The following is a 57,671-nucleotide window of genomic DNA, read 5'->3' as shown; positions in this document are numbered from 1 at the left end:
GTGAAGAAACATTTTTTTGATATTGCTCTACATCAAAAGCACTACCTGCAGATACTTTTTCAAGCTTTTTTGACTGTGCAAGTCTTTTTTTCGCAAAGTTTAACTCAGATGTTACTTGGTCCACTTTTGCTTGAAACGGCACGGGGTCAATTTTGAATAATATATCCCCTTTTTTAAGAGCAACATTTGGCCTAACATTGACTTCAATTACTTTACCTTTTACATTCGGAACAATAGGCGTTGTAACAAAATAACTTCTAGCAGTTATTGAGCTTGGGTGATAATATGAAACAATGGATAACATGGTTCCTAGAATAATTACAGCACCTAGTACGACCGTAGTTAAGGACCAGGTATTAATAGATATATTAAATATTCTAAAGATAACCCAACATATTGAGAAATAAGTTATAAGTATAAGTAAATCCATAATTTAATCCTCTTTCTTTTCAAGTTTTTCTTCAAGAGCAGTTATTCTATTTTTTAAATTATTCATTTCTTCTTCTACTTTATCTTGTTTTTTTTGGCCATCTTTAGAAGAATTTCCCATGTCCCAACCTATATCTGGTTTGTACAGTGCTGCCCAAATCCATAAAAAAGGCCAAATGATATGAAGTAAAAATAGGCTTACCCAACATGCTGTATGTATTGCTTCTGTATGTGGATGGTTTCTTTTTTTTGCCATTTGATAAGGAATATCATGTATAAACATACCTCCATAAATTATGGTAAGTGCCACAAATATCAATGTTCCCAATGCAATATAATCCAATAATCTGTCTTCCATTTAACTTCCTTATATCGATTGTTTTGTTTTAAATGTTAAAGAATTATAAACAATTAAAGTGTCTACATAGTGTCTTTAATGTTAAAAAATTAAGAAGTTATGTATTAGTATCTCTACATACCTTCTTTATTTTTGAGAATTTTATAAATTAGAGTGTTTGTTGTCTAATAATTCTTGTAATTTTATTTTATAATGTTTAACCCATTTGTCTAATGATGGAGTTACATCTGATAACTTAATCTTTTGATCGCTTTTAATACCTTCTTTAATATCTGTATCAACTACCATAGCTAAGACTTCTTTTGTTTTTGTATCTGTTACTTTTAATGCAATACCAATAACTAAGTTTTTATCTTCAAATCCTGCGCCTCTTTTAAGAGCTGTAAGCGCCAAACCAACAGGAATATATTGATAAAATTTTAAATCTTTAAATTCTTTTCCTAAAGAGGTAACAGAGACTTCAATCGTAAGCGTACCTTGTTTTGAATTTTTACTTACAACTGAATTTAACTCAGATAAAAGAGATTTTCTAAAATAAACAGAAATCGAATTTAATAAAGCTTCATCTAGAGAAGCATCTTTTTTATCACTTTTAATAATAGGAATAGCAGGTATTTCAATGTTATTATAGTTTTTAAAATTCACCCCTTTTTTTAAATAATAATGCGCACCATCTTTAAAAGGAGATGCTTTAAGCATGGACGTATCGCTAATTATTGTACTTGTAGTAGGCTGATTAGCACACGCTATAAACAAGAAACTAATTGCAACAGTAAAGAGTGAGGTAGATAGAAGTTTTTTCATTAAGAATCCTTTTGTTATTCAATTGTAGCTTTATAGTCTTTATGTCTTCTAAAAATAATTATATAATAATAAAATATATTGCTATAATAATGTATAGGAATATATCCATGAAAATGCATCAACATAAAATAGCCTGTAAAGAATGCGGCCTTATTTTAAATAAACCCAAAGCAGATTACACGCATCAGTTTATTTGCCCCAGATGCAAAGCTTGCGTTTATAAATTTGGACAAGATTATGAAACTATTATTCTAATGACACTTACTTCTTTAATATTATTTTTCCCTTCTATTACTTTACCTCTTATAACACTAAAAATTTTCGATTTAGAACAAACAACAACATTAATTGAAACCGTCTTTATTTTCTTTGACAATGGTTATATTGGGGTATCCATTTTTATTACTTTAATCGGAATAGTTATCCCTTTTATAATGTTGCTTTTAATTTTATTTATTTTAATACCTTTAAAAAATGGCTCGTCCCATAAAAAAGTTTCTGGATTCTTTAAATTGTATGAATATCTTTTGGAATGGCAAATGGCTGAAGTGTATTTGATTAGTATTTTTGTTTCTATTATTAAATTAAATAAAATGGCCACTCTCCACGTAGAAACAGGCTTGTACTTTTTTTGTGCTTTTTTGGTTTTTATGTTTATAACAATTAACTTTTTTAACCCCTATGATATATGGAATAAAAATGAAGTATGATACAGATAAAAATCTCTTATTAGTGGTATGTACCCATTGTGGGAGTATATTTAATAAGAAGTATACTCTATGTACACACTGTAATTCCGCAATGACTCAGAGAAAAAAACATGCCTTTATTAAAACGCTCTGTTTTACATTAATCTCAATTATATTTTTCATACCAGCAAATGTTTTGCCTATGATGCATGTAAATACTTTGGGAACTGTTGATTCAAGTACTATTTTTGATGGTATATTGTATTTTATTGACAGCAAATCATATGGTATTGCTGCGGTTATTTTTATAGCCAGTATTATGGTTCCTATTTTTAAATTGATGGTTTTATTTGCTTTATTGTTTGTTGTGTATTTTAAAAAAACACAGTTCGCAAGAACAGCAATTAAATATTTCAGAATAATCCACTTTATTGGGAAATGGTCCATGATTGATATCTTCGTTGTTGCTTTAATGATTGTTATCGTACAATTTGGGCATTTGACAAGTATAAGTGCGGGTGCAGCAGCCCCTGCCTTTACTGTCGTAGTGATTATGACAATATTAGCAACACAAAGTTTTGATACAAGATTATTATGGGATGAGGATTAAATATGAAAACAGATAATACGGAAAGTATTAAGAAAAAAAGAAGTTTTATTTTACTTATTTGGATTTTACCCTTTATCGCACTGTTACTTTCTTCTTGGATGGTATATGAACATTTGAATGAACAAGATGAAGAAATTGTAGTCTATTTTGAGAGTGCAGATGGTTTTACTGTGGGTAAAACGCCTTTAAAATACAAAGGTATTAAAATAGGAATTGTTTCAAAAATCAATATAAATTACAATAATTTAAATGAATTTATAATCACCATAAATATTAATAAAAAAGTAAAAAAAATTATTGCAAAAGAAGGAAGTACTTTTTGGAAAGTCGAACCAAAAGCAACTTTGACTGAAATATCGGGCTTAAATACAATTTTAAGTGGCGTGTATATTGAAGTTTCTCCTCAATCCGATAAACTTAGTGAAATTTACAAAAATAAAAATAAACAGGTATTTAAAGCAGTAGAGAACAAACCCATTTCTTTATTGAAAAATAAGGGTATTTTTCTTAACTTACGCGCAAGAAGTGCTGGTTTATCTATAGGTGCACCGGTATTATACAAAAGTTTTGTGGTAGGAAAAATATTGAAAAAATCACTTAATGAAGATCAAATATTTTATACTATTTTTATTCAAAATGAATACAAACATTTAGTGAAAAAAAACAGCCATTTTTGGAAAATTAATGGAGTTGATTTAAAAGCTTCTTTAAGCAAAATAGAGTTAAAAATTGAGAGTTTAGCAACACTAATAGCTGGAGGAATTACTTTTGATTCAAAAAAAGAGGATAGTCCTTTAATTAAGAGTAAGACATTTAAGTTGCACCTCTCAAAAGATGAAATATTGTTTGATGATCGAAACATTATTTTGACCCAGAACGCAACAAAAGGTTTAGACAAAAGTTTGAAGGAAGTATTTTATAAGGGTTTTCTTGTTGGAAAAGTGGTACGCGCAGATTTTATAGCCTCTAAAAAAGAAACAAATTTTTTTATTAAATTTAAGAAAGACTATCTCTATTTATTAGAATATAAACCTTACTTTTATATTAATAAACCAGAATTATCATTTGATAATATTGAAAAAATTACCAATATTCTAAAAAGTAATCATATAGAGTTACAAGTTGTTTCAAAAAAAATGATGCAGGTAAAATATAACTTTGAACTGCATGAAAAAGCAAAAAAGATTAGTAGGTATTCCGTAATTCTTAGAACAAATGAAAGTATTAAAGTGAGTAAAGGTTCGCCTGTATATTTTAAAGATATAGAAGTAGGAACAGTCACATATAAAAAACTATATAAAAAAGGAAGTGGGATAAAAATTGGATTAGAAATCTTTTGGAAATATCGATATTTAATTAATGATTCTTCTCTTTTTTATTTAGAATCCCCTATTGAAATAAATGCAAACTTAAGTGGAATAAACATTAAAAGCGCCCCCTTAAAAAGTTATATAAAAGCAGCTATTTCATTTGATACCCCCCACTTAAAAGAAAAGAGTACTACAAGGTATTTTCAATTATTAAACAGCCGAAAGACTATGTTAGATGAAAAATATCTTCAAAAAAAAGCAGAAAGATTTACTATTGAAGTAGAGGAGTTGACTTCCTTGACGAAAAATGACTTTATATATTACAAAGGGATTGAAGTAGGGAAAGTAATACGTAGTATATACAATAAAAAGAGTAAAAAGATTGATATCGAGCTTTTTATATTTGCGGAGTTTTCAAAACTTATTAATGTTACAACAAGATTTTATTCTATTGGAGGCATTGATATTGACGTTTCCTTAGATAAGATTAATATCAAAACTAAGTCTTTAGATACTTTAATCAAAGGTGCGTTATCTTTTATCACTTTGAATGATAAAGCAGAAAAAGCAAATAAAGACCACAGATTTAAATACTTTAAAAACCTAGAAGAAGCAGAAGAAAAATATACTCAAGTATCTGTTTTCATGACAAGAGGATATGATTTAAAAAAAGGAAGTAAACTTCTTTATAAAGATATCGTTATTGGAAGAATAAAAACACTAGCGTTTAGCAGTAACAATAAGATTAAAGCAGAAGTAGATATTCTTAAAACACATAAAAAACTACTTAGAAAAGATACAATTTTTTATCTTAACAATTTTAATTTTAGTCTAAGTAAAATTGAAAATCCAAAAGCGGCACTCTTTGGCCCTAGTATTTCAATTATTGAAGGACAATCTTCTCTTCAAACAAAACAATTTACCTTATTACCTTATACACCTTTGCAAAACTATAATAATGAAGCTTTGAGAATTGTTGTTCATGCGGATATGAAAAGTTCTTTAAAACAAAATACACCTGTTTATTATAGACAATTGCAAATTGGGGCAGTTGAAAAATATACGCTATCAAAAGACAGCACACATATAAAATTACAAGTTTTAATTGATTCTAAATATAAACATTTAGTAAGAAAAAATTCAATTTTTTATAATGCAGGTGCTTTTGGAATTGATTTTTATTTATTTGGAGCAAAAATCAAAACTGAAACTCTTGAAACACTTATAAATGGGGGTTTATCTATGGTAACACCCACAAAATATGGCAAACAATCTCTTTCTATGCAAGAGTATATTTTGGAGCCTGATTTAGATGAGGCTTGGTTAAAGTGGAATCCCAAAATATATAAATAATATATTTTTTGTTATGGGGCACTGCTTTAACAGAGTGTCTTTTTGTTTGCATATATTTTATTCAAGAAACAACTTTCTCTTAACTCTCTTCTGTTTTAAATTATCCTGCTAAAATACGCTTTATTTTTTTAAGGAATTTTATGAATATTTTATTATCTTTACTGTTATTGGTTTTCTCTCTTAGCGCTACTTCTTTTTCAAAATCTAAAAAAATACTCCTAAAAAAGGTATATTTTGACAAACAATTTTCTTTTTATTGTTCAAACCCTTATGAAATAAAAAGAATAAAAGGCAAGTATAAAACTCTGATAATAGAAGATAAACAGTATTATTCTGCTAGAAAACCTTTTTATAAATCAGGAAAAATAAATATAAGAGCAAAGCGTATTGAATGGGAACATATTATGCCTGCACATAATTTTGGAAAACATCTTTCTTGTTGGAAAAAAGGTGGAAGAAAAGCCTGTAGAAAAGACAAGATTTTTAAAGCCATGGAAGCAGATATGCATAATTTAGTACCAGCAATTGGCGAAGTTAATGCCAATAGGTCTAACTATAGGTTTGGAGCACTCTCTCCTCATGTTAAACAATACGGTATTTGTGAAGTACAAATTGATTTTAAAAAGAGAAGAGCTTATGTTCGAGATGAAATTAAAGGAGACATTGCAAGAATATATTTTTATATGAGCGATAAATATAATATTAGAATGTCAAAACAAGAAAAAAATATGATGAAAGCATGGAATAAACTCGATCCCATTGATGAATGGGAAATATTAAAAAACAGCAGATTACTTCGTTTGCAAGGGCAGGGGAATAAGTACATTATGGGAGCAAAAATTTAGAGTAGGGACGAATAAGAAAATTTTAGCATCACTGTGCTAAAAATATTTCTTATTCGGTTTTATGAAAGAAAAGTTTTTATGTCTTTTTTTGCATAATATTTAAAATAACTTCATCTGTTTTTCTCATACCTACTTGTGCTAATACCCCAATGTTTTTAATGGTAGCTTCTACATTCGAAGAAATAATACCTTCTCCATCTTGTAAGTATTTTTGATTTAATGCAAGCATAGAGGAATCAAACGCAGCATATAAACCAGTGGCAATTTTAGTTGCACAGGATGCTTTTGCTCCATCACAAATAATGCCTGAAACATTTCCAAGGTTATTACTAATGGAATTTGCCACGGTATCATAAGTGGCTTCTTCTAAAAAAGAAATTGCACCTGCAACAGCACTAGCAGCACACATTACTCCACAATAAGCAGAAAGTCTTCCCACACTTGTTTTTAAATGAATGGTTGAAAGATGAGAAAATACTAGGCCTCTAATTAATTGTTCTTTTGATAACTTTTTTTCTTGGGCATATTTTATAATAGGCAAAGAAGCTGTCATTCCTTGGTTTCCACTACCACTTGTGGTCATAACAGGTAAAGAACAGCCACTCATTCGTGCATCACTTCCTGCTGCTGTAAAAGAAACACATTTATTTCGTATGTCTTTTCCATAAAAACCTTCATTCATATTTTTTTGAATCAAACTTCCTATGTTAACCCCAAATTCTTCTTTTAACCCTGCATTTGCAATACTTGAATTTAGACGTATTACTTGATCAAATAAGTCTTCCACTTCTTTTGTATCAATACTTTTAGCAAAACTATAAATAGTTTTGATACTTAAATCTGCACGATCATCTTTAGTTGTTTTAAAATCAATATCATTACAAATTTGTTCCACTAGAATTTTTTTGTTTTTTTCAATTCTTGTAATATTGGTGTGAAAATGTTTTATCTCAACGAGTGCAAAATCATTCTTGTAAAAAGCTTCTACTCTTATATAAAGTTTAACAGAGCTTTTATCATGAATTACATTTATAGTATGAGTGTCTAAGTAGTGTTTTGCTTTTTGTATGTCTTTTTTACTTAAATCACTAATTACCATTAATTCTTTTTTAGAATCTCCTGCACTAAGGCCTAATGCTACTGCTGCTTCTATTCCAACCATGCCTTCACTGTTTGGAATGGTAACTGATTTGACATTTTTTATCATATTTCCAGATACATAAATGTCAATTTTTGAAGGCATATAACCCAATACTTCTTTTGCTTTTGCGCAAACATAAGCTATTGCAATTGGTTCTGTACAACCTTGTGCAGGTACAATCTCTTCTCTTAAAATATTTAGTATTTTTTGCTTATCCATATTTTTTCCCTTGTCTAATATGATTTATTTATTTGACATTGTATTACTATTAGTTATACTATGTCAAATAATGAATAATTATTGATTATATAAAGGATGATTATATGGATTCAAATCTTTTGAAGGTTTTTGTAGAAGTGGCTAAGAAAAAAAGTATTAGTCTGGCTGCTAAAAAATTAAAAGTGACACAAACAAATGTAAGTTTACGAATCAAACAATTAGAAAAGAATATTTCATTTGAGCTCTTCCATCGTGTTCCTAAAGGAGTATTATTAACTAAAGAAGGAGAAAAACTTTTACCTTTAGCAGAAGAAATAGTAGATAAAGTAAAAGAAGCTACGTCCCAGATTAGAAATATAAAAAAACAAGACTCACTTATAATAGGCTCTACGTATTCTAATACAAAAATGAGACTCATTCCTTTATTAAAAAAATTAAATAAAGATCACTGCGAAATTAAATTAGAACTGGTTACCAATAATACTATAGCGCTTACGCAAATGTTATTGGAATACAAAGTGGATATTGCTTTTATTAATAATGAACCCAAACATGAAAATTTAATCTTATTAAAAAAGTTTGACAATGATTTATTATTTATAGAATCAAAAAAGGAAGCTTCAAAGAAGACTATTTTAGGGCATGAAGGTATTTGTGCTTTTTTTAATGCTTCAAAAATCTATTATGAATATTTGGGTATTAGTGATTATGAAGTCTTAGAAATGGCTAATTTTGAAGTTATTCTTGCTTGTGTGGAGCTTGGAATGGGAAGTACTATCTTACCTAAATCAATTGTGCAACGATATGGTTATTTAAATAAAGTAAAAATTACAAAAGTAGATAAAAGTATTGTAAATATTCCTACTTGTTTGGTTTGTAGAAAAAACAATGTACCCAAAATAAGTACTTATTTAAAGAAAGTATCTTTAGATGAATAAAAATACGTTGATAAAGATACAATAGAATATGAAAATTATAATACTAATATTCCTTCTTTTGTCAGAATTTTTTGCTATTGATATTATTCAAAAAAGAATTATTTTTGATAATAAAAGAGTAGAACTTACAAAAGAATATATAAAATCGCATTATTCCCTTGAAGTAAACAATATAAAAATAAAGCCTGAAATTATAGTAGTGCACCATACAGGAATCAATGATTTTAACACCTCCTTTATGCGCTTTTATGCTTCTGTTTTACCAAATGACAGAGGCGATATAAAAAAAGCAGGTAAATTAAATGTTTCAACACATTTTTTAGTAGATAGAGATGGTAGTATTTATCAAATGATGGATGAAACAACTATGGCAAGACATGTAATTGGTCTTAATTATTCCAGTATTGGTATTGAGAATGTAGGCGGTGAAAATTTTGAAGATAATCTAAGCCAAAAACAATTAGAAGCCAATAGTGAACTTATTAAATATCTTAAGAAAAAATATTCAAGTATTACTTACCTCATTGCTCATTCTGAATATCAAAGATATGAAAAACATTCTTTATGGTTAGAAAAAGATGTTTCATATAGAACAATCAAACACGACCCTTCTTTACGATTTATGAAAGAACTGCGAGTAAAACTTAAAGAAAATAAGAAGTAATATTTTTTTAGACTTGCCAATTAAAACAAAATTCTTAGTAAATAATTATAGTTTTTGTATTTTTTCAAAAAAGTACGAGTATTCACTTGTTATTTACTTGGCAAAACTAAAAATATTGATATAAACTTCTGTCTTAAGTAAAATAATTCCAATTGAGTATATAATATATTTAATTATTTATTAAAGGATGTATTATAATGAAAAAATTTTTATTTATTGTGATTCTTTTTCTTCCTTTTGACTTATTAAAAAATTCAAATATTATTCGTTTAATAATTAATCTAAAGGAGAAAAAATGAAATATATTTTGTATATTTTGCTAATCGTATTTGTACCTCTAAATATTTATGCAAAAAGTGAAACAATAAAAAAAGTATTGTATGTAAATTCTTATCACAGTGGTTATGCTTGGAGTGATAGTATTACTAAAGCTATTGAAAAAACAATAAGAGCATCAGAGATGAAAATTGACTTAAAAATAATAGAAATGAATACAAAATTAAATTATTCTGAAAAATTTAAAATAAAAGCAGGTTTAAACGTAAAACATATAATTGAGAGTTTTAAGCCTGATGTAGTCATTGTTTCAGATGACAATGCTGCTAAGTATGTGATTGTTCCTTATTATTTAAACAGTTCTTTGCCTTTTGTTTTTTGTGGAATTAATGGCAGTGCAAAGATATATAATTTTTCTAATAAAAATGTTACTGGCATGTTAGAAGTAACCTTAATTCCACAATTAATAGAGGTTATTAAAAAATACTCAAAAGGGAATCGTATTGTTTATTTTAATGATGATACTGCTTCTTCTCATAAAGTAGTTCTTACTTTTGAAAAAAAACTAAAAACTAAAGTGAAGACCTACTTTATTACTAGTAAAAATGAGCTTGAAAAATATTTTGTAATGGCTCAAAAAGAAGCAGATATTTTAATATTAGGAACGTTTCCAAAGCTTAGGGCTTCAATTACAAAAAAATATTTAAAACAATATATTTTAAAGCATACAATCATTCCTAGTGTTTCAACAGTAAAAGCTGGAAGTGAAATTACTTTGCTTACTTTTGCAAATAAACCAGAAGAGCAAGGAGAATGGGCTGCTAATACAGCCTTAGATATTTTAAAAGGTAAAAGAACTTCAGAGATAAAAATAGTTCAAAACAAAAAAGCAGAAATTTATATAAATGTAACGTTAATGAAAAAACTAAAAATTGTATTACCTCTTGCTTTATTAGAAAATGCAAGCATAGTTGAATAAGGAACTATTATGAAAAAAATTTATTTTCTGTGTGTGATTATGTTTATTCCATTTTATTTATTTGCAAATGCAGAGGATACAAAAAGAGTACTTTTTATTGATTCTTATAGTGAAGAATATGAATGGAGTGCTGGAATAAAAAGAGGAATAAAAACTAGCAAAAATAACAGTTCTTTAAGAATTGAGTTAAAAATTTTCCATATGAATACCAAAATAAACCCTTCTGAATCCTTTAAAAAAGAAGCTGCTTTAAAAGCAAAACAAGTAATTGAAAACTTTAAGCCCGATGTAGTAATAGCTTGTGATGATAATGCGGCAAAATATCTTATTGTTCCGTATTATAATAATTCTACTTTGCCTTTTGTTTTCTGCGGTATTAATGGAAGCGCAAAAGAATATAACTTTTCGAGAAATAATGTAACAGGAATGATAGAAGTTGAATTTATCGAAGGACTCGTAAATATAATACAAAAATATGCAAAAGGCAATACCTTGGGATATTTAGGAGCAGATGTTATCTCTGATAAAAAAGAATTTCTTGCCCATCAAAAATTCGAAAAAAACATAGAAGCACTTTTTGTTTCTAATGTAGAAGATTGGAAAAAAAAATATCTTTATTTTCAAAAGAACGTAGATATTTTAATTTTGAGTAGTTTCTCACCCTATACATTTAAAAAAGAAGTGCGAGAGGAATTAGCGACTTTTGTGAAAAAAAATACATTAATTCCAAGTATTGCAGGAATCTCTCAAGTCTCAGGGTTTACCCTATTAACCTTTGCTAAAAAACCTGAAGAACAAGGTGAGTGGGCAATGAAAACGGCAATACGTATTTTAAAAGGTGAGAAAACAAAAGATATAGCATATGTTAAAAACAAAATTGCAAAAATGTATATTAATGCTGCACTAATGAAAGAACTAAATATACATTTTCCATTTGAATTATTAGAAAATGCGAATATTGTTCATTAGAAGAGGGAAATAATATGAATCAAACATTAATAAAGTATGTGTTTTTAAGATTAATTTTGTGTGCAATTATATGTAAAAACAAGAATAAAGTATAAAAAATGTTAAAAATTTCATTAAAAACACAACTTTTAAGCTCTATTCTTATTGTTTTATTGTTAAGCATGGGAGTATTATTTTATTTTTCTTATAATAATTTTAAAGAAAAAGTGAATAATTCTCAAGCCCATGTATACAATCAGAAAATAGATAATATACTTTTTTTAATTGAGCAAAAATACAATATTTTAAAAAAAACAGGAATGGAAGTTGCTTTCAAAGAAAGTTTCCAAGAAGGAACAATAAAAGTATTAAAAGAAATATTTTATAAAAATGAGCTTGATTCTTCTTTATTACCTTTTGTTATTAGTGATGAAAAAGAGTATCTCTTACATGGAAAATACAAACAAAAAAACAAAAAATTATATGAAAAAGAAAAAAATTATTTGACAGTATTAGAATTAAAAGAAGGGGATATTACTCTAATGCACAATAAAAAAGATATTTGGATAATTTTCAAGCATTTTAAACAATGGGACTGGATAATTGGCTTTGAAGTACCTACTTCTTTAAAATATAAAGAACTATATGCTTATAGGAATGAATTTTTAATTACTTTGCTTATTATTCTTGTCCTCATTTCTTTATCTATTATTACAATCGTACGATACATTCTTAAACCGATTGATTCTTTAAGTAAAGTTTCAAAAGAAATTGCTTCTGGAAATTTAGATACGCCTATTGCTATCTACGGAAGTATTGAGCTTAGTATTTTAGCAAAGAACTTTATAATAATGAGAGATAAAATAAAAACAAGTATTAAAGAATTGGAACATCACAATATTATACTTGAAGATAAAGTCAAATACAGAACGACTGAATTAGAAAAATCGTATAAAGAATTGGAACAAATATTAGAGAATCTCAACCTAACTCAAGAAAAATTAATTGAATCAGAAAAAATGGCCTCTTTAGGTGGGCTAGTTGCTGGAGTTGCTCATGAAATCAATACTCCTATTGGAATAGGAATTACAGCAATTACTCATTTTATTGAAATGAATAAAAATATAATCAAACTTTATGATAAAAATGAGATGAGTCAAGAAGAATTTGAAGATTTTTTAAAGACTTCCAAAGAACTTGCACAAATGATATTTGTTAATCTTAACAAAACAGCTACATTAATAAAAAGTTTTAAACAAGTATCTGTTGATCAAATCAGTGAAGATAAAAGGTGTTTTAATTTAAAAGAATATATAAATGATACCTTGTTAAGCATAAGCAATATAACGAAAAAAACTGAAATAGACATCAGAGTAGAGGGGAACAGTGATATCATGCTTAATAGTTATCCTGGCGCATTTTCACAGGTTATTTCAAACCTTGTTATTAATTCAATTCGTCATGCATATGGGATAAAAGATAAAGGATGTATTCTAATTAATATTGAAAGCAAAAATAAAAATTTAATTATTAATTATAAAGACGATGGTAAAGGCATTAAAAAAGAACATTTGTCAAAAATTTTTAATCCATTTTTTACAACCAATAGAGAAAGTGGAGGAACTGGGTTAGGACTTAATATTATTTACAATATTATTAATAATAATTTAAAAGGAAAAATAACTTGTGTTAGTGAAGAAGGGAAAGGCGTATTATTTAAAATTATCATTCCACTTTCTCTTTAACTCTTATGCCTTTTTAGCTTCTTAAGTTTGCTCATAAAAAGAAGAAGTGTTTTTACCTGAATTTTTTGCTTGATACATTGCTTTATCTGCTTGTTTTATAAGTTCATTGGCTTTTTGTTTATTATCGTTAAAAAGTGTAATCCCAATACTAGGTGTTACTATATTCGTGTGTTGATCAATCTTTTTTATATCATTTAGAGCAGCTTTAATTTTATTAGCAAGTGCTTTTGAATAAGCTTTTGCTTCTTCATAATCAATTGATAAATTCTGAGCTAAGATAATAAATTCATCCCCTCCAATTCTTGCTACGGTATCTTCTTTTCTAAGTGTTCTTTTTAGCGTATTTGCAACTAAAATAAGAAGTTTGTCCCCAATTTCATGACCCATGGTATCATTGGTTTCTTTGAAATTATCCAAGTCAATAAATAAAATACAAGCATAATTTTTGATTCTTCCTGCTTTTAAAAGCGCCTGTTTTAATCTGTCCATAAGTAAAAATCTATTAGGAAGTTTTGTTAAGTTGTCATGGGTGGCTATAAATTCCAGTGCTTTTTCTTTTTCTTTTTCTTTTGATATATCTAAATATTGGGCAAGATAATGTGTCACTTCACCTTTACTGTCTTTAATCGCAGTTATCGTTGAGCGTAAAGCTAGAAGCTCATGTTTTTTATTATAATTGTATAACTCACCTGACCAAGAACCGTGAAGAGATAAATCATTCCAAATATTTTTGAAAAAATCACTGTCATGATAATTGGATTTAAACATATTGGGTGTTTGTTTTACTAGTTCTTGTAAACTATATCCTAAAACATTACAAAAAGCTTGATTCGCTTTTATAATATGAGAGCTTTTGTTTGTAATTAACATTGGTTCATTGGTTTCAAAAGCATAAGAAGCAATACGTAATTCATCTTCTTGTTTTTTTCTCATATCTTCATAGGCTATTTTTTCTAGGGTATGTGAAACATCATTAATCATATTATCAAACAGTATCTCAATTTCATTATTAAAAAATGAAAGTTTATTAGAATAAATAATAAGTACTGCATAAACTTTTCCAAATTTTATGATAGGAAATGCTGCTGCAGATTTTAAATTGTATTTTCTTGCAACAGACGCTAAAATAGAAGCTTCTGTTTTCTCAAAAGTATCAATAATAATACCTTCTCCACTGTCAAATACTTTTGCAATTAAACTTTTATTATAAATGATGGGTGTATTGATTTTTTTACTAACATAGTCTTTTAAGGGACTTGAATTAGCATGTATCTTTTTGTCACCTTTACAAATCAGTGCAAAACTCATGTTTTTATTTTTTGAAATCATATAACATAAACCGTTAAATAAAACCTTCTCTTCTTTTATTTTTAATAAGATTTTATTGGTTTTATTAAGGAGTTTATATACTTCATGTTGAGTATCCACTTCATTAAAACTTTTTTCTTCTTTTTTTGTAATACTCTTTAATAAATACAATAGAATAATAGTCATGATTATTGATAAAAATAAAAATAAAAAGCTTAGTTGTTGTTTATTATTTGATTTTTCTTCATAAGCTAATAATTCTTCTTTTGCGTTAAGAAGAGAAAAATCGTACATTTCATTCAAGTTAAATGTTCTGCTTCTAAATATTTCCCACCAGTTTTTAACATAAATCACATCTTCAAAAGAAACAATTTTAAACTCTTCTCGTATAAATTCTAATTGTGTGGAAAAAGGTTTTTCAATAAGGTTTTTATATTTATTAATATCTTCCTTACTCGCACGAAGTAAAAACTCATTTAAATGTATCTTTTGAACCGCTTGTGCGTTAATTAAATCGTTATGTATTTTAATCTGATCAAGTTTTTTTTCATTAATCATAGTCATAAACGTAATCTCTATTTCAGCATATTCTTTAATAGTAAGTAAATTATTGAGATGTAAGTATGTTCTATTAAATAAGTATGAAGCATGTTCTAATTTTATTGAGATAGTAGAATCTAATAAAAGTTTATTGATGTAAATGTATCTATTAATTGCATCATAAGGTTTAAGTGAAAAACGATCAATTTCATTTCTAAGGGTATATAATTCTTCTAGTTGTTGTTCGATTTTTTTACTGTTCTTTATTCTATTATTATTTGTAAAAAATTTTTTTATATTTTCAACATTTTGATTGCTTTCTAATCGCTGGTTGTTTAAATTGTATTTGAACTTTTTTGAAAGTAAATAAATAGAACTAATACTTCGTTCTTTTTGCAAAGAATCCATTAAGTCTTTTACATTCTTCATATAATCAAGGCTTGTGTGCATATTTTTGATTTGATCAAAGACTTTAACTTTTTCATAAACCATAAGCGAGGTAAAGAGAAATGTACCAAGAGCAGGAAGAAGAAAGAGCATCAGAATTTTTGTAAAAAGTTTATTTTGTGACATTTCTTCTCCTTTTTGGAATTATTAAATATTTAAAATACAATAAATCTACTTTATAAGCAGTGAATTATTTTAATATTCAAATTATTTATTGATGATAGGGTTAGAAAGTAATCTTTTTTTATTCGTATATATAATTTTTACTGTTATTTATTATAAAAATCAAGGAAAAAATACTTTACCAAAAGAAAAATCAGCTTAAATATAAAGGGCTAATCTTGATTTATATATCAAAAAGATATAATTCAAAAAAAGTATAAAGGATTAAAATGTCTTTTGAACAAGATTTATTAAACAGAAGTAACAATACTTGCGAATTATGTAAGTCAAGTATTGATCTTAATGTCTTCGAGGTTGAACCTTGTGATGGAAGTATGGAGCAAACAGCAATAGTATGTAAGGTTTGTAAAGAACAAATTGAAGATAATTCTAAGATGCAAGCCAATCATTTTAGATGTTTGAATGATGCTATGTGGAGTGAAGTACCAGCGGTGCAAGTACTTTCTTTTAGAATTCTAAGTCAAATAGCAGCTGAAGGTTGGCCTCAAGAACTTTTGGACATGATGTACTTAGAAGATGATATTAAAGAATGGGCCTTAAAAGGTTTATCAAAAGAGGAAGATATTGAAGTTCTTACAAAAGACAGTAATGGCGTTATTTTACAAGCAGGAGATACCGTAAGCATTATTAAAGATCTAGAGGTAAAAGGAGCTGGTTTTACTGCTAAAAGAGGTACAGCAGTAAGGAATATCTCTTTAACATCTAATCCTTTACAAATTGAGGGACGAGTTAATGGAACAAAAATTGTTTTATTAACATGTTTTTTAAAGAAACAATAAACAAAATGAATTTAATCAGTGAAGAAGGTTATTTGACTTTTGTAGAAGAGTTTAATGATTTACATAAGGTTCAAAAACCCCATTGGGTCAAAGAAAAAGAAATTGCAGCTGCTTTTGGGGATAGAAGTGAAAATGCAGAATATATAGGCGCAAAAGAAATGTTACGTAATATTGATAAACGCTTGCGATTTTTAGAGAAGATTATTAACAGCTCAAAAGTAATTGAAATTAATAAACTAGATCATTCACGTGTTAATTTTGGCTCTTGTGTGACACTTTTGAATTTGCATACAAATAAAACTTCTACTTATTCTATCTTAGGTACCTATGAAGCTAATCCATCTTCTTTGATTATTTCAAATGTTTCTCCTCTTGGAAAATGCTTGTTAAACAAAAAAAAAGGCGAAGAGTTTGAGTTTATAATCAATTCTTGTGTCTATGAATATGAAATTTTAGAAGTTTCTTTGCATATTAGTAAATAAGCTTGACAAAAGAGTAAAAAAACACTAAAATCCTGTTCTTTAAAATGTCGGGGCGTAGCGCAGTCTGGTTAGCGCACCTGGTTTGGGACCAGGGGGCCGGAGGTTCGAATCCTCTCGCCCCGACCATCTATTGTTTACACAATTCACTTTTTTTATCACAAATATTTAAAATTCTTTGAGGTATTGTAGGTATATCTTTTACTTTTGAAAACCAATACAGAGCTTTTCCATAATCTTTTTTCACATCAATACCCAGTTCATAATAAAGTCCTAACGCAATAATAGAAGATAAATATCCTTGATTTGCAGATTCGGTATATAAAGACAGAATAATATCAATATCTTTTATTAAACCTTCTTCTCTTGCATACATACTTGCTAGTTTATATTGCGCTTGAGCATTGTTAGCTTTAGCTGCTTTAGAATACAGCTCTATGGCTTTTTTAGTATTTTTATTAAGAATGATACCTTTTTGATAAAAATAGGCAATTTTCACAAGTGCAGGGATATGATTGTCTTTAGCAGCTGCTTGATAATACTTAACAGCTTTTTTTAAATTTATATTAACAGGGTAATGCCCTTCTTCATAAATAACTCCTAAATCATACTGTGCAAGGCTATTCCCTTTATCTGCAAGTACAAGGTATTTGTCAATCTTAAGGGAATAAAGTGCTTGGCTTACGGCTTCATTGTATTCTTTTTGTATTTGATTAAAAGTATTGTTGGGTTCTGATATTAAGGAGATAGAAAACAGTAGTATATAGAGTAAATATTTCATTATAAGCCTTTAAAAATAATAGTATATTAGCTAAATAAAATTTATAAAGAAATAATAAGTAAAATGATTGTTTATATGAAGTTTATTCTGTGGTTTATAATGGAGGAGAACAAGGGATTCGAACCCTCGGAGGTGTGACCCTCGCCGGTTTTCAAAACCGGTACATTCGACCAACTCTGTCAATTCTCCAACCGTATAACTGTAGGAAGTAGTTAAAAGTATTTTAAATCATATCGTCTATGATTTTTGTTTTCTAAAATGAAATATACATTTCATTTCTCAATAATGTTCCTACATTATTGGACTAAATTTAAAAACATCATAATATGATATTTTTTAATTTATGGTGCGAACGGTCGGAATTGAACCGACACTCTGAAACCAGAATTGGATTTTAAGTCCAACGCGTCTACCAATTCCGCCACGCTCGCATATTTTATTTGGTAGTTATTAATTATTTTTGGTTGCGGAAACAGGATTTGAACCTGTGACCTACGGGTTATGAGCCCGTCGAGCTACCGTGCTGCTCTATTCCGCGGTTTGTAAATTAAGTGGAGCGGGAGACGAGACTCGAACTCGCGACAATCTGCTTGGAAGGCAGAGGCTCTAGCCAACTGAGCTACTCCCGCTTAACTTGTGGTAAAAATAAGATTATAAAGATTACCAGTTCTTTATAAAATGGAGCTGATGATAGGAGTTGAACCTACGACCTGCTGATTACAAATCAGCTGCTCTAGCCAACTGAGCTACATCAGCATTAAAGAATAAACTTTAATTTTTAAAACAGTTAAAAAACTATCTTAGGCTTACTATTATTTCTAATAGTGGTGCGAACGGTCGGAATTGAACCGACACTCTGAAACCAGAATTGGATTTTAAGTCCAACGCGTCTACCAATTCCGCCACGCTCGCATTTTTAATGGTAGTAATATAAAATATAATGTTAAATAAATTCAAATGGTGGCGCGAGACAGAATCGAACTGTCGACACAAGGATTTTCAGTCCTTTGCTCTACCGACTGAGCTATCGAGCCACTATTAAAGTGGTGGGGAGAGAAGGACTCGAACCTTCGAAGCCGTAGGCGAGGGATTTACAATCCCTTGGATTTGACCACTCTCCAACCTCCCCGGATTGAATTATTATTTAACATTAAAATGGATGGGGTATCAGGATTCGAACCTGAGAATGTCAGCACCAAAAGCTGATGCCTTACCACTTGGCGATACCCCAATCATTCGCTTTACTTTAAGCGGATAGAATAATATTGTAATTAACATTAAAGTAATTTTAAATTTAAAGAAAATTACTCTAAATTTTACAAATTTGTTAATATTTATTTAAATCCCTTCATAATCACTATGTCTTTATGTATTTTTCCTATAATAAAGAAAAGGATATTTATGAATATTTATGATTTTAATGTAAAAAATATAAAGAATGAAGATGTTTCAATGAGTATATACAAAGATAAAGTACTACTTATTGTGAATGTTGCTAGTAAATGTGGTTTTACTCCACAATATGAAGGTTTAGAAAAGTTACATGAATTATACAGTGAGAAAGATTTTGCAGTACTTGCTTTCCCTTCAAACCAATTCTCAAAACAAGAACCGGGAACTAATGAAGAAATACAAGAATTTTGTACCTTGAATTATTCTGTTGCGTTTGATATGTTTGCAAAAGTTGATGTGAATGGTGAAAATACTATTCCTTTATATCAGTTCTTAAAGAAAGAAGCAAAAGGCCTACTTTCAACTGAAGGTATTAAATGGAATTTCACAAAATTCTTAGTAGATAAAAATGGAAAAGTTTGCGAAAGATATGGTTCAGCTAAAAAACCAATGGATATAGAAAAAGACATATTAAAATTATTAAAATAACTTTAATACACAAATAGTTACGTATTTAAATATGTAACTATTCTTACAACTATTTTCAATTTCTTCTTTTAATACCTATATTATCGATTTCATATTGTTTTAACTGGATATTATTATACTTAGTTGATTTCAATTATTTGGAATTCTTTATTTTTATATATAGGCATTGTTTGTCCAATATTAGCGTTTATATATGTGGGGTCTGATACAACATATCTTTTATTCTTATATTGTGTAGAATCTCCTTTTACATAAGAAGAAAAAGCTATAGCATTACTTAAATGATTGTCATACTTAAGGGCTATAATGTCTAAATTACTCAAGTTTTTAACTAAAAAATTAAAAAGAATACTTCTGTCTTCACAATCACTGTAAGAGTAAAAGATAGTTTCTTCAGGAAAAAGTACATTTTCTTTGAAAAAGTTTTCTTTATCACTTTTGTAAGAAAAGGCTGTTTGAACAAAACGCAATAAGATATTTATTGCTTCTAATTCTGTTTTTCCTTCTATGATTATTTTTAGTTCTTTTAATAAACTAGAAGATAAAAGCAAAGAGTGGGTGCTGTTAAAATAAACTTTATAATCTGATTGTGGAAAAGTACTGTAAAAATCAATTAAATCAAGGCTGTATTTGGCTTTAATTTTATATTGTTTATTATCATAGGAAAAATTTAATATTTTTTCTTTGATATTTCCAAAAAGTTTGATGGCTTTTCTACTCGTAAAAGAAAGACTTTTATGTGCATTCTCATAGGTACTTTTATAGGTATATACTTGTCCAATATTTTTAATAGGTTTTTCTGCGCTTAATACGTAATATCTTTTATTTTTAATCCTTACATATGAAACTTCATACAATTTGTGAGTAAGTTTTGAAATAAGGTAGATATTATTTTCATTAAATGCAATTTTGACATCATAATTCATCTTTGATAAATAAAACCAAGTAAATAAATTTGCCATATTTTTATCTTGATATATTTGATACGCACTTTTATATATAAGTAAATATTTTGCCCAATCATTTAAGTTTAATTCCCTTGCATAGTCTTGAAATTGCCTAAGGGTACCTTGATACTTACTTTTACTTATATCATTCCAAAAAGCACTAAAAGCATCTTTATTGTACCTTAGAAAGTTTTTATGTTTTTTATCATAATCAATATTTATCTCTTGCGAATAAAAAGAAAACGATATCTTTTTTAAATTATTAAAAGGAAGTATCGTTTTTTCTTTTAAAACAATTTTTGAATCTTCTTCTTTATTTATGTTTTTGATTGTAATTATTTTTGATTTTTTGATTTCTTTTTTACTTAAATGAATGGGATTATTGATGCTATTTAATATTTGAGGTTTATTTTTTTCATAGGGATTAAGTGTATAACTGCTTTGAAAATGCAACCAGTCTTTCTTTAACGCTTCAACAAAGTCTTGATCAAAGGATTTTTTATAACTGTGATATTCTTTTTCTTGCGTTTTTAACCAATCTTGGTATTCATTGGCTGGTAAAAAGCATAAAAGCGCTAAGAAAAGAAGATACTTTTTCATAAAATATTGTCTTGTATTAATTTATTATAAACAAAACGTTTTTGATTTACCTTGTATAAATATTTTTTTGTTTCTTTATACGGCAAATTTTTCATAAGTTGTTTATATACTTCCTTTGCTTGCATTTTATTAATAATTTCTATTGCTTTTTTAATATTGTTTGTTTTGTAAAAAGCTCTGGCCACATTACCTGCGCCTGTATTATATGCCGCAATGGCACAGTATAAACGCGCTTCTTTATTTTTTATACCTTTTAAATATTTGTAAAATAAAATATGTAAATAAGCTGTACCTATTTTGATGTTATTTTTGGAATTATATAAATAACTTGAAGATAAAAGTTTTTTTTCGCCATACAAAAAATTATAAGAATCAATTCCCGCTGACTTAGGAACAATTTGCATTAAACCATAAGCAGGAATATGAGATCTTGCCATTGGATTAAAAGCACTCTCTGAATGGATAATGGCATAAACCAGTTCTTTTGGAAGCTGCATTTTTTTTGCATCTGCTGAAATTGTATTTTTATGTATTAATGCTTTATTTATTAAAGCTTTTGAAGGAAGTTTTAAATTAAGGCTATAAATAGTGTTATTGTTATAGATAGTTTTTTCTAAGGGACGGACTTGAATATATTTTTTATATTTTTTGATAGTACTTTTATTAAGCACATCTGCTATTATTTTTTCTTTTGATTGTATTTTTAGTTTTTTCTTTAGTTTTTTTGAAATATTTTGTTCTAATTGATCGTTTTTATAAGCACTTTTTACATCTTCTTTTAATAAATCACTTAAAGCTTGTGAAAGTTTTTCTCTTGCTTCTTTAGAAGATTTTGCAATAACATTTAAATGAATAACTTGATTTTCAAAATCAACAACTTTTTTTTCTTGATAGTTTTTGGAATATTGTACCCATTTGTTTTTTGTGGATAATTCTTTTTGTGGCCAGAATGTTTTAATTTCATTTATATACTCTTTATGTGCTTCTAAAAAGGCTTCTTTGTAAGTATAAAAGTCTTTTTTATAAGCAGAGTATGAAATATTTTCTTCTTTTTTAAAATCTTCAAAACTTTGAGAGAATAAAAAAAGGGGTAATAATAAAACAAGGACTTTTTTCATAGTATTTCTTTGCTAACTATAGGTTTCCCTATAGTTTATTTATTTAACTTTTCAAGTTCCATCGCAAGCTCACCTTGTGCTTTTGAAGCCAAAAACTTTTGATACATTGCTTTATCATCTTTAAATGAAGTTCTTACTGATTCTTCTATTTTTGAGCTAACCTGCGCAGTATCTACTGCCATTAATACATAAAATGTACCAGAGGTAGATATCCATGTATCTTTTACAATAGTATTGTTAAGTGTTTCAGAAGCGATTTGTTTCGATACTTTTTCACTTGATTTATCAAAGGTAGAATTCTCACCTGAACCCGTAACAGATTTAAAGGATTTGAACATATTATTAACTTTTACTGATATTTGTTTTGCTAAGTTATCTCTAGCATCAGCCATAGCTTCTTCTCTTTGAAAAGAAAAATCATTACCTGCATTTTGAGGCGCTGAGCCTACATCTGAAATAGTTCCTTGGACATAAGGCATTCTAACCCATTTTGGAGAACCTTTTAATTCAGGATTTACATACATATCACCAGATGAAGTTTCTGTTTTTTTTACTTCAACTTCTTCTTTTGAAGAACAAGCCGTAAAAAGCACTGAGCCTAGTAAAATGGGGAGTAAGCTCTTAATAAGAATTTTTTTCATTTTTTTCCTTTTATATTTGATAGTTATTATAAAGTTAAATTGTATAAGAATAGTTTAAATGAAATAAAAACCTGAATAAACAGGTTTTTATTTGTTTTTTAAGACCTGATCATAATATTTTTGATCATAGTTTTTTAGTTTGTTTACTCTGATAATTGAGCCAAGAATTTTTAGATACTTTTCTCTAATTGCTGAATAGTTTATCATTGTTTGTGATAAAGCGAGACCTTGTAGCTCCATAGAACGTTTACGCTGTGTTTCTCTTTTATTTCTAAAAGAAGAATACGCACGCGTACGGTTAAGGTTTTGCATATAAGCTTTTATAGATGTTTGAAGATCAGGGAAAATACGTATAAGGTGTTTTGAACCCTTATTTCTGCGTAAAGGAACAATTCCCACTTTTCCGTAAGTCCAATGTCCAAAAATATTATTTGCCACTTTAACAAAACGACTTTTTCCCCAGCCACTTTCAGTAGCAGCTTGCGCTAAAGCCATAGAAGGAGGAATGATGTCAATTTTCTTTAAGAGTTTTTTATAATCAAACATATCTTTAACCGAATATGTTTTCGCAAGTTTTTCTAATTTAAGATAATCTTTTGAATTTTTTTCCAAGTTCTTATTTGTTTTTAAAGACAGGATAAAAGCTCTGTCTTTTAAAATTAGATTATTTTCTTCTTCAATTAAGGGATACAAAAAATTAAAAAAATATGTTTTCATTTGTTTTGTATCTTTAAGTGAATAATACTCTTTTGGAAAGCCAAGTGCATTAAGTATTAGCAGTGAGCTAAAAGCAAGTACTAGTAAAATTTTTTTCATTATATTGTTGTTGTAAAAACTTGTTGGACACTACCTTTAAAATACACCTCATTGTTTTCTAATCTTAGCGTTAATTCTTCATTACTTTTTGGGTAAACAAAGGTTTTTTTATCCACTAATCCTAATTTATAGGCTCTTAAAAAACATGCTGCCATTCCTGTTCCACAAGCTAGGGTTTCCCCTTCAACACCCCTTTCATAGGTTCTTACATTTATTTTTTTTGAATTTATACACGCAAAATTAACATTTGCATTGTATTTGTATCTCATTTTTGCACATAAATCATGATCGTATTCATTTAAATCATTTACTATACATACTAAATGTGGTACTCCTGTATCTATTAAATACCAGGTTTTTCCATCTTCTTGGAATTCTTCTTTTATTATTACAGCTTTGGTTAATTGTGTTTCAACTACATCTTTTTTTACTTCACAAAATATGGTTCCAGCAGATGTTAAAAAACTCATTTTCTCATTTGCTAAATTATTTGATAAAGCATAGTGGGCACAAGCTCTTGTTCCATTCCCACACATTGACGCTTCTGAGCCATCAGAATTGTAAAACAACCATTGAAAATCTAAGCTTTCATGAGGCAGAAGAACAATCAGTCCATCTGCCCCAATGCCTTGCGTTCTTGAACATAAAGATTTAGCAAGTTCACTGTAATCTTTTTTGATAAAAGTGTGAAATATGACAAAATCATTGCCACTTGCTGAATATTTTGTATAGGTCATAAAATTTCCTTAATAAATTGTTCTACTTCATCTTTTAGCTCTTTCAAACCAGAAGAATTATCTATTATATAGTCTGCTTTGTTTTTTTTCTCTTCAATATCCATTTGATTGGATATTTTAAGAAGGGCCTCTTTAGCATCGATATTATCTCTGCTCATTAAACGCTTTTTTTGTGTATCTTTAGGGGCATATACGAGTAAACATTTTGAAATAGGGTAGTGCATCTTTTCGTAAAACAGGGGTATATCAATAAAATATACTTTTTCCATTTTTTCTAAAATACTGGCTTCTTTTTCAATTTCTTTTTGAATTAAAGGATGAATAAAAGCTTCTAGTTTCAATTTGTTTTTTTCATTAGAAAAAATAATACTTCCCAGTTTTTTACGAAGTACTCTTTTGTCTTTTACATATTCTTGCCCAAACATAGAGGCTATGCTCAGGTGATGTAAATCTAAAAGCTTATGCGCAATAAGATCGGCATCAATGATTAAAAAATCATCTTTTTTTAGTAAATTACATACAGTAGATTTGCCTGTAGCTATTCCACCTGTTAATGCAATAGCCCTCTTAAATGTATCTTTGTTCATAGTGGCTATTGTACAGTAAAAAGTATAATAAAATCAATTATTTTAAACAAAAAATAAATTACCTATATAAAGAGTAAAAGCTTATTATTTAGTATAATAGTTAGCTTAAGTTAATATCTAACATGTTTTTAAATCTTTTTTGCTATAATAGCAAAAAAATTGATGTATAGGTAAATCTAATTTACCCTTGATTTTACAAGACATATGAAGGACGAACGTGGCAAAAGTTAGTTATAAAGATGCAGGTGTAGATATAGATGCAGGAAATCAATTTGTTGAAAATATTAAACCTTATGTAAAAGCAACAAAAATTCCAGGTGTATTAGGTGGAATTGGGTCATTTGCTGGTGCATTTGAATTACCTAGTGGTTACAAAAAACCAGTTTTATTATCTGGAACAGATGGTGTTGGTACTAAATTAAAATTAGCAATAGATGCTAAAATATTTGATACTGTTGGAATAGATTTAGTTGCAATGTGTACGAATGATTTATTATGTAACTTTGGAGAGCCTTTATTTTTCTTAGATTATTATGCAACTGCTAAACTAAATGTAGATGAAGCTTCTGCTGTAATCAAAGGTATTGCTGAAGGTTGTATCAGAAGTGAATGTGCACTAGTTGGTGGTGAAACAGCTGAAATGCCAGGAATGTACAAAGAAGGCGATTTTGATTTGGCTGGTTTTTGTGTTGGAATTGCAGAAAAAGACGAATTAAACAGAATTGAGCGAATTAATGCAGGAGATGTTTTATTAGCACTTCCTTCTTCAGGAATTCATTCAAATGGTTTTTCATTGGTACGAAAAGTATTATTTGAAACACTAGGGCTGACTCTTGATGATGATTTTGAAGGAAAACCTTTAAAAGAAGTATTATTAGAACCAACCAGAATTTATGTAAAAGAATTTAAAGAAAACAAAGAAAATATTTCTGCTTTAGCTCATATCACAGGTGGAGGTATTACTGAAAACTTACCACGTGTTTTACCTGAACATTTAAAAGCGGTGGTAAAAAGAGATTCTATAAAAGTTTTACCAATTTTTGATTTTATTGGTGAGCATGTAGAACTTGACGAAATGTATAGAACCTTTAATATGGGTGTAGGAATGGTAGTTGTTGCAGATCCTTCTAAAGTAGATGCAATCTTAGCAAGTACTGATGCTTATGTTATTGGAAGTATTGAAGAAGGAAAAAAAGGCGTAGAGTTTATCTAGGCAATTTTTTTCTTTAGAAAAGGAGTAACCACTTGGTTACTCCTTTTTTTATGACAAATTAACTTTTAGGCATTTCTATAAACAAAAAATGAGATTGTTCTAAAGCTTCTATTTTTAAAGAATTTTCTTCTGTAATTTCCATAGCATCCCCGTTATTTAGCTTAATACCATTGATATTAGAAGAACCCTCAATTTGTACAAAATAAATTTGTCGTTTGTCTTTGATTTTATATTCTAATACTTTGTTTGAATCCAGCTCACTTACATACATATTTACATCTTGATGTATTTTTATTTTTGCATCTCCTTCTTTGGAAGAAACAATATTTAACAAGGTATTTTTTCTTTGTTCTTTTTTATAATTTTCTTGTCCATATAATCTTGGTAGCGAATCTTTAGGAGGGACTATCCATATTTGCAAGAGTCTTAAGGTATCACTTTCATGTTTATTATATTCACTGTGATATATTCCATCTCCTGCTGAGAGATATTGAACTTGTCCTCTTTTTACTACTTCTTCATTTCCCATAGAATCTTTATGAGAAATTTCTCCTTTTACTACATAAGAGATAATCTCCATATTTTGATGAGGATGGGTATCAAAACCGCTTTTTGCTTGTATTAAATCATCATTTAATACTCTAAGTACTCCAAATTTGATATTGTCATAATTTCTATATTCTGCAAATGAAAAATGAAATCTACTTTGTAACCATCCAAGGTTAGAAGTACCCATATTTTCTTTCGGTAATTTTTTTAACATAAATGTCCTTTCTTTTTTATTTTAATTGGTAAATAAGAGTGTTTGCATGGATAAATTTCCATGCATAAAACTTTTATTTAAAATTTCGCAATCTTTTGAAATTGCTGCACCTAAGGGAAAAAATAATGGCATGAAATGCTCCTGACTCGGATGATTCTCTCTAAGTTTAGGTGCTTTTTCTTTAAAATCTAAGAGTTCATGTATATTTTTTTCTTTTATTGTTTTTGAAATATATTCATCAAATATTTCTGCATACTCTTTAACGTTGGCATTTATATCGCTTGAGGTATCATAAAGATTATGAGTAATACTGCCACTACCTATAATTAAACATTCCTCACGTAATTCTTGCAAAGCCTCACCTAAAATAAAAAGTTCTTTACTTGAATAGTTGTTGGGTAAAGAAATTTGAATAATAGGTATATCTGCTTTTGGATACATCAAAGATAAAGGTACCCATACCCCATGATCATAACCTTCTTTATTTGGCTCTTCTTTTATATCAATATTCTTAGTTTTTAATAACTTTTTTATACTTTTTATTTGATTGATATCATTTTTTGCTTTATACTTTTTTTCATGAAGTTCTTTTGGGAAACCATAAAAATCATAAATGATTTTAGGAAATTCCTTGCTTAAAATTAGTAGCTCTTGACTTTCCCAATGCGCTGATACGATGATTATATATTTAGGTTTTTCAAACTTTTTACTTAAATCTTTGAAAAAACTACTAAATTTATTGTCCATAATACCAAGAGCAGGGCTTCCATGTGAAATAAATAAACTTGGTAACATTTTTTCTCCTTATATCTTTGTATAGTTTTCGCTTAGGTGAATAAATTGCTCCAAAATTCTTTTCAAACTTCCATCTTCTATTGGTTTTTGATACGTAGCAATAATTTCTCTTGGCATGACTAAAGCACCTAAACGGGTAAACTGATTTCTCATAGCAGCACTTACATCAGTACCTCCACCACCTGCATGAACAGCTAATTGAATAGCTTTTAAGGTAAATACTTTTCTGAAATCTTCATCTGCTCTTGAAACCCAAGCAATAAAATTGACAAGTACAGGAGGAAGTGAGAAGTTGTACTCAGGACTAACAAATATATATGCTTTAGCTTCTTGCATTGTTGAAATTAACTCAAGAATACCTTTAGGAATTCCATCTTTTTCTTCTTTTAAAGAATCATACATAGGAAGGTTTAATTCAACTAAATTCACAATTTCACTTGTTTTACCTTCTTTTTTTAGTTGTTCTTCAACTTTTTTTGCTAATTTCATATTCTCATTTAAACTTGCTACAAATATAATATACATTTTTTAATCCTTTATTTTATTATTAAATCAAACTCTAAGAAGTAAATAGTTTGACCTAAACTATTTACTTTTTTTTATCTAAATATTTGAAAAAGAGAGTAAGACTTTTTTACTTGACTCTAATTCGAAGGCTTTTTGGTAGGTAGTATGGATTTCATCTGTATAAACCATAGAACCTAACTTTGTAAATTGTGCTCTCATAGTGTCTAGAACATCTTGACCTCCACCTCCACTATGGGTAGATAAAAGAACATTTTTATCAGAAAATACTTTCCTGAAGTCTTTATTAACAACCGTAATCCAATCAATTGCATTTTTTAATACAGCTGGCACTCCAAAGTTATATTCTGCTGTTACTAAAATAAAAGAATGGGACTTATCCATTGTTTCATACAAGTTTTGCACGGCTTTTGGAATTCCATCTTTTTCTTGTAAAGCACTATTATGTAAAGGAAGATTTAAATCCACCAAATCTATAAGTTGGTTTTCTTTTCCTTCTTTTTGCAATAAATCTTGCAATACTTTTGCTAACTTCATGTTTTCATTTTGAGTCGATACTAAAATGGTATACATCTTCATCCTTTATTTTGTAATTATTTTGTCAATATACCTTCAAGTTCAATAGTTAACTTGATTTTATCAGCAACAATGGCACCGCCTGCTTCTAATAGATTGTTCCATTTTAATCCAAAAGCTTTTCTAGAAATAGAACCGTTTAATTCAAGACCAATTCTTGTATTTCCCCATGGATCTTTAATCATTCCACTTTTTTCAAAATCAAAAACTACTTTTTTAGTGATGCCATGAATTGTGATTTCCCCATGCGCTTCATCGTCTATAATTTTAGATATTGTATACGTAATATTAGGAAACTGTGCTGCATCAAAAAAATCAGCTGATTTTAAATGTCCATCTCTTTTTACATTGTCTGTATTTATTGAACTTACGTCAACCTTACCGCTTAATGAAGTAACTTTTTTTGTACTATCATCATATTCGAAACTTCCAGAAAAAGTATCAAATTCACCTGTTACATTTGAAATCATCATATGTTTAACTTTAAATGATACATTTGAATGCACGGGATCAACATTGTATGTTCCTGCAAATAATGAGCTTGCTAATAAGATTGACGTAAGACCTAATTTGATTTTTAAATTCATAATATTTCCTTTTTGTTACTAGTACTAACTAGTAGTATTTAAATAAAAAAAGTTTATTTTTTGTAAACTTTTTTCAACAATATTCGTAATGTTTCTAATTCTTCATCATCAAGTACATCCATGTACGAAGTGATATTTTTCGCGTGCTGTGGGAATAAAGAAGCTATGATTTTTCTTCCTTCTTCACTAATAGATAAAATACTTGCGCGTTTATCTTTTGGATCACAAAGTGAGTGGATTAAACCATCTCGTTTTAGATTTCTAACAACTACTGTTATATTACCAGGAGTGCTTGTTGTAAGCTTTGTAATAGAAGTAATGTTTAAATCTCCTCTGTGATAAAGTACTTCAAGTACTTTAAACTGATTAAAAGTTAGGCTGTATTCACTAAAGTATTTTAGTTCAGTTGTAAAAAACTTATTAAAGGTTTTGCTAATTTGAACCCATGTTTTCATAGCTTTATCACTTCGTTTCCCATAACTTATTAAACTTTCATTACTCATAATGTTACTCCTTGGTGACAGTATACTACTAGTTAGTACTAAATGTCAAGAGTCAAAGGTAAATATAGTACTAATTAGTACTATTAATGTGAACAAAGAACGTGATACTAAGGTTTTTAAATTTGAAAATTCTTTTTTTGCATCAATTTAATAATAAATAAATAGCTCTTAATTCCTTTAATGGAAGGCTTAGTAAGTTTTAGATACACTATCACGATTTACTATGCCCAAATGTTAAGGAAAAAATATGTTATTAACGCCAGGACCAACTCCTGTACCAGAATTTGTGAGAACAGCAATGAGTGATATTACCATTCATCACAGAACCCCTGAATTTGAAAAAATATTTGAAGAAACACGTTCTTTATTATTAGAAATTCTTGATATGCCTGAAGCTGTGATGTTAGCATCAAGTGGAACAGGTGCTATGGAAGCTTGTGTAACAAATTTAACGCATAAAAAAGCCTTAAGCATTAACTCTGGGAAATTTGGTGAGAGATTTGGAAAAATCTGTCAAGCTTTTGATATTCCTTTTAGAGAAATTAAAAATGAATGGAATACTCCTGTTAGCGTAGAAGTGGTAATGGATATTATTAAAAATGATTCAGATATTGATGCTATTTTTATTCAAGTATGTGAAAGTGCTGGAGGTTTAAGACATCCAGTTGAAGAGCTAGCATTTGCAGTAAAAGCTTTTAATCCTAGTATTACAATTGTTGCAGATGGAATTACCGCAGTTGGTGTTGAAAAAGTAGATACTACAAATATTGATGCTTTAATTACGGGAAGCCAAAAAGCGTTAATGCTTCCTCCTGGTCTTTCAATGATTGGATTCTCAGAAGCAGCTGTTACTAAGATTAATAAAAAACCAGCAGGTTATTATTTAAATCTAGCAAGTGAAATTAAGAAACAAAAAACAAATACTACGGCATATACTGCTGCTACTACTTTGATTATTGGCTTAAGAGAAATTTTAAGTTTTATTAAAAACAATGGTGGTTTTGATGCATTGTATGAAAAAACAGCACTAAGAGCTAAAGCTACACGTAATGCTTTAGAATCAATAGGCTGTGAAATATATCCAAGCACACCAGCAAATGCTATGACTACCATTAAAACAGATAAATCTAATGAAATTAGAAAAATCTTAAAGAATAAATACAATGTAAATATTGCAGGGGGACAAGACCACCTAAAAGGTAATATTTACAGAATTAATCACATGGGATTAGTAGAAGATTTTGAAGCTTCTTGGGTTGTAAATGCCTTAGAGTTGGCAATGGATGAATTAAATATAAGAACATTTGATGGAACTGCTTCTAAAGTATTTTTATCAAATATGTTTAAAGGTTAAGAATGATTTTAGAACATGAAATTCCAGAGGGGTCTCGTTTATATTTTGGTAAAACAGCCAAATTAAAAAGAGAAATAGAAAATAAACTTGCGTCTTTTTTAGATAAAGCAGGTTTTGAAGAAATAGTAACACCTAATTTTTCTTATTCTCAACATCAAAGTATTGAGGATAACAAAAAACTTATTACTTTTTCAGATACAAAGAATCAAAACTTAGCATTAAGAGCCGATTCTACACTTGATGTGGTGAGAATTATTACAAAAAGACTGGGACGAACAACGTCTCATAAAAAATGGTTTTACGTACAACCTGTATTTTCTTATTCTTCAAATGAAGATTATCAAATAGGGTGTGAGTGGATTAATCACGATAACATTACTGATATTTTAAATTTAACATCTTCTTTATTGAATGAGTTAAAGGTAAATCCAGTATTACAATTATCAAATATTAATATTCCAAGATTAGTTGCGAAAGAATTAAATATTGATATTGCTTTATTTAAAAAAGGTGAAATCGCACAATTAATGAATCTTAATTGTGAATGGTTAAATACACTTATTAAAGTGAGTACCACGGAAGATTTAAGTGCTGTACTTTCAATCGTACCTGATTCTATTAAGATTGAATTGGAAAAATTATTAAGTACAGCAGAAACAGTTGATTATAATAATCTTGTAATAGCACCTTTATATCATGGTTCATTAAAATACTATGATTGTGTTTATTACAGAGTTATTCAAGACAATTTAACAATATGTAAGGGTGGAAGATACAGTTCTGATGGTATCAGTTCTTTAGGTTTCGCATTTTACACAGACAGTTTAATAAAATTATTAGAGGATTAGGCATGATGAAAGCAGATTTAATTGTAGGAATACAATGGGGCGATGAAGGTAAAGGTAAGATGGTTGACATGCTTGCTCAAAAATATGACATGGTATGTAGAAGTCAAGGTGGACACAATGCTGGTCATACAATCTGGGTTGATGGAGTAAGACACGCACTTCATTTAATTCCTTCTGGTGTTTTAAATCCAAAAGCTATAAATGTAATTGGAAATGGGGTTGTTTTATGTCCTGAAGCTATTATTGAAGAAATGAAACAATTCTCTGATTTAGAAGGAAGATTATTTATCTCAGATAAAGCGCATTTAAACTTACCTTATCATGCTTTAATTGATCAAGCTAAAGAGAGATTAAAAGGTGACAAAGCTATTGGAACTACTGGAAAAGGAATTGGACCTGCTTATGCTGAAAAAATTTCGCGATCAGGGTTTAGAGTAGGTGAGTTATTAAATCCAAACAAATTAGCTAAAGCAATTGTTGAATACTTTGAACAAAACAAAGCTATTTTTGATGTACTTGAAATTTCAACACCTAATGAAGCAGAGTTACAAGTATTATTACTTTCATATAAAGATGTTTTAGCACCCTTTATTGCAAATACGACTAACATTGTATGGAAAGCACTTGATGAAAATAAAAAGATTTTATTAGAAGGAGCTCAAGGTACGCTATTAGATATTGATCATGGAACATATCCTTATGTTACTTCTTCATCTTGTGTAAGTGCTGGTGCTTGTACTGGTTTAGGTCTTGCTCCTAGAGATATTGGAATTGTTACTGGTATTGTGAAAGCATATACTACAAGAGTAGGAAATGGACCTTTCCCTTCTGAAGATTTCACACAAGATGGTGAAACAATGGCAGATGTTGGAAAAGAAGTAGGAACTACAACGGGACGTGGTAGAAGATGTGGATGGTTTGATGCAATTGCTGTGAAACATGCTGCAAGACTTAATGGTTGTGACCAATTATCATTAATGAAACTTGATGTTTTAGATGGTTTTAAAACAATCAAAATTTGTATTGCTTATGACCTTGATGGAGAAAGAATTGATTACATGCCAAGTGACCTAGAAAACGTTAAACCTATCTATGAAGAAATCGCTGGATGGGATAAAGTTGAAGGGGTAAGACAGTATGATGACTTACCGAAAAATGCTAAATTATATATCAAAAGAATTGAAGAATTAACAAATGTAAGAGTTGGATTAATTTCAACATCACCTGAGAGAGACGATACAATAATAAGAGGATAAATTATGAGAATGAAATTTCACCATACACCCTATGTAGCAAGAAGAATCTCAAGAGATTTAGCAACATGCGAATTTGTAGAAGTTAGAAAAACGAAAGATGAAATCACAGCAGAAATTGAGCGAATCTTAGTAGAAGATTTAGACAATGAACATGCTTTAGATGAAAAAGTAAATGATATATTAGACGAACAAGAAGAAAATATTGAATTTTACAATGCAGACTACAGACAACTTTTTTGGATGACTAAAAAAAGAATGGCAAATGATCATGGTGTAATTTTAAACAATGAAGACAGATTTTCTGATATTTCACATAAAATCTTAGATTTTTTATGGGAAGAAGATTATATTCATTATATTGTAACAGATAATAAAATTAAAAATGTAATTTTTGAATCTATTGATGTGTTTCTAAAAGGTTTTGAAGAAGCAGACGATGAAGTTCATGTGAAAATAAAATCGTACAAAAGAAGACTGATTCCAGGAACAGAGGATTATGATTTAGTATTTGCTAGATTATATGAAGAAGAGTTAATTAAAAGAGGGTTATTATAGAATGAAAAAAGTTTGGATATATTTAGAAAATGGGACATTTCTTGAAGCAAATTCCTTTGGTGCGCAAGGAACTAGCGTTGGTGAAATTGTTTTTAATACTTCTTTAACTGGTTACCAAGAAATCATTACTGATCCTTCGTATGCAGGACAGTTTGTGACATTTACCATGCCAGAAATTGGAAATGTAGGTGTAAATGCTCAAGATATGGAAAGTTCTAAAGCACACTGTAAAGGTGTTCTTGTACGAAACTACCACCATGAATATTCAAACTTTAGAGCCACTTCTGATTTAGATTCTCTCCTAAAAGAAAACAATGTTTTAGGAATTTGTGATATTGATACACGTTATTTAACAAAAATTCTAAGAAAAGAAGGAGCAATGATGATGATTGCTTCTACTGAAATTGATAATATAGATGAATTAAAATTACTTTTAGATTCAAGTCCAAGAATTGAAGATATTAATTATATTAAAGAAGTATCTGTAAAAGAAGCTTATGTTCATAAATTTGGAGCATGGGATCACTCAAAATTTGATTACAATAAAGCAGTTATGAGTGATAAAAAAATTGTAGTTGTTGATTTTGGTGTTAAAAGAAATATTTTAAATGAACTGGTAGAAACAGGTTTAGAAGTAGAAGTAGTTCCTTCGACATTTAAAGCAGCAGATTTGATTTCACGTTTTAACAACAAAGAAATCGGTGGAGTATTTTTATCAAATGGACCAGGTGATCCTTTATCCCTTACCGAAGAGTTAGCAGAAGTAAAAGAACTAATCAAAAGTGAAATTCCTATCTTTGCTATTTGTTTAGGGCATCAAATGTTATCAATAGCTCATGGCTATGATACATACAAGCTAAAATTTGGACAACATGGTGGTAACCATCCAGTTGGAAATGATAAAGGTACAGTAGAGATTACAGCGCAAAATCATAATTATAATGTTCCTGATTCTATAATTAATATTGCTGAAATTACTCATAAAAACTTGTTTGATAATACTATTGAAGGTGTATCTTATAATGATAAGAATATTTTCTCAGTACAGCATCATCCAGAAGCAAGTCCAGGGCCACACGAGTCCAAATATATCTTCCAAGAATTCGCAAATATTGTAAAATAATTCATTTTATTTTCGCAATCTCTGCGTTGAAGAAAATAATTCCTGCGTCATGTGCTTAATGCACACTCCTTAGGAATTTTTTTCTTCGCCTTGACCTTACAAAAAACAATAAATTCTTTTACAATATTTCAAGAAACCATTATAAAGTAGAAAAATGTCTAAAATGACCAGATCTAATCGAATATTATTTGAAGTTATGAAACAACACAATTTAAGTATGTTCCCGAAACAAGCGAAAAAGAAAGTGTTTAGTATAGTAATAGATAGAATTAAAAGAATTTTTCGAGGTGTTTAATATCGTGTAATAAAATAAGAGTTATTCTTTCTTTGAAAAATAGACCCTCATTATATAAATTGATATGTTTTTTAAAATATGAAAGATAAGCTTATTTAAGTATTTCTAACTCATCTGTATATTTATGTTCACAATATGGCTCATATGAAGCTTTGTAAACTGCGTAGTGAGAAGTTCTTTTATGACCATCAAGCGCTTTTTCATCTCTCCATGACTCTACTGCTGAGAATTTTTTTCTGTTATTTTCATATTGAAAAATATCATAAAAGATACAACCGTCTTCTTTTTTAGAAGGTGCTACCATAGCAATCAAGAGTTCTTTCATTTTATCTTCACAGCCGTCTTTTGCTATAAAGGTTACTTTTTTTGTAATTGTCATGATTTTTCCTAGTATATGAATTTAAGAATAAGTTGGTAAGTTCCTGCAGCTGCTAGTCCTGCTGCAACACCTGCTAAAAGATCATCTCCCATAACACCCCAACCACCTTTTACTTTTTGATCTATTTTACCAATTAAAGAAGGTTTCCAAATATCAAAGAGTCTGAAATATACAAAAGCCAAAGCGCCCATAATATAAAAGTTTTCATCAGTAATACCACAAATTGAAAGTGCTAACCACATACCAGCCAGTTCATCTATTACGATTTCTTTACTGTCATGCTCGCCTATTTCTTTTTCATAAATATCAATTTGTTTTATTGCTATTGCTGTAATCAATATTGATAACATAAATAAGGTTGAATCAGGAACAATTTTTAGAAGCAACATCCCTAGAATAAGTGCTACTATACTTCCTGCAGTTCCTGGAGCTTTTGGAGTTAGACCTGAGTAAAAAAGGGTTAAAAAGAGTTTTCTCATTGTTTTGCCTGTTTCTTTTTTTCAATACCAAGTTTTTTTCTTTTTTCCCAAAGAGATTTTCTTGAAATTCCCAGTTTTTTGGATAATTCAGTATCGGGGTAATTCCCTTGAAAGGTTAAAACCATAAGTTTTACATATTCATTTATTGTCATAATATTATTGTTCATTAAAGAAATATTATTTTGCATACACGAGATTTTTGAGAAAGGAAAGTCTTCTTCTTTTTCAAGAGAACAAATAATAGCTTTTCTTCCATCTAAAAGGGCATTTAAATTGTCTTTAGAAGATTTTTTAAGTACTTGGTAGTCCGTAATGTATAAAAGCTCTTTAGTGGGTTTGGCTAAGTCTTTTTGCCAAGTTGGTGTATCTGATAAAGAAATAAATTTAATAGCTAAATCAAATTTTCGAGCAATTTCAAATACTACTTTGTCTGCCATTTTTGGAGAATTCGTAGATACTAGTAGAGGAAAAGTATGTGAAAGTTGAATATTAGAGATATTTACATCTTTAAAATTGAATTCTAAATAAGCTCTTAGCGTGCTAAGTTCTTTTTTAACACTTTGCCATTCTTTATAATGATAAATTTTACGTACAAGTTCATCCATAATAAAAGGTTTCATAATATAATCTTTGGCACCTTCTTTAATAGGATCAGTAACCGTTTCATCAGAAATATAAGATACCAGTAATAAAACAATAGCATGTTCTTTGTATTTTTTTATTATCTCTTTGCATTGAGAAGAAGGCAAAGACGTAGATAATAAAACAATATCGTAATCTTTTTCCATATTAATATTGGTTGATTCGATAAAGTCACATAAGTGACCATCATCCAATAATCGCGAAACAATTTTTTGTGCCAAATAAACTTCATTTTCTATTATTAAGATATTCATGTATTTTTCCAATCGTAGTATTTTAAATTAGCAGTACTTAATACTGTAAGGCCTTCTTTCCTGCCAACAAATCCCATCTTTTCAGAGGTTGTTGCTTTGATATTTATGAACTGTGGCTCAATATTTAATAATTTTGCCATTGAAAATTTGATATCTAATTTATGTGGATTAATTTTTGGTATTTCTGCCAGTATTGTTAAGTCTATATTGATTATCTCATATCCAACACTTGTTACAAAATCTAAAATAAAACTGAGTAATGACGCTGAGTTGGCATTTTTGTATTGTGGATCATTGTCGGGGAAAAACTCACCAATATCACCAGCGCCAATAGCACCTAAAAGTGCATCTATTACAGAATGAATTAAAACATCTCCATCTGAATGTGCTTTAAATCCATACGAACAAGGTAATTTAACTCCACCTAAATACATCTCTTTATTTTCTTCATAAGCGTGAATATCAATTCCTGAGCCTATAAAAGTATTTTTGCAAGGACCTTTCAAATAATCAAACTCATTTAAATCACTTAAAAAAGTTAGTTTTTTACTTGAATAAGAACCTTTTATATAAAAAACACTTTCATTAATATTTTTAATTGCAGAACTGTCATCAGTAAAATCTTGTGTATTCTTTAAGGCTTTTCTTAAAATACTTGTATTTGATAATTGTGGAGTTTGTATAAGTTTTACGTGTTTTCTATCAATTGTCTCTTCATTAAATATAACAGTATCACTTACATCTAGTATAGGAACAATGCAGGCTGCTTTATTTTTATTATTAAGTAAATCTAAAATGATAGCTTTTGGAACTCCTGCTCTTGCAACATCAGTAACCATTACATATTCTGAGTCAACTTCTTCTAAAGCATTTTTCATTGATTCTTGTCTTGTTTCTCCACCTTCAACAAAGCATATATTTGATGAGAAGTTTTTCATGTAATTTAGTTCATTTGGATGAGAAGTAACAATTACCTTTTTAAATTCACAATAAGAGGAGATACGTTTTGTAACATTTAACCACAAAGGCTCGTTATTTATACGCAACCATTGTTTTTTAATTCTGTGTTCAAACCTCGAAGAAGTACCAGCACACAGAACTATTAGTGTAACATCAGTCAAAAAAGCCCCTTGTGTAAAAAAGTTACATATTATAGGCTAAAGTTACTTATGTTTGAGTTAAGCTTCGTCTTCGATTTTGGTTTTGATACCTTCAATTGCAGATGATAAAGCAGCTACATCTAAACCATATTCTTTACATTTTTTTAATCCAAGTGCTACATTATCATCACTTAAAGGAGCGGTTAAATTGGATAATATTTTTACAATTTCAAGAATTTGTACTTTTTCTTTGAATCCTGTTGGTGCTTTATCGGGGTGCCCTACATAACCAATTGCGGTTACTAGATTAGGACTTAGTTTCCAATGTTTAAAAATATTAGCAGTAATCGTAGAACATGAATGTCCCACTAATGTTCGCTCTAATGTAGCTAAGTGTTTCCCTTGTGCAATACCTTCTTTAAATTCTTCTTCTTTTTCCAGTTCTATAATTAATTCAGCAATAATAAATTTTCCTGTTTCTTGTAAAAAAGCGGGTAATAAAAGTTCTTCTTTTAAATCAAAGTTTGAAGCTCCTAACCATTTATTAACAATAGTAGAGGATAAATTACAAGAATTTAAAAAAGCATCAATTCCTACACCATAAGGTTTTAAATCTGATTTAATTAAATCTTGAACCACAGTACCTAAAGCAACAGAGATAGTAAAATTAATACCAAGTAAATTAATAGCACGGCTAGGCGTTTCAACCGCAGATCTAAACCCAAACATTGCAGAGTTTGCAACTCTTAATAATGAAGTAATAATTAAAGGATCTTGCTCAATGATTTTTAATAAATCCAAAGGTTCTTTTTCTGGCAGAGATCTAAACTCTTCAATCTCAATTACACTTTTTGGTAAGGGAGGAAGGGAGTCAATTTTATCAATGATCATATCTTTCATAGTAATATTCCTTTTTCAATGTTAATTAAATATGGTTTTTCTTTTTTTATTGCTTGGCTTAGCGTTAATCTTGAATTATATAATAAACTTTCTTTGTTTGAAGAGGTTATAGCAATAGTAAAGTCTAAATCAATGTTTTTTTCATTATTCTCTACTTTTAAAGAAAACAACCTATTAAGTATTTCTGAGAAATCAATTAATTTTGGAAATAAAATACTCAGAGTAAAATCATCAATTTTATATATTGTGGAATCTTTTACTATTTCTTGTATTCTTTCTTTTAATACAGCCAAATACTTGTCTTTTGCTTTAAAACCATATTCTTTAATAACTAAAGGCAAAGAAGCTACATAAATATCAATCAATGCAGGTGTTTCGTATTCATAAGCACCAAGGTCATCAATGAGGTTTTGCTTGTTTTTTAGCTTATCTGTTTCACTTTGGTTAAAGTTTTTAGCTTCTAAGTTAGCAATGATATTATTGATATTAGTTAGAATAAATTGTTTATTATTTTTTAAAAGCTGGGAAAAAGCACTTTCATAAACAGCAGGAAAAATAAACTCAATAGAATATTTATGCAATAAAGGCAGTTCAAATGTTTTGTAGCCCTTATCTAGTATATCTGAGCTTTTATTGTTCAATCCTACAATCCTAACACTGGATAAACCATAAAATAATTCTTCAGAAATAAGTGAAGATAAATTTTTCTCAATGTCTTCTTTGGTGATACTATTATCAAAAATAACACTTTGTGTAATACTTGAAAGTTCACTTGCAATCATGGCTTTGTGTTTTACACTGTCAAATTGTATACACTTATCAATATAACTTTTCCCAAGGTTTAGTAAAATATCATCTGTAAGATGGGCATCTTCTAACTTAAGTTCTTTTGCATGAAAAGAAGCAAAATTCAACAATAAAATTCTATTTGCATAAACATATTCATTTTCAAGAATTTCATAACCGTTCATATTAATAAAAATAGTATAAATATCTTTTGCTTTGTTTATTGATGAAATATTAGTTTTTGCGGATAAATACGTTACTAAATCAATATATATCTTAGAGTATATTGATAATAGATGGGATGTCTTTTTTTGTTTTTCAATATAAGTGAATGTTCTATTAATAAGTTCATCAATATTTTCTTTACTTGGGCTATGAATAAAATAATTGATTATAATATCTATTGTTTTTAATTTGAAAAACTCATAATAATCGTTTTTTATTAAAGGTGATTCAATTAAAATCTCAGCAATATTTAAATATTTATAGTCTTCAATGTGATTTGAAAATAAAAGAATATCATGCACTATTTCCAGATTTTGGATAATGTACTTATTATCACTTTTTATAAAGTTATCTATTAAATCTTTATGGTTATTAATAACTTTTTCATGACTTTTTACATGGTACTTATAAATGAAGTTATCTAAGAGCTTATTTTTGAATGATTCTTCATCATCATGAAGTTCTTCTTTTAACAATAAAGAAAACTTTTTATTGTATAAACGTATACACCTTTTAAAATTGTCAGTTTCAAAATAATCAATATCATCATAACGAGAATCTAACTTTTGCAATAAAACTAAAAGTAAAAAAGAGGCATTACTTTTAAATATAATAAACTCTTCTTTTTCATCTCTTTCGTCAAAATCACATTCTTTAGAGATAGTATACCCATCAACTTGTTTTTCCAAATTTAAATAATATTCATCAATAATGTATTCTATGCTTTTATTTTTGGTTGAAATATAAGGTAAGTGAGCAAAATAATATAAAAGCATACCCAGAACATTATTAAGTGAAGAAAGGTTTTCTTTGCTTAAATTAACGGTGTATTTTAAAATATTAATGGACTCAGTTATAAGATTTAGAATAGGTTGAATGGTTTTTTTTCTGCTTAGGTCTGTTGAATTTATAATACAAAGTTTTTGAAGAACAAAAATGAGTTGTTTATAACATAAGAAGGTTCCTAAGAAAGACGCTTTATTTTCTATCTCTTCACTTAAAATACTTTCGTAGTCTCTAAATAAAGTTCCTAAGTTATCAAAATTATAGGTATCATAACTTGTAAAAATATTATAATTTTTACCCATAGACAATAAATTGATTATCAAAGTAACTTCTCTAAAAAAGGTGATACCTTCATTTGACATAAGTGCGTCTGTTTTTTTCTTTACATATGAATGCAGAATGTCTTTAAACTTTCCATTGTATTTTAAAACATCTTGAATTTCTTTTGGGATGTCTTCATTAAAATAAAATAATTTATTAATATAAGATATTAAAAGTAAATAATTATTATCATCAGACTCAAGAAGTTTATCCTTGCTTTTGTTAATATTGAAAATTTTAAGAATTTCGAAAACTTCGTTATTATCAAAATTATTTGCATATTGGTCACTGGATAAAAATGTGTAAGTAGAGTTATTAAATGCTTTTTCATCAATTGTCATGTGAATCATCCATTCGTTTTTATACTATTATATTAGAAAGTAACTTATATAAATAATAAAGTAAAAAAGATAACATTAATATAAAACCTTTTTGATATAATCAAAAGATTTTTTAAAAGCTAGATAATAAATAAATATACAAAAAAACTATTCAATAAGGCGCAGAATGAAGACATTTTCACAAGAAGCATGGGCTTCAATTGATCAAACAATTTACAAAGATATTTTAAATTTGGATTTTGTAAAAGAACTAATGTTAGGAACTTTGGATAAAAGCACCTTTGAGTTTTATATTAAACAAGATAAATTATATTTAAATGAATTTAGAAGAATTCTTACAATACTTTCCTCAAAACTTATAAAGGAAGAAGAAAGCAATAATTTTTTAATTTATGCTAAAGATATTATGGACGTTGAAAAAGAACTGCATGAAGAATTTTTAGACTTGTTTAAAGCAGATGAATACTTAGAAGCAAGCCCTTCTTGTTTATTATATACAGGATATTTACATACTATTGTGAATACTTCTTCTGTAGCAGTAATACTTGCATCTGTTTTACCTTGTTTTTGGATTTATCAAGAAGTTGGAGCCTATATATTAAAACACCAAAATAAAGAAGATAATATCTATCAAGCTTGGATTGATACTTATGGCAGTAGTGAATATGAAAAAGTAGTTCAAGATGTGATAGTTATTTGCAATAAACATGAAAAAAATGCTTCCAAAGATGAAAAAGATCAAATGTTACAAGCATTTTATAAAGCTTCTCAAATGGAATGGTTATTTTGGGACAGTGCTTATAAAAAAGAAAAATGGGCAATTTAAGAATATTTTAAAAGGATTACTTTTCTTCATCTTCTTTAAAAAAATTAATAATTATTGCAGTAATAAGGTAAAAATTTCTTTACCTTGTGCTATGATAAGGTGATAATACGCATAGTTCTTAATTAAGACAAAAATTATCCTAATTAAACTATAATAACACAATTTTTCATAAGGATATTAATATGGCAAGTATTGCAGATATTAAAAAAGAGTTAGAAAAGGTAATTTATCCAGGCTTTTCAAAATCCATTGTAGAGTTTGGATTTTTAAAAGATGTACAAATTAAAGATGATACTTCTTGTGTGGTAATTTTAGATATTACATCCGCAGCACAAGATGTTGAAATGAAATTAAGACATGAAATCACAGCCTGTCTTAGCAACATTGGATTAACCAGCGTAGAAATTTCTATGAACAAACCAGAAGAACCTAAACAACAAAGTAATTCAGTGAGTGGTAGTAATATTGCACCACAAATTAAAAACTTTGTTATGGTATCTTCAGGAAAAGGTGGAGTTGGAAAATCTACAACTACAGTTAACTTAGCAATAGCAGCAGCTATGCAAGGGAAACGAGTAGGTATTTTAGATGCTGATATTTATGGTCCTAATATTCCTCGTATGATGGGTTTACAAGGTCAAGAAGTAGAAGTAGTTGGAAACAAAGCCAAACCTTTTAAAGCTTATGGGGTTGATGTTATGTCTATGGGTTCTTTAATGGATGAAGGTCAAGCTTTGATTTGGAGAGGGGCTATGATTATGAAAGCCATTCAACAATTATTAAGAGATATTTTATGGGGCGAATTAGACATCTTGTTTATTGATATGCCACCAGGAACTGGTGATGCTCAATTAACGCTTGCTCAAAGTGTTCCTATTACTTGTGGTATTAATGTTACAACACCACAACATGTAGCGCTTGATGATGCAAGAAGATCGCTGGATATGTTTAAAAAACTGCATATTCCTATTGCTGGAATTGTAGAAAATATGAGTGGATTTATTTGTCCTTCATGTGAAACAGAATCAGATATTTTTGGAAAAGGTACTTGTGAAGCAATTGCAAAAGAGTATGATACTTTTGTTTTAGGAAATTTACCCATTGAACCTGCTATTAGATTAGGTGGGGATAATGGAAAACCTATTGTTTTTTGTGAACCCAATTCAGTAACAGCAAAACGATATATGATGGCAGCAGAGAAATTAATTTCTTTTGTAGATGAGGTTAGTTCCCAAGCAGAAAATGCTTCGATTCAACCTACTACTGCTCCTGGCGTATCTGCATGTTCAACTACTTCAAAGGCTGCAGTTGCAGCACCAGCACAAGCAAGTAGTCAAGGATGTTGTGGAGGTGGAGCAAATCCAGGAAGCTCGTCTGGTCAAACCAAACAAGGTGGATGTGGTTGTAATTAATAGGCTGCAGGTGTAGCACTAAATATATTATTTACAAAAACAAAAAAAAGTTTAGAAGTTTTCTTTCTAAACTTTTTTTATGCCTATTTTTTAGTACTTCTTTGATATATTTACTTAAATATTTAAGGACAAAAAATGGATATGCAAAAAATAGAAACACTTATTAAAAAATTCTCAAAAGAAAGAGATTGGGATAAATTCCACAATCCAAAAAATCTTGCAATGGCATTAAGTGTAGAAAGTGCAGAACTTTTGGAAATATTTCAGTGGTTAAGCCACGATGAAAGCTTAGAATTAAAAGATGAAAAACTTGAGCATCTAAAAGAAGAAATTGCAGATGTGGCTGTGTATCTTTTAAGAATCTGCATGTCTTATGATATTAATTTAGAAGAAGCCATTGTTTCAAAGATGAAAAAAAATGAAGAAAAATATCCTTTGTTAAACAAAGAAGGAAAACGAATAGATTATTCCAAAAAATTCTAAAACTTATGAAGAAGAGACATAAAGAAAAAGAATTATGTCTCTTCTTTTTTATGAGGGATGGTGATAATAAATTTAGCTCCATTTTCTGTATTTTCAACTACAAGTGTATTATTACTGTGTTTTTCAATAATCATTTTACTCATATATAAACCAATACCAGTTCCTAAGGCTTTATGTTTAGTCGTAAAATAAGGCTCAAAAATTTTATCAATTATTTTTTCATCTATGCCTTGTGCGTTGTCTTGGATACTAATAATTGTTTCTGTTGGATTTTCACAAAGTGTAATAGTAATTTTTGGGTCTTTTATTTTTCTTTGTATAAGAATATCTTTAGCATTGGAAATAATATTTAACAAAGCTTGAGAAAACTCATTTTTATAGCTTTTAATCTTTATTTTATTGTGCTTACAAATTACCTTTGTTTCAATAAAAGAATGTTTTAAAGAGGCATCTATTATAAAAAGCGCAGAGTCTAAGGATTCTTTGATATAAAATACTTCTTTTTGTTTTTCTGGTTTAAAATAATTTCTAAAATCTTCAATTGTTTTAGACATATAATCAATTATTTGTACAGAATCTTTGATTTTTTTATCAAATCTCTCTTTATTTAGTTTTCCTTTTTCTTGATACACATCTAAATACATAAAAATAGCACTTAGTTGCATAAGAGGCTGTCTCCATTGATGGGCTATATTTGCAATCATTTCTCCCATCATGGCAAGTTTTGATTGTTGTATTAAGATTTGTTCATTCTTTTGTTTTTCTTCTAGTGCATTTTGCTGTATTTTTAGGCGTTTGGTAATTTCTTTAGAAATCGTTTTTTCTAAGTTCTTATTGATTTGTTTTACGTCATTTTCATTTTTGCTAATTCTATTTATTAAATAGTTTAAATAAAAATTAACAGAGATTGCTGCAAAAACAAACAATAATAAAGAAACAATAAGAGAATTTTTGACCAAAGATATATATTCATTTTTTTCTTTTGTAACATCAAGAAAAAAAACAGCTTGATAGGCACTTTTCGTTTCCAAAACTTCCAAATTTAGAATTTTACTGATATAAAACTTGCCTTTTATTTTTTTAAGCTCTGTGTGTTCCTCTCGGCAGTTTTCAAGTAAAATAGAAAACGTTTCATTATTACGATTTTCATCCAAATACGTTTCAAGCAGATTTTTGTTTTTATCTTCAAAATATATTACACCTTCTGAATTATTATACATTTTGACACTTTTTAATAAAAGTTTTGAAGTAAGAAAATAATCGACTCTGGCATAAGAAGATTTTTTACTTTTAAGTAAATAAGATAATTTTATATAAATATGATTGTTTCTTTTTGTCAAAGAGTAGCTTTTAAAATGTATTTTATTTTTCTCTATAAGAGTGATGTTAATGTAGTCTAAGTAGGTATTTTTGTTTTTGAATTTTTTAAGGAGGTAGTTCTCATAGTTTTTGATTTCTGTATTTTTTTGTCCATCAAGTAAGTCAAATAATACATCATTTTCTAGTGAAAAATTTAAGTTTGCATAAGAATTCTCTAGTTTGTGCCTAAAAGTAGAGTAAAAATTATCTAAAGTATTTTTATAATTGTTTTGTAATAAATACAAATAAGATTTATTAGAGCTTTTATTCTGATAATAAAGAGTCAATAAAAGTATTGAAATTAAAAAAAGAATAAAAAAGAGACTCTTACTTTTCATGGTAAACTTAAAGTTTTTCAAGTTTATATCCTGTTTGAGAAATATTTATAATTAAGTCTTTTGATGTTTTTTTTCGTAAATCTTTTATGAGGGATTTAAAAGCTTCTTTACTAACAGCGATATCTGGCCACAAATGATACTCGATTTCTTCATAAGAAACAATATGGGGTGAATTTTTTAACAAAAGGTTTAACAACAAAGACTCTTTTTTATTTAAAATAGTTATCTTTCCCTCTTTTTCTATACTTTTGGCTTTTATATCATAAGTGATATTCTCTTTTAAAAGAATCACCTCTTTTAGTTTTTTAGAAATAAGATCTACACATTTATCCAATGCATTCTCCAGCGCATGTTTATCAAAGGGTTTGATTAAATATTTTGTAATATAGAGTTCTACCGCATTTAATAAATAATCTTGTTCTGTATGGGCGGTCATAATAATAACAGGGGTAAAAAGGTCTGTTTCTCTAATTGTTTTTAAAACTTCCAGGCCATTTATTTTGGGCATAGAGATATCCAATAATAAAATATTGGGTTTGTATATAGTATAAAGTTCTAAAGCTTCTTGTCCATCTTTAGCATAAATGACTTTGTTCACATACAGTTCAAGTACTTCTCCTACTGTTTGAGATATTCCTTCTTCATCTTCTGCATAAAGTATACTTAAATCTTCTAGTTTCATATTTTTCCATTGTATAACAAAAGCGTACGCTTTTGTTATTATATTTTCTTAGCTTCTATATCTACTGTTATGGTAATTTTATCACCCACAACAAAAGAACCTGTTTCTAGGAGTTTATTCCATGTTAAACCAAAGGCTTTTCTTGAGATTTTAGTTGAAAAAGACAGGCCTAGTTTGGTATTTCCCCAAGGATCTTTAACCGTTCCATTGTTTTCAAAATCTAAAATAACTTCTTTGCTTATACCTTTTATTGTTAATAAAGCTTTTGCTTCATCATCATTTACGCTTAATAATTTAAATGTTATGTTTGGAAAAACTTTTTCATTAAAAAAATCTTCTGACTTAAGATGTCCATCTCTTTTTACATTATCTGTATCAATAGAATTCACATCAATCTTTGCACTTAAGGTTTCAAATACTTTTGTTGTGTCGTTGTAATTGATTTTAGCATCAAAGTTCGCAAAACTTCCATAAACATTTGATATCGCCATATGTTTCACTTTAAAAGAAATCTTGGAATGCGCTTTATCAATTTGATACGTTGCTGCAAATACACTTGTTCCTAATACCAATAACATAAATAATAATCTTTTCATTTTAGTCCTTTATTTTGTATAAAGAAGTATAAAATATTTATGAGGGAAAAAAGGGGGATAGTTTGATTTTTTTGTTTAAGGCAGATAGTTTCTTGTTCTAATGCTTAGAAAAAAGAAATAAACCCTTGTTTATTTCTCTTGTCTTGCATTCTTTTCTTCAATTCCACTCATTCCAAATCTTCTTGTTAATTCTTGTTTTACACGATCAGGACTTATATTTTTAGAAGCAAGTGCTACTAAAACATGGTAAGTAATATCTGCTGCTTCAAAAATGATTTCTTTTTCATCATTGTCTTTAATAGCAAAAGTAAACTCTCCTGCTTCTTCAACAATCTTTTTAAGCATAGAGTTTTCTTCGCCTTGAAGAAGTTTTGCTGTATAAGATTTTGTAGGGTCTGTATTCTTTTTTTCTTGAATGGTATGGTATAAAGTATCAATTACTCCATATGCTGCACTTGTATCTACTTCTACTTCTGATATAATTTCATTTGTTTTTACGTTGGTGAAAAAACACGATTTTCTTCCTGTATGACAAGCTACTCCTGTTTGATTTACTTTTAATAAAATAGTATCGTCATCACAATCCAATAAGATTTCAACAATATCTTGGATATGACCAGAGCTTTCACCTTTTTTCCAGATTCTTTGTTTAGATCTTGAAAAATAATGAGCTATATTCGTGCTTAAGCATAGCTCTAGCGCTTCTTTATTCATATAAGCTAACATAAGTACTTCTTTTGTGCTTGCGTCTTGTGTGATAACAGGAACTAAACCTTGCATCTTTTCCCAGTCTATTTTTTCAATACTCATATTTTTCCTTAGAATTTGGATTTAATTTCTATTTGTAGACCTTCAAGTTTAAGGCTTTTATTTTCTTTATCTACTTTGATATTGGGTGTAATTGTAAAGTTGTTTTCTTTTTCTTTTTCTTTTATTGTTTTTAATTGATTTTGAAATTCTAGAATATCATTGGGTTTTGCAAGTTTATTCTCATCGAAAACATTCTTTTTTAAAAAAAGTAAGTCCAGTTCAAGTTTATTGATTTTTGCAAGAAGTTCTTTTTTTTCTTCTTGAAATTGAAGATATTCACTATTTTTGTTTTCTAATGCTTGTTTTATGTTTTGAGCGTTTTTTTTGAGTTCACTGTTTTTTTGGTATAAAAAAACAAAAATAAAAGATAAAACAAGAATTAGGGCAATACGCATTAAATACTTACCAAGGGAAAAATCCCTTGATTAGAAATACTAGTTATTAATAGAAGCATCTCTTGCAGTACTTTTTGTATCTACCCAAATATTAGGAGTAGATCCACCAGGTGTTAAGAAAATTTTAGCATCTTTATTAACTCTAAGTGCGTCATTAAATTTACCTTGAACTTGGATTTGTTCTAATTTTAATAAGTTAGGAGTTAATGATTTAGCAATTAATATATTCGCTTTTGCTTGTGCAATTGCTTCAATAGTAACAGCATCTGCTCTACCCTTAGCTTCAATTCTTTTAGCTTGTGCAGTACCGATTGCTAAAGCAGCTTTTTTCTCAGCTTCTTGTTTAGCTCTTGCTACTTCGTATTTAACTCTTTCTGCTTCTTGATTAGCAATTTGAACTCTTTCAATTTGTTCTCTGATTTTAGTAGGAAGAATAATTCCTCTTAATTGAACTGATAAGAGCGTAACTGGAGAGTTTTCTAATGCTTCAATATCTGCTCTTACACCATCTTCAATTTTAACAGCGATTTCATTTCTTTTAGTAGGAAGTTCTTCTGCTGTATATACTCCAACTACATTTCTTACGATATCACGAACAACTGGGTTAATGATTTTATCTTCCCAAGCTAAACCATAAGTAGCAATAGTATTAGGTGCTCCATCAGCTGTTAGTTTATATTGAACAGTTAATTCAATAGAAACAGGTAATCCTCTCGCATCTAAGATATCAATAGCAGGATTTAATCTAATTCCTGAACCAAAAGATGTAGCTTCACTAATGTTCTTATAGTTCATTAATCTAACTTTTGTATCAATTAAGATAACTTTTTGGAAACCAGGAATGAAAAAGTGAAATCCAGGAGTTAATGGAATTTCTTCATATTTACCAGTAGTGATTTTAATCCCTACTTGTCCAGATTCTACAATTACAAAAGGTTTGAAAATAAATAAAGCAGCTACGATTGCAATTACAACGTAAATAATTCCTGCTTTTTTTCCTAAATTTTTCATAAATTCAGGTGGCTCAAAAGGGGGTTGAAAGTTTCCACCACCGCCTCCGCCATTTCCGCCGTTCCCACCATTGTTAGAACCACCACTGTTCCCGCTTTGTCTGTTTTTAAAATAATCATTATCTATTGGCATTTTATTTCCTCTGTTTGTTGTTTTCTATTTTCCATAATATTTCTTACGAAATATAAGAACTGCAAACCACTGTTTACAATTCTTATAATTCTTCTATTTTACAAAAACTAAGCCAATGCTTAGTTAATGTAAGTTAAATCTTTAATATATTTAGGGTTCTTACCAGCTACTACATCAAAATAAGCACTTTGTAATTTTTCTGTAATAGGACCACGTTCGCCTTTTCCAATAATTCTCGCATCTACTTCTCTAATAGGAGTAACTTCTACAGCTGTTCCTGTAAAAAATGCTTCATCTGCAATATATACTTCTTCTCTTGTAAGTCTTCTTCTCTCAACCGTATAACCCATATCTTTTGCCAAATCAATAACAGTCATTTGTGTAATTGATTCTAAAGAGTTGTCATTTGGAGGAGTAATAATAATACCATCACGTACAATAAAAAAACAAGCTCCAGATGCTTCTGCAATATAACCTTGATCATCTCGCAATAGTGCTTCATCATAACCCGCATCAATAGCTTCAAATTTAGCCATTTGTGAATTAAGATAATTTGCAACTGCTTTTGCTTTTCCCATTCCAGAGGTATTAGGATTTCTAGTCATTGAAACAATTTTTACACGAACGCCTTTTTTAAGACCTTCTTCTCCTAAATAAGCTCCCCATTCCCAAGCTGAAATAGATACATGAACAGGCGCTTCTTTATGGTATAAACCCATAACTCCATAACCCAAATAAACCAAAGGACGAATATAAGCACCATCAAAGAGTTCATTTTCTTGTAAAAGTTTTATTTGTGCAGCATTTAATTCATCTTGTGTAAAAGGAACATCAATAAGAGTCATTTTCGAAGAGTTTAATAAACGTTTAGTATGTTCTTGAAGTTTAAAAATAGCACATCTTCCATCATGTGTTTTATAAGCTTTTGTACCTTCAATTGCACCGTTTCCGTAGTGTAAAGTATGGCTTAATACATGAACTTTTGCATCTTTCCACGCTACGAGTTCACCATCCATCCAGATGTATTTTGCTTCTGTCATTAATGTTCCTATTTCACCCTATAAGGTATTTAATTTTTGACTAATAGTTTATCTAAGTTAATATTAAAGATAAATTATGCAAAAAGAAGGAAAATACTCAGGTATTCCTTTATTTTGTAAAAAGAATTTTATTAATACCAAGCTTAATTAAGGCTTTTTTAAAAGCCAAAGAAGAAGACAGGTCCGCATTTTTAAACGAACTTGAGGATCTTCCTACAAGATTAAAAACATGAGTAGAAAGTATTTTATCCCCTGAAGATATTTTAAGACTGATATTGGCTTTTGCAATAAACCATGCTTTGTATTTTGAATGATTTATAAGAGATGTGATTCCTACTTGTACATTGGAAGGTTTTGAGATTTTATAGTCATTTTTATTAAAAAAAGAAGAAAGTTCATTTTTGTAAGCGTTTGATTTTGAATGTATTGAAATATTAATTTTGGCTATTAGAGTGCTTTTTTCATTTAAAATAAGATCGTATTTTTTAATTTCTTTTTTGTAATTAAAATCATTTTTTATAGCATATAAAATATAGGCTAAGTCTTTTGCTTCTTTTAGTTGCTGCTCTAGAGAAGAGATATTTTTTATTTTTGCAAGTATACTTTTATTTTCTTCTTGTAATTTACTTTTGATATTGTTATCTAATATTTCTAAACGATTGTAATGTTCATTAAAGAGTTTAGCTCTGTTTATTTGTACTAATACATAATATTTATTATCAAGAAAAACATTTTTTATGATTTTTGCATTGTTAAATTGAAGTTTTTTGGTTTGACTAATTATATTTTGAACTATTGTTTTATTGTAGTTATTATTTGAGCTTGTTTTTGTGATATCTGTTTTAGAACGTATTTCTACACTTAAATACGCAGAAACATTTTTTAAGGCTTGATTTTTAGCCTCTTCAAGCGAATAAGATGAAGATGTTCCATAAAAGTTATGTGCATCAACACTAGAAGAGTTTAGATACCAAGAAGGTAAAGGGATTGATTTATTAGCTTTATTACTTGAAACGCAAGCGCTAAAACTTAAAAGAATAAATAATACAAAGAAAATATTTTTAAGTGACATTAAAAACCTTAGTGAATTTTTTTAACAATTTGAAGAAGCTTCAAGTTTTTTGCTTCGCCTTCCTTTATTACTAACCAAGAGCTGTTATTTTGAATCTCTTCGCTTGCTTCTAAAATAACATTAATCCTAATAATATCACAGCTTTTTTTATTGCTTAAAGGGTCTGTGTTTTCTTCAAGGCTATATACTTGAAATAAATCTCCACTTTTTATATCGTGATTACTTCCATAGGCAATTTGTGCAATTATATCTTCTTTGTTTTTACGTAATTGTTTAATATACGTAGAAGCAGAAAAATACTGAGAGAACTTTCTTTGCAAAAAAGGAAGGGATTTTGCAAAAGATTTTTTAATTCCACCAATGATTTCTCCATAAGTAGGCTGTGAATTGTGTCCTAAATCGGCATTTCCTCTTATGGTATGGGTAAATTTAATAGCACCTGTGCTTACTTCTATAATTTTGACAGTCAAAGAAGTCTCTATGTTTGTACCGTCTGTAAAAGAAGTTAATACTCTTAATGCTGCACCAAAAAATTGTAGTTCTTCATTTTTAGAATCTTTTGTTATGTCATGCACTGCTTGGGATGCACCTGAGAAATTACTCATATGAACACGTATATAATTTAAGGAGCCAGTTACTAAATACTGCACTCCAGAGCTTAGTCCAAATTCTACAAGGGAAGAAGGATCTAATAAACCCGAATCTTGTAATTGTAACTCAGCATCAACTTTATCAGCATCTTCTCTTGTAAAGAGTTCATTTCCACCTGCTTTTAATAACAAGTCCTCAATTAAAGGAACAAGGGCAGATGATAATTTAGGGTCAACAAAACGTTTTGTGCTTGTTTTTTTTGTTTTTCCTCCAAGGCCTGCAAAAGTTGGACTTAAGCCAATACCAAAACCAAAAGAAGAACTTTTATTATTTGTTTTGGCTTTTCCATAGGTGGTATTATTGGTAAAATTAACAACAGCTACTTTTGCTAAGTCTCTTTGAAGTAATACTTTACATACAGGGCTTAAAACTTCTTTTGTAAAAATCTTTTCTTTATAAGAAGAGATATTAAGAGTAGAAGATAAACACCCTGTAAAAAACAATAAAAAAGAAGTTGCGAGTAGAGTGTGTTTCATTTAGTTTCCCGATATTTTTGTCATTGTAACCAAAGCTGCATTATAGAATATGTATATTAATAAAAATACAAGGCCTTTAATTAAATGATTTATAAAAAAGATTATATAATACTAATAAATAATTATATATTAATTGAATAATTTTAAATATTAGGTGAAAAGAGTAAAAATGAATCAACAAGAGTTTTGGAATAAAAAGTTTGGGAAAGATGATTATTTATATGGAAAAAGAATCAATACTTTTATCAAAGCTGTTTGCAAAAGATTTTCTAAAAATGAAGAAGTTTTATGTGTAGGAGAAGGGGAAGGTAGGAATGCAGTTCATTTAGCCACGCTTGGGTTTAAAGTATCTGCTCTTGATTCTTCTAATCTTGGTTTTGTAAAGTTAAATGCTTTAGCAAAAGAACAAAATGTAAAAATCGAAAATATTTGTAGTGATATTAAAGAATGGAAGAGTACTAAAAAATACGCAGCCATTGTTATGTCTTTTTTTCATATTGAAGATGAGGATAAAAAAAGCGTTTTTACTGTTTTAGAAAATGCTTTAGATAAAGATGGGTATTTGGTATTGGAAGTTTTTTCAAAAAATCAAATTAATTATTCTTCAGGAGGACCAAAAGATACTGATTTACTTTATGATGTAAAGGGTTTAAAAGAAATATTTAAAAACAGTACTATTCATACGCTAGAAGAAACAATAACCACTTTAGATGAAGGTAAGGGTCATCAAGGAGAAGCAAGTGTTATTCGCTTGATTTTACAAAAAAACTAAAAAAAACAGGGTTTAAGTAATCCCAAGTAAATCACTTTTTATTGCTTAACTAAGGCTTAATCGCTTTTTATCTATAATCGCAATAATAAATACCTATATAAAGTGTGGATAATGTTAAATAAAATTCAAGAACTAATTAAAAATAAAGTATTAATAATTGATGGTGCTATGGGTACACAATTACAGAATGCTGAAATAACTGCCCAAGAATGGATGTGGGAAGGCGAAGATTTAGATGGTTGTAATGAACTATTGAACGAAACAGCACCCCATATCTTACGTACCATTCATGATAATTATGCAAAAGCAGGTTCAAATTTAATTACTACCAATACTTTTGGGACTATGCCTTGGGTTTTAGATGAATACGATATAGGAGACAGAGCCTATGAACTTTCACGTTTAGGTGCAGCTCTTGTTAAAGAAACATGTGTGAAATTCTCTACTGAAGATCAGCCTTGTTTTGTACTTGGATCAGTAGGCCCTGGAACTAAACTTCCTTCTTTAGGACATATACATTACGATGTTATGTATGAAGGGTATAGAGTAGTAGCTAAAGGTTTAGTTGATGGGGGCGTAGATATATTTTTACTTGAAACCTGCCAAGACCCTTTACAAATAAAAGCGGCACTTCATGCTATGAATGATGAAGCTTCTCATATTCCTGTTATGGTTTCAGTAACCATTGAGTTAACAGGAACGATGTTAATAGGTACTGATGCTGCAACTATAGCTGCTATTATGGAACCTTTTAATATTTTATCTCTTGGTTTCAACTGTGGAACAGGGCCTAAACAAGTACAAAAACATGTAAAAACCTTATCTCAAAATTCAAGATTCCCTATTTCTGTTCATGCGAATGCTGGTTTACCACAAAACAGAGGAGGCGTACCTTATTATCCAATGGGACCTGATGAATTCACTGCAATCCAAAAAGAATTCTTAGATGTTAATGGAGTATGTTTTTTAGGTGGATGTTGTGGAACTACCCCTGAGCATATTAAAGCCTTGAGTGATGAGGTAAAAGATTCAAAACCCAAAGAAGTTTGTGGTTTTCAAGTAGCTTCTTTGGCTTCTTTATTTGGAACAGTTTCTTTAAAACAAGATCCTATGCCTATGCTTATAGGGGAGCGTTCAAATGCAACAGGTTCAAAAGCTTTTAGAGAATTATTAAAAGCCAATGATTATGAAGGAACCTTGAGTGTAGGACAGCAACAAGTACGAGCAGGAGCTCATATTATTGATGTTTCTGTTGGTTTTGCAGGCCGTGATGAACGTTTTGATATGGATCAAGTAGTTGCTTTATATTCTCAAAAAATTCCCTTGCCTTTAATGGTCGATTCTACACAAACCTATGCTCTTGAAGCAGGACTTAAACAAATAGGCGGACGTGCTATTATTAACTCTGTTAACCTAGAAGATGGGGAAGAGAAGTTTGATATTGTATGTTCTTTGGCTAAAAAACATGGAGCTGCTCTTGTTTGTTTGGTTATTGATGAAGTAGGAATGGCTAAAACAAAAGAAGAAAAACTAAGAATTGCTGAGCGAATTTTTAATTTATGTATTGACAGACATGGTTTTAGAGCGGAAGATTTGGTTTTTGATATGCTTACTTTTACCATTGGTTCAGGAGATGATGAGTACAGAACAGCAGGTGTTGAAACCCTAGAAGCTATTAGAGAGTTCCAAATATTACATCCAACTGTGGGTACCACATTAGGACTTTCTAATATCTCTTTTGGTTTGGATATTAAAGCAAGAGCGTATTTAAATTCTATTTATTTAGATTATTGTGTAAAAGCAGGGTTAACAACGGCTATTGTGAATGTTAAACATATTTTACCTCTTAATAAAATCTCAGTTGAAGATAAAAAAGCTTGTGATAATTTGATTTTTAATAACCATGATGATGGTGACCCTTTATTTGCTTTTATAGATCATTTCTCAAATGTAGAAGATCAAGAAGAAGAAAGTGATGAAGTATATCAAGCCTTAAGTCCTAAATTAAAAGTAGAAAAATTACTTTTAGATGGAGATAAAACCCGTTTACTTCCTTTAGTGGATGAATTAAGACATACAATGAGACCAGAAGTTATTGTAAATGAATGGTTAATTGATGGTATGAAAATCATTGGAGTTTTATTTGGTTCGGGGCAAATGCAATTGCCTTTTGTACTGCAAAGTGCAGAAACAATGAAAGCAACCGTAGATGCATTAAATCCATATTTACCAAAAGAAGAAAAAGCCAGTGAAACTGTCCTTGTTTTAGGAACAGTTAAAGGCGATGTTCATGATGTTGGGAAAAACCTTGTAGATATTATTTTGTCTAATAATGGATTCAAAGTGGTTAATATTGGAATTAAAGCCAGTCTTCAAGCTTTTTTAGAAGCAGCAAAAGAACATAATGCTGATGCTATAGGAATGTCTGGTTTATTGGTTAAATCAACTGCTGTTATGAGAGAGAACCTAGAAGAGTTAAAAAAAGAAAATATAAGTATTCCTGTTTTATTAGGGGGAGCTGCTTTAACCAAAACATTTGTTAATGATTATTGCCGAACCATTTATGATGGACCCATTTTTTATTGTAGAGATGCTTTTGATGGCGTTATTTCTATGCAAAGAATTGAAAAAGGGGATTTAAGTAATACTGCATTAGCAGCTGATTTAGTTGAAGATGAAGTAATCGTGAAAAAAGATGAAAAAGAAATAATCATTCCTCCTTATGAAGAAATTGAATTGCCTTCAAAACAGCCTTTAATTGTACCCCCTATGTGGGAGAGAATTACCGATAATAAAGCAGTTAAAAATCAAGATTTAATTTTCTCATGGATTAATCACCGAGTATTATTTAGACAACGATGGGGATATAAAAGAGGGAAACAAGATCCTAAAAAGTTTAAAGCCTATGAAGAGGATACGGTTTGGCCTTTATATGAAAATTTAAAAGATGAATTAATTACAAAAGAAATCTTTGCTCCCATTGCAATATATGTGTATTTCCCGTGTATTTCTCATGATAATAAACTGTATATTTTTGGAAAAGAACATATATACAATAATTTAGAAGAAGCACAAAAAGTTCCTCCTTTAAGTGAAGCTATTAAAGTATTGGAATTTCCAAGACAAAAAAGAAAACCTTTTAGATGTTTAGCCGACTTTTTTGCAAATGACAGATTAGATGTTGTGGCATTTACGCTGGCTTCTTCGGGACTTAAAATCACTGATTATGAGCAAGCCTTGTATAAAGAAGATAAATATACTGAGTATTTTCAAGTACATGGGCTGGGCGTTGAGTTTGCAGAAGCGCTGGCAGAAGTAATTCACAAACAAATACGATTGGACTTAGATATCGTATCAAAAGAAGGTCATGCCCTAAGAGATGTACAAATGAAACAATATATAGGGTGTAGATATTCTCCTGGTTACGCAGCTTGCCCAGAGCTTGAAATGAATCGTGATTTCTTTGATTTATTAAAACCAGAAGAGTTTGGTATAGAATTATCAGAAACATTCCAAATGCATCCTGAGCAAACTACTTGTGCGATGGTAGTTCCTCATCCCGATGCTAAATACTATAATGTATAAGTAAATAAGCCTAGGCTTATTTACTTAACAAACTATTTAATCTTTTAATCCTCTTTATTCTGATCTATAATTCAAATGCTTACGTTTTTCTCTTTATTGCTTAATAAAACAAAATAACACTATAAAGCCTATAGAAAAGGCTTAAAAAAAGCAAATAATAAAAACTTTCAACATTTAAGCTACATTTATGTTTATCCCCTTGACAAAGAAGCTAAAACCTCCTATAATTCCCGTCCAAATCAAGTGTGACACTTTAAACTGACACGTGAGAGA

At 29.0% G+C, this 57,671-nt stretch carries 56 protein-coding genes and 10 tRNA genes (1 of these 66 running past the window's edge); 24 read left to right on the top strand and 42 right to left on the bottom strand.

All coding sequences use genetic code 11. From position 1 onward, the window contains the following. From HRT41_11260 to HRT41_11250, 3 genes are all read right to left on the bottom strand, one after another. A protein-coding gene (locus HRT41_11260) for an HlyD family secretion protein (protein NQY24598.1) crosses the window boundary here: on the bottom strand, nucleotides 1-430 show its start. It extends 518 nt beyond the left edge of the window; 430 of the gene's 948 nt are visible here — the first part of the coding sequence; it begins with the start codon at nucleotides 428-430; its stop codon lies off the left edge, out of view. A 3-nt stretch (nucleotides 431-433) separates the two neighbouring features. Continuing rightward, nucleotides 434-787, bottom strand: coding sequence for a DUF3302 domain-containing protein (locus tag HRT41_11255; protein NQY24597.1), 354 nt, complete (start codon nucleotides 785-787; stop codon nucleotides 434-436). Nucleotides 788-928: 141 nt separating this feature from the next. Continuing rightward, nucleotides 929-1,591 carry a DUF3313 family protein gene (locus HRT41_11250; GenBank protein NQY24596.1) on the bottom strand — a complete coding sequence of 221 codons (663 nt, stop codon included), beginning with the start codon at nucleotides 1,589-1,591 and terminating at the stop codon, nucleotides 929-931. 107 nt (nucleotides 1,592-1,698) lie between these two features. Between HRT41_11250 and HRT41_11245 the strand changes: the two genes are divergently transcribed. From HRT41_11245 to HRT41_11230, 4 genes are all read left to right on the top strand, one after another. Then, nucleotides 1,699-2,301, top strand: coding sequence for a paraquat-inducible protein A (locus HRT41_11245; protein NQY24595.1), 603 nt, complete (start codon nucleotides 1,699-1,701; stop codon nucleotides 2,299-2,301). Then, nucleotides 2,291-2,890: a paraquat-inducible protein A gene (locus HRT41_11240; GenBank protein ID NQY24594.1), complete on the top strand. Its 600-nt coding sequence runs from the start codon at nucleotides 2,291-2,293 to the stop codon at nucleotides 2,888-2,890. Before HRT41_11245 ends, HRT41_11240 begins: the two co-directional genes overlap by 11 nt. A 2-nt stretch (nucleotides 2,891-2,892) precedes the next feature. After that, nucleotides 2,893-5,553 (top strand): MCE family protein, encoded by a 2,661-nt coding sequence (locus HRT41_11235; protein NQY24593.1) that lies wholly within the window; start codon nucleotides 2,893-2,895, stop codon nucleotides 5,551-5,553. Between the two features lie 140 nt (nucleotides 5,554-5,693). After that, nucleotides 5,694-6,398 (top strand): endonuclease, encoded by a 705-nt coding sequence (locus tag HRT41_11230; protein NQY24592.1) that lies wholly within the window; start codon nucleotides 5,694-5,696, stop codon nucleotides 6,396-6,398. 76 nt (nucleotides 6,399-6,474) lie between these two features. Here HRT41_11230 and HRT41_11225 read toward each other — a convergent pair whose 3' ends face one another. Beyond that, nucleotides 6,475-7,758 carry a serine dehydratase subunit alpha family protein gene (locus tag HRT41_11225; GenBank protein ID NQY24591.1) on the bottom strand — a complete coding sequence of 428 codons (1,284 nt, stop codon included), beginning with the start codon at nucleotides 7,756-7,758 and terminating at the stop codon, nucleotides 6,475-6,477. 104 nt (nucleotides 7,759-7,862) lie between these two features. Here HRT41_11225 and HRT41_11220 point away from each other — a divergent pair, with 104 nt between their 5' ends. The 5 genes from HRT41_11220 to HRT41_11200 all read left to right on the top strand — a co-directional run bounded on the left by HRT41_11220 (nucleotide 7,863) and on the right by HRT41_11200 (nucleotide 13,308). After that, the gene (locus HRT41_11220; protein ID NQY24590.1) at nucleotides 7,863-8,696 is read left to right on the top strand and encodes a LysR family transcriptional regulator; all 834 of its coding nucleotides are present in this window, start codon (nucleotides 7,863-7,865) and stop codon (nucleotides 8,694-8,696) included. A 28-nt stretch (nucleotides 8,697-8,724) separates the two neighbouring features. Continuing rightward, nucleotides 8,725-9,360: an N-acetylmuramoyl-L-alanine amidase gene (locus HRT41_11215; GenBank protein ID NQY24589.1), complete on the top strand. Its 636-nt coding sequence runs from the start codon at nucleotides 8,725-8,727 to the stop codon at nucleotides 9,358-9,360. Between the two features lie 295 nt (nucleotides 9,361-9,655). Continuing rightward, nucleotides 9,656-10,615 (top strand): ABC transporter substrate-binding protein, encoded by a 960-nt coding sequence (locus HRT41_11210; GenBank protein NQY24588.1) that lies wholly within the window; start codon nucleotides 9,656-9,658, stop codon nucleotides 10,613-10,615. Between the two features lie 9 nt (nucleotides 10,616-10,624). Continuing rightward, entirely contained in the window at nucleotides 10,625-11,584 is a 960-nt protein-coding gene (locus HRT41_11205) for a hypothetical protein (protein NQY24587.1), read from the top strand. 98 nt (nucleotides 11,585-11,682) lie between these two features. Continuing rightward, a complete protein-coding gene (locus HRT41_11200; GenBank protein ID NQY24586.1) occupies nucleotides 11,683-13,308 on the top strand; it encodes a HAMP domain-containing protein in 1,626 nt (541 codons plus the stop codon). A 21-nt stretch (nucleotides 13,309-13,329) separates the two neighbouring features. Here the strand turns inward: HRT41_11200 and HRT41_11195 are convergent, their stop codons facing one another. Beyond that, the gene (locus tag HRT41_11195; GenBank protein ID NQY24585.1) at nucleotides 13,330-15,729 is read right to left on the bottom strand and encodes a diguanylate cyclase; all 2,400 of its coding nucleotides are present in this window, start codon (nucleotides 15,727-15,729) and stop codon (nucleotides 13,330-13,332) included. A 266-nt stretch (nucleotides 15,730-15,995) separates the two neighbouring features. On the opposite strand from HRT41_11195, the gene HRT41_11190 reads away from it, so the two are divergent. The 3 genes from HRT41_11190 to HRT41_11180 all read left to right on the top strand — a co-directional run bounded on the left by HRT41_11190 (nucleotide 15,996) and on the right by HRT41_11180 (nucleotide 17,173). Next, nucleotides 15,996-16,565 carry a PhnA domain-containing protein gene (locus HRT41_11190; GenBank protein ID NQY24584.1) on the top strand — a complete coding sequence of 190 codons (570 nt, stop codon included), beginning with the start codon at nucleotides 15,996-15,998 and terminating at the stop codon, nucleotides 16,563-16,565. Between the two features lie 5 nt (nucleotides 16,566-16,570). Then, entirely contained in the window at nucleotides 16,571-17,047 is a 477-nt protein-coding gene (locus HRT41_11185; GenBank protein NQY24583.1) for a GreA/GreB family elongation factor, read from the top strand. 48 nt (nucleotides 17,048-17,095) lie between these two features. Beyond that, nucleotides 17,096-17,173 (top strand) — tRNA-Pro (locus HRT41_11180). A gap of 1 nt (nucleotide 17,174) precedes the next feature. Here the strand turns inward: HRT41_11180 and HRT41_11175 are convergent. From HRT41_11175 to HRT41_11130, 10 genes are all read right to left on the bottom strand, one after another. Next, entirely contained in the window at nucleotides 17,175-17,825 is a 651-nt protein-coding gene (locus HRT41_11175; protein ID NQY24582.1) for a sel1 repeat family protein, read from the bottom strand. 100 nt (nucleotides 17,826-17,925) lie between these two features. Further along, nucleotides 17,926-18,014, bottom strand: a tRNA-Ser gene (locus tag HRT41_11170). Between the two features lie 155 nt (nucleotides 18,015-18,169). Continuing rightward, nucleotides 18,170-18,256, bottom strand: a tRNA-Leu gene (locus HRT41_11165). Nucleotides 18,257-18,286: 30 nt separating this feature from the next. After that, a tRNA-Met gene (locus tag HRT41_11160) sits at nucleotides 18,287-18,363 on the bottom strand. A 14-nt stretch (nucleotides 18,364-18,377) separates the two neighbouring features. Further along, nucleotides 18,378-18,454 (bottom strand) — tRNA-Gly (locus HRT41_11155). 50 nt (nucleotides 18,455-18,504) lie between these two features. Further along, nucleotides 18,505-18,581, bottom strand: a tRNA-Thr gene (locus HRT41_11150). A gap of 69 nt (nucleotides 18,582-18,650) precedes the next feature. Beyond that, nucleotides 18,651-18,737 (bottom strand) — tRNA-Leu (locus HRT41_11145). A 46-nt stretch (nucleotides 18,738-18,783) separates the two neighbouring features. Next, nucleotides 18,784-18,859: transfer RNA gene (locus HRT41_11140), tRNA-Phe, on the bottom strand. A 10-nt stretch (nucleotides 18,860-18,869) separates the two neighbouring features. Further along, nucleotides 18,870-18,954: transfer RNA gene (locus HRT41_11135), tRNA-Tyr, on the bottom strand. 27 nt (nucleotides 18,955-18,981) lie between these two features. Then, nucleotides 18,982-19,056 (bottom strand) — tRNA-Gln (locus HRT41_11130). Nucleotides 19,057-19,226: 170 nt separating this feature from the next. Here HRT41_11130 and HRT41_11125 point away from each other — a divergent pair. Further along, nucleotides 19,227-19,706, top strand: a complete 480-nt coding sequence (locus tag HRT41_11125; GenBank protein ID NQY24581.1) for a glutathione peroxidase — start codon at nucleotides 19,227-19,229, stop codon at nucleotides 19,704-19,706. 119 nt (nucleotides 19,707-19,825) lie between these two features. Here HRT41_11125 and HRT41_11120 read toward each other — a convergent pair whose 3' ends face one another. The 6 genes from HRT41_11120 to HRT41_11095 all read right to left on the bottom strand — a co-directional run bounded on the left by HRT41_11120 (nucleotide 19,826) and on the right by HRT41_11095 (nucleotide 25,152). Beyond that, on the bottom strand, nucleotides 19,826-21,253 hold the full coding sequence (locus HRT41_11120; GenBank protein NQY24580.1) for a hypothetical protein: 1,428 nt from the start codon (nucleotides 21,251-21,253) through the stop codon (nucleotides 19,826-19,828). Further along, on the bottom strand, nucleotides 21,250-22,371 hold the full coding sequence (locus tag HRT41_11115) for a DUF3393 domain-containing protein (protein NQY24579.1): 1,122 nt from the start codon (nucleotides 22,369-22,371) through the stop codon (nucleotides 21,250-21,252). Before HRT41_11115 ends, HRT41_11120 begins: the two co-directional genes overlap by 4 nt. A gap of 35 nt (nucleotides 22,372-22,406) precedes the next feature. Then, the gene (locus HRT41_11110; GenBank protein NQY24578.1) at nucleotides 22,407-23,012 is read right to left on the bottom strand and encodes an LPP20 family lipoprotein; all 606 of its coding nucleotides are present in this window, start codon (nucleotides 23,010-23,012) and stop codon (nucleotides 22,407-22,409) included. Nucleotides 23,013-23,099: 87 nt separating this feature from the next. Continuing rightward, a complete protein-coding gene (locus HRT41_11105; GenBank protein ID NQY24577.1) occupies nucleotides 23,100-23,828 on the bottom strand; it encodes a glucosaminidase domain-containing protein in 729 nt (242 codons plus the stop codon). Further along, nucleotides 23,828-24,565: a diaminopimelate epimerase gene (locus tag HRT41_11100; protein NQY24576.1), complete on the bottom strand. Its 738-nt coding sequence runs from the start codon at nucleotides 24,563-24,565 to the stop codon at nucleotides 23,828-23,830. The genes HRT41_11105 and HRT41_11100 overlap by 1 nt, the downstream gene beginning before the upstream one ends. Next, nucleotides 24,562-25,152, bottom strand: coding sequence for a dephospho-CoA kinase (locus HRT41_11095; protein NQY24575.1), 591 nt, complete (start codon nucleotides 25,150-25,152; stop codon nucleotides 24,562-24,564). The genes HRT41_11100 and HRT41_11095 overlap by 4 nt, the downstream gene beginning before the upstream one ends. Before the next feature lie 217 nt (nucleotides 25,153-25,369). Between HRT41_11095 and HRT41_11090 the strand changes: the two genes are divergently transcribed. Further along, the gene (locus tag HRT41_11090; protein NQY24574.1) at nucleotides 25,370-26,365 is read left to right on the top strand and encodes a phosphoribosylformylglycinamidine cyclo-ligase; all 996 of its coding nucleotides are present in this window, start codon (nucleotides 25,370-25,372) and stop codon (nucleotides 26,363-26,365) included. 58 nt (nucleotides 26,366-26,423) lie between these two features. On the opposite strand, the gene HRT41_11085 is transcribed toward HRT41_11090, so the two are convergent. From HRT41_11085 to HRT41_11060, 6 genes are all read right to left on the bottom strand, one after another. Further along, complete coding sequence (locus HRT41_11085; protein NQY24573.1) at nucleotides 26,424-27,128, bottom strand: pirin family protein; 705 nt, start codon at nucleotides 27,126-27,128, stop codon at nucleotides 26,424-26,426. 21 nt (nucleotides 27,129-27,149) lie between these two features. Continuing rightward, nucleotides 27,150-27,923: a dioxygenase gene (locus HRT41_11080; protein NQY24572.1), complete on the bottom strand. Its 774-nt coding sequence runs from the start codon at nucleotides 27,921-27,923 to the stop codon at nucleotides 27,150-27,152. Nucleotides 27,924-27,932: 9 nt separating this feature from the next. Continuing rightward, entirely contained in the window at nucleotides 27,933-28,448 is a 516-nt protein-coding gene (locus HRT41_11075; GenBank protein NQY24571.1) for an NAD(P)H-dependent oxidoreductase, read from the bottom strand. Nucleotides 28,449-28,526: 78 nt separating this feature from the next. Further along, nucleotides 28,527-29,021 carry an NAD(P)H-dependent oxidoreductase gene (locus tag HRT41_11070; protein ID NQY24570.1) on the bottom strand — a complete coding sequence of 165 codons (495 nt, stop codon included), beginning with the start codon at nucleotides 29,019-29,021 and terminating at the stop codon, nucleotides 28,527-28,529. A 20-nt stretch (nucleotides 29,022-29,041) separates the two neighbouring features. Beyond that, nucleotides 29,042-29,611, bottom strand: coding sequence for a polyisoprenoid-binding protein (locus tag HRT41_11065; protein ID NQY24569.1), 570 nt, complete (start codon nucleotides 29,609-29,611; stop codon nucleotides 29,042-29,044). A 53-nt stretch (nucleotides 29,612-29,664) separates the two neighbouring features. Next, nucleotides 29,665-30,114 (bottom strand): MarR family transcriptional regulator, encoded by a 450-nt coding sequence (locus tag HRT41_11060; protein ID NQY24568.1) that lies wholly within the window; start codon nucleotides 30,112-30,114, stop codon nucleotides 29,665-29,667. 247 nt (nucleotides 30,115-30,361) lie between these two features. Here HRT41_11060 and HRT41_11055 point away from each other — a divergent pair, with 247 nt between their 5' ends. The 5 genes from HRT41_11055 to carA are packed head-to-tail and all read left to right on the top strand — an operon-like array spanning nucleotide 30,362 to nucleotide 35,250. Beyond that, on the top strand, nucleotides 30,362-31,468 hold the full coding sequence (locus HRT41_11055) for an alanine--glyoxylate aminotransferase family protein (protein NQY24567.1): 1,107 nt from the start codon (nucleotides 30,362-30,364) through the stop codon (nucleotides 31,466-31,468). A 2-nt stretch (nucleotides 31,469-31,470) separates the two neighbouring features. Continuing rightward, nucleotides 31,471-32,316 carry an ATP phosphoribosyltransferase regulatory subunit gene (locus HRT41_11050; protein NQY24566.1) on the top strand — a complete coding sequence of 282 codons (846 nt, stop codon included), beginning with the start codon at nucleotides 31,471-31,473 and terminating at the stop codon, nucleotides 32,314-32,316. 2 nt (nucleotides 32,317-32,318) lie between these two features. Further along, nucleotides 32,319-33,572 carry an adenylosuccinate synthase gene (locus HRT41_11045; GenBank protein NQY24565.1) on the top strand — a complete coding sequence of 418 codons (1,254 nt, stop codon included), beginning with the start codon at nucleotides 32,319-32,321 and terminating at the stop codon, nucleotides 33,570-33,572. 3 nt (nucleotides 33,573-33,575) lie between these two features. Further along, nucleotides 33,576-34,127 carry a DUF507 family protein gene (locus tag HRT41_11040; protein NQY24564.1) on the top strand — a complete coding sequence of 184 codons (552 nt, stop codon included), beginning with the start codon at nucleotides 33,576-33,578 and terminating at the stop codon, nucleotides 34,125-34,127. A 1-nt stretch (nucleotide 34,128) separates the two neighbouring features. Then, nucleotides 34,129-35,250, top strand: a complete 1,122-nt coding sequence (gene carA / locus HRT41_11035) for a glutamine-hydrolyzing carbamoyl-phosphate synthase small subunit (protein ID NQY24563.1) — start codon at nucleotides 34,129-34,131, stop codon at nucleotides 35,248-35,250. Nucleotides 35,251-35,636: 386 nt separating this feature from the next. Here the strand turns inward: carA and HRT41_11030 are convergent, their stop codons facing one another. From HRT41_11030 to HRT41_11005, 6 genes are read right to left on the bottom strand one after another with little or no spacing between them, the layout of a single operon-like run. Then, the gene (locus HRT41_11030) at nucleotides 35,637-35,924 is read right to left on the bottom strand and encodes an antibiotic biosynthesis monooxygenase (protein ID NQY24562.1); all 288 of its coding nucleotides are present in this window, start codon (nucleotides 35,922-35,924) and stop codon (nucleotides 35,637-35,639) included. A gap of 8 nt (nucleotides 35,925-35,932) precedes the next feature. Next, nucleotides 35,933-36,403, bottom strand: a complete 471-nt coding sequence (locus HRT41_11025; protein NQY24561.1) for a phosphatidylglycerophosphatase A — start codon at nucleotides 36,401-36,403, stop codon at nucleotides 35,933-35,935. Continuing rightward, nucleotides 36,400-37,299, bottom strand: coding sequence for a DNA-binding response regulator (locus HRT41_11020; GenBank protein ID NQY24560.1), 900 nt, complete (start codon nucleotides 37,297-37,299; stop codon nucleotides 36,400-36,402). Before HRT41_11020 ends, HRT41_11025 begins: the two co-directional genes overlap by 4 nt. Next, on the bottom strand, nucleotides 37,296-38,420 hold the full coding sequence (locus HRT41_11015) for a bifunctional 2-C-methyl-D-erythritol 4-phosphate cytidylyltransferase/2-C-methyl-D-erythritol 2,4-cyclodiphosphate synthase (protein ID NQY24559.1): 1,125 nt from the start codon (nucleotides 38,418-38,420) through the stop codon (nucleotides 37,296-37,298). Before HRT41_11015 ends, HRT41_11020 begins: the two co-directional genes overlap by 4 nt. A 57-nt stretch (nucleotides 38,421-38,477) precedes the next feature. Then, nucleotides 38,478-39,299 (bottom strand): HDOD domain-containing protein, encoded by an 822-nt coding sequence (locus HRT41_11010; GenBank protein NQY24558.1) that lies wholly within the window; start codon nucleotides 39,297-39,299, stop codon nucleotides 38,478-38,480. After that, nucleotides 39,296-41,758 (bottom strand): hypothetical protein, encoded by a 2,463-nt coding sequence (locus tag HRT41_11005; GenBank protein ID NQY24557.1) that lies wholly within the window; start codon nucleotides 41,756-41,758, stop codon nucleotides 39,296-39,298. The genes HRT41_11010 and HRT41_11005 overlap by 4 nt, the downstream gene beginning before the upstream one ends. A 166-nt stretch (nucleotides 41,759-41,924) precedes the next feature. Between HRT41_11005 and tenA the strand changes: the two genes are divergently transcribed. The 3 genes from tenA (at nucleotide 41,925) to HRT41_10990 (ending at nucleotide 44,479) form a co-directional block, all read left to right on the top strand. Continuing rightward, nucleotides 41,925-42,584, top strand: coding sequence for a thiaminase II (gene tenA, locus HRT41_11000; GenBank protein NQY24556.1), 660 nt, complete (start codon nucleotides 41,925-41,927; stop codon nucleotides 42,582-42,584). A gap of 182 nt (nucleotides 42,585-42,766) precedes the next feature. Beyond that, entirely contained in the window at nucleotides 42,767-43,996 is a 1,230-nt protein-coding gene (locus tag HRT41_10995; protein NQY24555.1) for an Mrp/NBP35 family ATP-binding protein, read from the top strand. Nucleotides 43,997-44,131: 135 nt separating this feature from the next. Then, nucleotides 44,132-44,479: a nucleotide pyrophosphohydrolase gene (locus HRT41_10990; GenBank protein ID NQY24554.1), complete on the top strand. Its 348-nt coding sequence runs from the start codon at nucleotides 44,132-44,134 to the stop codon at nucleotides 44,477-44,479. A 32-nt stretch (nucleotides 44,480-44,511) separates the two neighbouring features. Here HRT41_10990 and HRT41_10985 read toward each other — a convergent pair whose 3' ends face one another. The 9 genes from HRT41_10985 to HRT41_10945 form a co-directional block, all read right to left on the bottom strand. Continuing rightward, complete coding sequence (locus tag HRT41_10985; GenBank protein ID NQY24553.1) at nucleotides 44,512-46,197, bottom strand: HAMP domain-containing histidine kinase; 1,686 nt, start codon at nucleotides 46,195-46,197, stop codon at nucleotides 44,512-44,514. Further along, complete coding sequence (locus HRT41_10980) at nucleotides 46,184-46,858, bottom strand: response regulator (protein NQY24552.1); 675 nt, start codon at nucleotides 46,856-46,858, stop codon at nucleotides 46,184-46,186. Before HRT41_10980 ends, HRT41_10985 begins: the two co-directional genes overlap by 14 nt. Before the next feature lie 38 nt (nucleotides 46,859-46,896). Then, entirely contained in the window at nucleotides 46,897-47,454 is a 558-nt protein-coding gene (locus tag HRT41_10975) for a polyisoprenoid-binding protein (protein ID NQY24551.1), read from the bottom strand. A 129-nt stretch (nucleotides 47,455-47,583) separates the two neighbouring features. Beyond that, entirely contained in the window at nucleotides 47,584-48,264 is a 681-nt protein-coding gene (locus HRT41_10970; protein NQY24550.1) for a bifunctional phosphoribosyl-AMP cyclohydrolase/phosphoribosyl-ATP diphosphatase HisIE, read from the bottom strand. 8 nt (nucleotides 48,265-48,272) lie between these two features. After that, nucleotides 48,273-48,659 (bottom strand): hypothetical protein, encoded by a 387-nt coding sequence (locus tag HRT41_10965; protein ID NQY24549.1) that lies wholly within the window; start codon nucleotides 48,657-48,659, stop codon nucleotides 48,273-48,275. Between the two features lie 39 nt (nucleotides 48,660-48,698). Beyond that, entirely contained in the window at nucleotides 48,699-49,802 is a 1,104-nt protein-coding gene (locus tag HRT41_10960) for a prohibitin family protein (GenBank protein ID NQY24548.1), read from the bottom strand. A gap of 119 nt (nucleotides 49,803-49,921) precedes the next feature. Continuing rightward, nucleotides 49,922-50,842, bottom strand: coding sequence for a branched-chain amino acid transaminase (locus HRT41_10955; protein ID NQY24547.1), 921 nt, complete (start codon nucleotides 50,840-50,842; stop codon nucleotides 49,922-49,924). 109 nt (nucleotides 50,843-50,951) lie between these two features. Next, the gene (locus tag HRT41_10950; protein NQY24546.1) at nucleotides 50,952-51,914 is read right to left on the bottom strand and encodes an LPP20 family lipoprotein; all 963 of its coding nucleotides are present in this window, start codon (nucleotides 51,912-51,914) and stop codon (nucleotides 50,952-50,954) included. 8 nt (nucleotides 51,915-51,922) lie between these two features. Then, nucleotides 51,923-53,041, bottom strand: a complete 1,119-nt coding sequence (locus HRT41_10945; GenBank protein ID NQY24545.1) for a hypothetical protein — start codon at nucleotides 53,039-53,041, stop codon at nucleotides 51,923-51,925. Between the two features lie 169 nt (nucleotides 53,042-53,210). Here HRT41_10945 and HRT41_10940 point away from each other — a divergent pair, with 169 nt between their 5' ends. Together HRT41_10940 and metH are read left to right on the top strand one after the other, a co-directional pair. Further along, nucleotides 53,211-53,813, top strand: coding sequence for a methyltransferase domain-containing protein (locus tag HRT41_10940; protein NQY24544.1), 603 nt, complete (start codon nucleotides 53,211-53,213; stop codon nucleotides 53,811-53,813). A gap of 111 nt (nucleotides 53,814-53,924) precedes the next feature. Continuing rightward, nucleotides 53,925-57,398, top strand: a complete 3,474-nt coding sequence (metH, locus tag HRT41_10935) for a methionine synthase (GenBank protein ID NQY24543.1) — start codon at nucleotides 53,925-53,927, stop codon at nucleotides 57,396-57,398. The last annotated feature ends 273 nt before the right edge of the window (nucleotides 57,399-57,671 follow it).

This window comes from Campylobacteraceae bacterium, from assembly GCA_013215945.1.
Taxonomy (GTDB): Bacteria; Campylobacterota; Campylobacteria; order Campylobacterales; family Arcobacteraceae; genus NORP36.
This window is presented reverse-complemented; position numbering and strand designations above follow the sequence as displayed.

What these genes read in the sequence shown, in the direction of transcription:
- HRT41_11075 (NQY24571.1), bottom strand. Translation starts at nt 28,448, where the DNA reads ATGTATATTATATTTGTAGCAAGTTTAAATGAGAATATGAAATTAGCA.
- HRT41_11205 (NQY24587.1), top strand. Translation starts at nt 10,625, where the DNA reads ATGAAAAAAATTTATTTTCTGTGTGTGATTATGTTTATTCCATTTTAT.
- HRT41_11190 (NQY24584.1), top strand. Translation starts at nt 15,996, where the DNA reads ATGTCTTTTGAACAAGATTTATTAAACAGAAGTAACAATACTTGCGAA.
- HRT41_10980 (NQY24552.1), bottom strand. Translation starts at nt 46,858, where the DNA reads ATGAAACTAGAAGATTTAAGTATACTTTATGCAGAAGATGAAGAAGGA.
- HRT41_10940 (NQY24544.1), top strand. Translation starts at nt 53,211, where the DNA reads ATGAATCAACAAGAGTTTTGGAATAAAAAGTTTGGGAAAGATGATTAT.
- HRT41_10990 (NQY24554.1), top strand. Translation starts at nt 44,132, where the DNA reads ATGGATATGCAAAAAATAGAAACACTTATTAAAAAATTCTCAAAAGAA.
- HRT41_11045 (NQY24565.1), top strand. Translation starts at nt 32,319, where the DNA reads ATGATGAAAGCAGATTTAATTGTAGGAATACAATGGGGCGATGAAGGT.
- HRT41_11030 (NQY24562.1), bottom strand. Translation starts at nt 35,924, where the DNA reads ATGACAATTACAAAAAAAGTAACCTTTATAGCAAAAGACGGCTGTGAA.
- HRT41_11085 (NQY24573.1), bottom strand. Translation starts at nt 27,128, where the DNA reads ATGTTAAAAAAATTACCGAAAGAAAATATGGGTACTTCTAACCTTGGA.
- HRT41_11110 (NQY24578.1), bottom strand. Translation starts at nt 23,012, where the DNA reads ATGAAAAAAATTCTTATTAAGAGCTTACTCCCCATTTTACTAGGCTCA.
- HRT41_11065 (NQY24569.1), bottom strand. Translation starts at nt 29,611, where the DNA reads ATGAATTTAAAAATCAAATTAGGTCTTACGTCAATCTTATTAGCAAGC.
- HRT41_11070 (NQY24570.1), bottom strand. Translation starts at nt 29,021, where the DNA reads ATGTATACCATTTTAGTATCGACTCAAAATGAAAACATGAAGTTAGCA.
- HRT41_11195 (NQY24585.1), bottom strand. Translation starts at nt 15,729, where the DNA reads ATGTCACAAAATAAACTTTTTACAAAAATTCTGATGCTCTTTCTTCTT.
- HRT41_11060 (NQY24568.1), bottom strand. Translation starts at nt 30,114, where the DNA reads ATGAGTAATGAAAGTTTAATAAGTTATGGGAAACGAAGTGATAAAGCT.
- HRT41_10965 (NQY24549.1), bottom strand. Translation starts at nt 48,659, where the DNA reads ATGCGTATTGCCCTAATTCTTGTTTTATCTTTTATTTTTGTTTTTTTA.
- HRT41_11095 (NQY24575.1), bottom strand. Translation starts at nt 25,152, where the DNA reads ATGAACAAAGATACATTTAAGAGGGCTATTGCATTAACAGGTGGAATA.
- HRT41_11185 (NQY24583.1), top strand. Translation starts at nt 16,571, where the DNA reads ATGAATTTAATCAGTGAAGAAGGTTATTTGACTTTTGTAGAAGAGTTT.
- metH (NQY24543.1), top strand. Translation starts at nt 53,925, where the DNA reads ATGTTAAATAAAATTCAAGAACTAATTAAAAATAAAGTATTAATAATT.
- HRT41_10960 (NQY24548.1), bottom strand. Translation starts at nt 49,802, where the DNA reads ATGCCAATAGATAATGATTATTTTAAAAACAGACAAAGCGGGAACAGT.
- HRT41_10950 (NQY24546.1), bottom strand. Translation starts at nt 51,914, where the DNA reads ATGTCACTTAAAAATATTTTCTTTGTATTATTTATTCTTTTAAGTTTT.
- HRT41_11175 (NQY24582.1), bottom strand. Translation starts at nt 17,825, where the DNA reads ATGAAATATTTACTCTATATACTACTGTTTTCTATCTCCTTAATATCA.
- HRT41_11240 (NQY24594.1), top strand. Translation starts at nt 2,291, where the DNA reads ATGAAGTATGATACAGATAAAAATCTCTTATTAGTGGTATGTACCCAT.
- HRT41_11020 (NQY24560.1), bottom strand. Translation starts at nt 37,299, where the DNA reads ATGAATATCTTAATAATAGAAAATGAAGTTTATTTGGCACAAAAAATT.
- HRT41_11120 (NQY24580.1), bottom strand. Translation starts at nt 21,253, where the DNA reads ATGAAAAAGTATCTTCTTTTCTTAGCGCTTTTATGCTTTTTACCAGCC.
- HRT41_10970 (NQY24550.1), bottom strand. Translation starts at nt 48,264, where the DNA reads ATGAGTATTGAAAAAATAGACTGGGAAAAGATGCAAGGTTTAGTTCCT.
- HRT41_11215 (NQY24589.1), top strand. Translation starts at nt 8,725, where the DNA reads ATGAAAATTATAATACTAATATTCCTTCTTTTGTCAGAATTTTTTGCT.
- HRT41_10945 (NQY24545.1), bottom strand. Translation starts at nt 53,041, where the DNA reads ATGAAACACACTCTACTCGCAACTTCTTTTTTATTGTTTTTTACAGGG.
- HRT41_11220 (NQY24590.1), top strand. Translation starts at nt 7,863, where the DNA reads ATGGATTCAAATCTTTTGAAGGTTTTTGTAGAAGTGGCTAAGAAAAAA.
- HRT41_11235 (NQY24593.1), top strand. Translation starts at nt 2,893, where the DNA reads ATGAAAACAGATAATACGGAAAGTATTAAGAAAAAAAGAAGTTTTATT.
- HRT41_11055 (NQY24567.1), top strand. Translation starts at nt 30,362, where the DNA reads ATGTTATTAACGCCAGGACCAACTCCTGTACCAGAATTTGTGAGAACA.
- HRT41_11105 (NQY24577.1), bottom strand. Translation starts at nt 23,828, where the DNA reads ATGAAAAAAATTTTACTAGTACTTGCTTTTAGCTCACTGCTAATACTT.
- HRT41_11255 (NQY24597.1), bottom strand. Translation starts at nt 787, where the DNA reads ATGGAAGACAGATTATTGGATTATATTGCATTGGGAACATTGATATTT.
- tenA (NQY24556.1), top strand. Translation starts at nt 41,925, where the DNA reads ATGAAGACATTTTCACAAGAAGCATGGGCTTCAATTGATCAAACAATT.
- HRT41_11115 (NQY24579.1), bottom strand. Translation starts at nt 22,371, where the DNA reads ATGAAAAAAGTCCTTGTTTTATTATTACCCCTTTTTTTATTCTCTCAA.
- HRT41_11080 (NQY24572.1), bottom strand. Translation starts at nt 27,923, where the DNA reads ATGTTACCAAGTTTATTTATTTCACATGGAAGCCCTGCTCTTGGTATT.
- HRT41_11100 (NQY24576.1), bottom strand. Translation starts at nt 24,565, where the DNA reads ATGACCTATACAAAATATTCAGCAAGTGGCAATGATTTTGTCATATTT.
- HRT41_11040 (NQY24564.1), top strand. Translation starts at nt 33,576, where the DNA reads ATGAGAATGAAATTTCACCATACACCCTATGTAGCAAGAAGAATCTCA.
- HRT41_11200 (NQY24586.1), top strand. Translation starts at nt 11,683, where the DNA reads ATGTTAAAAATTTCATTAAAAACACAACTTTTAAGCTCTATTCTTATT.
- HRT41_11025 (NQY24561.1), bottom strand. Translation starts at nt 36,403, where the DNA reads ATGAGAAAACTCTTTTTAACCCTTTTTTACTCAGGTCTAACTCCAAAA.
- HRT41_11210 (NQY24588.1), top strand. Translation starts at nt 9,656, where the DNA reads ATGAAATATATTTTGTATATTTTGCTAATCGTATTTGTACCTCTAAAT.
- carA (NQY24563.1), top strand. Translation starts at nt 34,129, where the DNA reads ATGAAAAAAGTTTGGATATATTTAGAAAATGGGACATTTCTTGAAGCA.
- HRT41_11250 (NQY24596.1), bottom strand. Translation starts at nt 1,591, where the DNA reads ATGAAAAAACTTCTATCTACCTCACTCTTTACTGTTGCAATTAGTTTC.
- HRT41_11125 (NQY24581.1), top strand. Translation starts at nt 19,227, where the DNA reads ATGAATATTTATGATTTTAATGTAAAAAATATAAAGAATGAAGATGTT.
- HRT41_11010 (NQY24558.1), bottom strand. Translation starts at nt 39,299, where the DNA reads ATGAAAGATATGATCATTGATAAAATTGACTCCCTTCCTCCCTTACCA.
- HRT41_11005 (NQY24557.1), bottom strand. Translation starts at nt 41,758, where the DNA reads ATGACAATTGATGAAAAAGCATTTAATAACTCTACTTACACATTTTTA.
- HRT41_11245 (NQY24595.1), top strand. Translation starts at nt 1,699, where the DNA reads ATGAAAATGCATCAACATAAAATAGCCTGTAAAGAATGCGGCCTTATT.
- HRT41_10955 (NQY24547.1), bottom strand. Translation starts at nt 50,842, where the DNA reads ATGACAGAAGCAAAATACATCTGGATGGATGGTGAACTCGTAGCGTGG.
- HRT41_11050 (NQY24566.1), top strand. Translation starts at nt 31,471, where the DNA reads ATGATTTTAGAACATGAAATTCCAGAGGGGTCTCGTTTATATTTTGGT.
- HRT41_10995 (NQY24555.1), top strand. Translation starts at nt 42,767, where the DNA reads ATGGCAAGTATTGCAGATATTAAAAAAGAGTTAGAAAAGGTAATTTAT.
- HRT41_11230 (NQY24592.1), top strand. Translation starts at nt 5,694, where the DNA reads ATGAATATTTTATTATCTTTACTGTTATTGGTTTTCTCTCTTAGCGCT.
- HRT41_10975 (NQY24551.1), bottom strand. Translation starts at nt 47,454, where the DNA reads ATGAAAAGATTATTATTTATGTTATTGGTATTAGGAACAAGTGTATTT.
- HRT41_11225 (NQY24591.1), bottom strand. Translation starts at nt 7,758, where the DNA reads ATGGATAAGCAAAAAATACTAAATATTTTAAGAGAAGAGATTGTACCT.